Annotated in this window: 43 protein-coding genes (2 of these 43 only partly in view); 26 read left to right on the top strand and 17 right to left on the bottom strand. The window is 34.2% G+C overall.

Going from position 1 to position 57,671, the window contains the following annotated elements; all coding sequences use genetic code 11:
• A protein-coding gene (locus NQQ59_RS03165; RefSeq protein WP_144213539.1) for a succinylglutamate desuccinylase/aspartoacylase family protein crosses the window boundary here: on the top strand, nt 1-195 show its final stretch. The gene continues 810 nt to the left of window position 1, outside the view; 195 of the gene's 1,005 nt are visible here — the last part of the coding sequence; the start codon falls outside the window, past its left edge; the stop codon is at nt 193-195.
• A gap of 263 nt (nt 196-458) precedes the next feature.
• Nucleotides 459-1,862 carry a hypothetical protein gene (locus NQQ59_RS03160; protein ID WP_144213537.1) on the top strand — a complete coding sequence of 468 codons (1,404 nt, stop codon included), beginning with the start codon at nt 459-461 and terminating at the stop codon, nt 1,860-1,862.
• A gap of 80 nt (nt 1,863-1,942) precedes the next feature.
• Here NQQ59_RS03160 and pgl read toward each other — a convergent pair whose 3' ends face one another.
• From pgl to gndA, 3 genes are read right to left on the bottom strand one after another with little or no spacing between them, the layout of a single operon-like run.
• Nucleotides 1,943-2,659, bottom strand: a complete 717-nt coding sequence (gene pgl, locus NQQ59_RS03155; RefSeq protein WP_144213535.1) for a 6-phosphogluconolactonase — start codon at nt 2,657-2,659, stop codon at nt 1,943-1,945.
• Nucleotides 2,643-4,178: a glucose-6-phosphate dehydrogenase gene (gene zwf, locus NQQ59_RS03150; protein ID WP_144213533.1), complete on the bottom strand. Its 1,536-nt coding sequence runs from the start codon at nt 4,176-4,178 to the stop codon at nt 2,643-2,645. Before zwf ends, pgl begins: the two co-directional genes overlap by 17 nt.
• A gap of 30 nt (nt 4,179-4,208) precedes the next feature.
• Nucleotides 4,209-5,618: an NADP-dependent phosphogluconate dehydrogenase gene (gene gndA, locus NQQ59_RS03145; protein ID WP_144213531.1), complete on the bottom strand. Its 1,410-nt coding sequence runs from the start codon at nt 5,616-5,618 to the stop codon at nt 4,209-4,211.
• A gap of 398 nt (nt 5,619-6,016) precedes the next feature.
• On the opposite strand from gndA, the gene NQQ59_RS03140 reads away from it, so the two are divergent.
• From NQQ59_RS03140 to NQQ59_RS03120, 5 genes are read left to right on the top strand one after another with little or no spacing between them, the layout of a single operon-like run.
• Nucleotides 6,017-7,045 carry a sterol desaturase family protein gene (locus NQQ59_RS03140; RefSeq protein WP_144213529.1) on the top strand — a complete coding sequence of 343 codons (1,029 nt, stop codon included), beginning with the start codon at nt 6,017-6,019 and terminating at the stop codon, nt 7,043-7,045.
• 17 nt (nt 7,046-7,062) lie between these two features.
• The gene (locus NQQ59_RS03135) at nt 7,063-7,251 is read left to right on the top strand and encodes a hypothetical protein (RefSeq protein ID WP_186296557.1); all 189 of its coding nucleotides are present in this window, start codon (nt 7,063-7,065) and stop codon (nt 7,249-7,251) included.
• A gap of 59 nt (nt 7,252-7,310) precedes the next feature.
• Nucleotides 7,311-7,889, top strand: coding sequence for an RNA polymerase sigma-70 factor (locus NQQ59_RS03130; RefSeq protein WP_144219737.1), 579 nt, complete (start codon nt 7,311-7,313; stop codon nt 7,887-7,889).
• Complete coding sequence (locus NQQ59_RS03125) at nt 7,886-8,866, top strand: FecR family protein (RefSeq protein ID WP_144213525.1); 981 nt, start codon at nt 7,886-7,888, stop codon at nt 8,864-8,866. The genes NQQ59_RS03130 and NQQ59_RS03125 overlap by 4 nt, the downstream gene beginning before the upstream one ends.
• 11 nt (nt 8,867-8,877) lie before the next feature.
• Nucleotides 8,878-10,641 carry a peptidase associated/transthyretin-like domain-containing protein gene (locus NQQ59_RS03120; protein WP_144213522.1) on the top strand — a complete coding sequence of 588 codons (1,764 nt, stop codon included), beginning with the start codon at nt 8,878-8,880 and terminating at the stop codon, nt 10,639-10,641.
• Nucleotides 10,642-10,775: 134 nt separating this feature from the next.
• Here the strand turns inward: NQQ59_RS03120 and NQQ59_RS03115 are convergent, their stop codons facing one another.
• The gene (locus tag NQQ59_RS03115; protein WP_144213520.1) at nt 10,776-11,849 is read right to left on the bottom strand and encodes a calcium:proton antiporter; all 1,074 of its coding nucleotides are present in this window, start codon (nt 11,847-11,849) and stop codon (nt 10,776-10,778) included.
• 231 nt (nt 11,850-12,080) lie between these two features.
• Between NQQ59_RS03115 and hsdR the strand changes: the two genes are divergently transcribed.
• The 4 genes from hsdR to NQQ59_RS03095 are packed head-to-tail and all read left to right on the top strand — an operon-like array spanning nt 12,081 to nt 18,961.
• A complete protein-coding gene (gene hsdR, locus NQQ59_RS03110; protein WP_144213518.1) occupies nt 12,081-14,441 on the top strand; it encodes an EcoAI/FtnUII family type I restriction enzme subunit R in 2,361 nt (786 codons plus the stop codon).
• On the top strand, nt 14,438-15,916 hold the full coding sequence (locus NQQ59_RS03105; RefSeq protein ID WP_144213516.1) for a type I restriction-modification system subunit M: 1,479 nt from the start codon (nt 14,438-14,440) through the stop codon (nt 15,914-15,916). Before hsdR ends, NQQ59_RS03105 begins: the two co-directional genes overlap by 4 nt.
• A gap of 1 nt (nt 15,917) precedes the next feature.
• The gene (locus tag NQQ59_RS03100; RefSeq protein ID WP_144213514.1) at nt 15,918-17,678 is read left to right on the top strand and encodes a restriction endonuclease subunit S; all 1,761 of its coding nucleotides are present in this window, start codon (nt 15,918-15,920) and stop codon (nt 17,676-17,678) included.
• Nucleotides 17,679-17,689: 11 nt separating this feature from the next.
• Complete coding sequence (locus NQQ59_RS03095; protein ID WP_144213512.1) at nt 17,690-18,961, top strand: SIR2 family NAD-dependent protein deacylase; 1,272 nt, start codon at nt 17,690-17,692, stop codon at nt 18,959-18,961.
• A gap of 37 nt (nt 18,962-18,998) precedes the next feature.
• Here NQQ59_RS03095 and NQQ59_RS03090 read toward each other — a convergent pair whose 3' ends face one another.
• From NQQ59_RS03090 to NQQ59_RS03080, 3 genes are all read right to left on the bottom strand, one after another.
• Nucleotides 18,999-20,249: an McrC family protein gene (locus tag NQQ59_RS03090; protein WP_144213510.1), complete on the bottom strand. Its 1,251-nt coding sequence runs from the start codon at nt 20,247-20,249 to the stop codon at nt 18,999-19,001.
• Nucleotides 20,242-22,308 carry an AAA family ATPase gene (locus tag NQQ59_RS25315; RefSeq protein WP_144213508.1) on the bottom strand — a complete coding sequence of 689 codons (2,067 nt, stop codon included), beginning with the start codon at nt 22,306-22,308 and terminating at the stop codon, nt 20,242-20,244. Before NQQ59_RS25315 ends, NQQ59_RS03090 begins: the two co-directional genes overlap by 8 nt.
• 228 nt (nt 22,309-22,536) lie before the next feature.
• Nucleotides 22,537-22,770, bottom strand: coding sequence for a hypothetical protein (locus NQQ59_RS03080; RefSeq protein WP_144213506.1), 234 nt, complete (start codon nt 22,768-22,770; stop codon nt 22,537-22,539).
• Between the two features lie 542 nt (nt 22,771-23,312).
• Between NQQ59_RS03080 and NQQ59_RS03075 the strand changes: the two genes are divergently transcribed.
• The 7 genes from NQQ59_RS03075 to NQQ59_RS03045 all read left to right on the top strand — a co-directional run bounded on the left by NQQ59_RS03075 (nt 23,313) and on the right by NQQ59_RS03045 (nt 31,384).
• Nucleotides 23,313-25,826, top strand: coding sequence for a hypothetical protein (locus NQQ59_RS03075; protein WP_257698127.1), 2,514 nt, complete (start codon nt 23,313-23,315; stop codon nt 25,824-25,826).
• A 455-nt stretch (nt 25,827-26,281) separates the two neighbouring features.
• Nucleotides 26,282-26,698 (top strand): cupin domain-containing protein, encoded by a 417-nt coding sequence (locus NQQ59_RS03070; RefSeq protein WP_144213502.1) that lies wholly within the window; start codon nt 26,282-26,284, stop codon nt 26,696-26,698.
• 258 nt (nt 26,699-26,956) lie between these two features.
• Complete coding sequence (locus NQQ59_RS03065; protein WP_144213500.1) at nt 26,957-27,958, top strand: alpha/beta fold hydrolase; 1,002 nt, start codon at nt 26,957-26,959, stop codon at nt 27,956-27,958.
• Between the two features lie 121 nt (nt 27,959-28,079).
• Nucleotides 28,080-28,481, top strand: coding sequence for an organic hydroperoxide resistance protein (locus tag NQQ59_RS03060; protein ID WP_144213498.1), 402 nt, complete (start codon nt 28,080-28,082; stop codon nt 28,479-28,481).
• Nucleotides 28,482-28,571: 90 nt separating this feature from the next.
• Nucleotides 28,572-29,297: a DUF1223 domain-containing protein gene (locus NQQ59_RS03055; protein WP_186296555.1), complete on the top strand. Its 726-nt coding sequence runs from the start codon at nt 28,572-28,574 to the stop codon at nt 29,295-29,297.
• Nucleotides 29,298-29,619: 322 nt separating this feature from the next.
• Nucleotides 29,620-30,636 (top strand): sensor histidine kinase, encoded by a 1,017-nt coding sequence (locus tag NQQ59_RS03050; protein ID WP_144213496.1) that lies wholly within the window; start codon nt 29,620-29,622, stop codon nt 30,634-30,636.
• Nucleotides 30,617-31,384, top strand: a complete 768-nt coding sequence (locus NQQ59_RS03045) for a LytR/AlgR family response regulator transcription factor (RefSeq protein ID WP_144213494.1) — start codon at nt 30,617-30,619, stop codon at nt 31,382-31,384. Before NQQ59_RS03050 ends, NQQ59_RS03045 begins: the two co-directional genes overlap by 20 nt.
• A 373-nt stretch (nt 31,385-31,757) precedes the next feature.
• Here NQQ59_RS03045 and NQQ59_RS03040 read toward each other — a convergent pair whose 3' ends face one another.
• The 3 genes from NQQ59_RS03040 to NQQ59_RS03030 form a co-directional block, all read right to left on the bottom strand.
• Complete coding sequence (locus NQQ59_RS03040; RefSeq protein WP_144213493.1) at nt 31,758-32,156, bottom strand: DoxX family protein; 399 nt, start codon at nt 32,154-32,156, stop codon at nt 31,758-31,760.
• Between the two features lie 367 nt (nt 32,157-32,523).
• The gene (locus NQQ59_RS03035) at nt 32,524-33,591 is read right to left on the bottom strand and encodes an NAD(P)H-dependent flavin oxidoreductase (protein WP_144213491.1); all 1,068 of its coding nucleotides are present in this window, start codon (nt 33,589-33,591) and stop codon (nt 32,524-32,526) included.
• A gap of 6 nt (nt 33,592-33,597) precedes the next feature.
• Nucleotides 33,598-33,972, bottom strand: coding sequence for a nuclear transport factor 2 family protein (locus tag NQQ59_RS03030; RefSeq protein WP_144213489.1), 375 nt, complete (start codon nt 33,970-33,972; stop codon nt 33,598-33,600).
• A 235-nt stretch (nt 33,973-34,207) separates the two neighbouring features.
• On the opposite strand from NQQ59_RS03030, the gene NQQ59_RS03025 reads away from it, so the two are divergent.
• The 8 genes from NQQ59_RS03025 to NQQ59_RS02990 all read left to right on the top strand — a co-directional run bounded on the left by NQQ59_RS03025 (nt 34,208) and on the right by NQQ59_RS02990 (nt 45,844).
• On the top strand, nt 34,208-35,041 hold the full coding sequence (locus NQQ59_RS03025; protein WP_144213487.1) for a universal stress protein: 834 nt from the start codon (nt 34,208-34,210) through the stop codon (nt 35,039-35,041).
• Nucleotides 35,042-35,628: 587 nt separating this feature from the next.
• Nucleotides 35,629-36,675, top strand: a complete 1,047-nt coding sequence (locus NQQ59_RS03020; protein WP_144213485.1) for a beta-ketoacyl-ACP synthase III — start codon at nt 35,629-35,631, stop codon at nt 36,673-36,675.
• A 35-nt stretch (nt 36,676-36,710) separates the two neighbouring features.
• Nucleotides 36,711-37,805 carry a sensor histidine kinase gene (locus NQQ59_RS03015; RefSeq protein WP_144213483.1) on the top strand — a complete coding sequence of 365 codons (1,095 nt, stop codon included), beginning with the start codon at nt 36,711-36,713 and terminating at the stop codon, nt 37,803-37,805.
• Nucleotides 37,806-37,810: 5 nt separating this feature from the next.
• Nucleotides 37,811-38,566 carry a LytR/AlgR family response regulator transcription factor gene (locus NQQ59_RS03010; protein ID WP_144213481.1) on the top strand — a complete coding sequence of 252 codons (756 nt, stop codon included), beginning with the start codon at nt 37,811-37,813 and terminating at the stop codon, nt 38,564-38,566.
• A 677-nt stretch (nt 38,567-39,243) separates the two neighbouring features.
• A complete protein-coding gene (locus NQQ59_RS03005) occupies nt 39,244-40,377 on the top strand; it encodes an efflux RND transporter periplasmic adaptor subunit (RefSeq protein WP_144213480.1) in 1,134 nt (377 codons plus the stop codon).
• Nucleotides 40,378-40,410: 33 nt separating this feature from the next.
• Nucleotides 40,411-43,566 carry an efflux RND transporter permease subunit gene (locus NQQ59_RS03000; protein ID WP_144213477.1) on the top strand — a complete coding sequence of 1,052 codons (3,156 nt, stop codon included), beginning with the start codon at nt 40,411-40,413 and terminating at the stop codon, nt 43,564-43,566.
• 2 nt (nt 43,567-43,568) lie between these two features.
• Entirely contained in the window at nt 43,569-44,978 is a 1,410-nt protein-coding gene (locus NQQ59_RS02995; RefSeq protein WP_144213475.1) for an efflux transporter outer membrane subunit, read from the top strand.
• A gap of 83 nt (nt 44,979-45,061) precedes the next feature.
• Nucleotides 45,062-45,844, top strand: coding sequence for a hypothetical protein (locus NQQ59_RS02990; protein ID WP_144213473.1), 783 nt, complete (start codon nt 45,062-45,064; stop codon nt 45,842-45,844).
• A gap of 41 nt (nt 45,845-45,885) precedes the next feature.
• Here the strand turns inward: NQQ59_RS02990 and NQQ59_RS02985 are convergent, their stop codons facing one another.
• The 7 genes from NQQ59_RS02985 to NQQ59_RS02955 form a co-directional block, all read right to left on the bottom strand.
• Entirely contained in the window at nt 45,886-46,392 is a 507-nt protein-coding gene (locus tag NQQ59_RS02985; protein WP_144213472.1) for a hypothetical protein, read from the bottom strand.
• 94 nt (nt 46,393-46,486) lie between these two features.
• On the bottom strand, nt 46,487-47,347 hold the full coding sequence (locus NQQ59_RS02980; protein ID WP_144213470.1) for a helix-turn-helix domain-containing protein: 861 nt from the start codon (nt 47,345-47,347) through the stop codon (nt 46,487-46,489).
• 177 nt (nt 47,348-47,524) lie between these two features.
• On the bottom strand, nt 47,525-50,320 hold the full coding sequence (locus tag NQQ59_RS02975) for a M16 family metallopeptidase (protein ID WP_144213468.1): 2,796 nt from the start codon (nt 50,318-50,320) through the stop codon (nt 47,525-47,527).
• A gap of 459 nt (nt 50,321-50,779) precedes the next feature.
• Nucleotides 50,780-53,377: an alpha/beta hydrolase family protein gene (locus NQQ59_RS02970; protein ID WP_144213465.1), complete on the bottom strand. Its 2,598-nt coding sequence runs from the start codon at nt 53,375-53,377 to the stop codon at nt 50,780-50,782.
• Nucleotides 53,378-53,401: 24 nt separating this feature from the next.
• Nucleotides 53,402-55,378: a TlpA family protein disulfide reductase gene (locus tag NQQ59_RS02965; RefSeq protein WP_257698126.1), complete on the bottom strand. Its 1,977-nt coding sequence runs from the start codon at nt 55,376-55,378 to the stop codon at nt 53,402-53,404.
• 11 nt (nt 55,379-55,389) lie between these two features.
• Nucleotides 55,390-56,745 carry a RagB/SusD family nutrient uptake outer membrane protein gene (locus tag NQQ59_RS02960; RefSeq protein ID WP_144213461.1) on the bottom strand — a complete coding sequence of 452 codons (1,356 nt, stop codon included), beginning with the start codon at nt 56,743-56,745 and terminating at the stop codon, nt 55,390-55,392.
• An 18-nt stretch (nt 56,746-56,763) separates the two neighbouring features.
• Nucleotides 56,764-57,671, bottom strand: partial view of a SusC/RagA family TonB-linked outer membrane protein gene (locus NQQ59_RS02955; RefSeq protein WP_144213459.1) — the final stretch only. The gene runs 2,665 nt beyond the window's last position; only the last 908 of its 3,573 coding nucleotides appear in the window; the start codon falls outside the window, past its right edge; it ends in the stop codon at nt 56,764-56,766.

The raw sequence follows: 57,671 nt of genomic DNA, 5'->3' as shown, positions 1-57,671 counted from the left end.
GAATTTACAGGTATTTTCAACAGTAATTTAAAAAGTGGTGATTACATTAAAAAAGGCGACAAAATCGGATTTGTTTCTAATGAATTCGGCAAAGTTTTAACCGAAATCAAATCTCCTGCGACTGGAGTCATTTTGTATAAAATTGGAACGCCACCAGTGAATAAAGGGGAAACGGTTTTTTGTATTGGGTATTAATTCCGACAAACATTTCTGAATCATTTTTTTCTTTAAAACATAATCGTAATATTCCTTAGGAATATGATTGGTATAATCATCAAAAGAGGTTTTAATTTTTAAAATCTCTTTTTTCTTTTTTGTGTTTCGGTATATTTTCAAATGTTAGCCATAGAAGCTCGGGAGTTTGTTAAATATTGTTTTTTGTAGGAAAAAATAAATATATTTGAAGTATATTATAGGTATTTATTTTAACCGGGAACTAACCACTAAACCAAAAACAAATGAAGAAAATTTTACTATTACTACTTTCAATTACAATTTTTAGTTGTGCAACAGATGATCCAAAACCGGAAGAGGTAGTAAAAAAAACTTTTAAGGGAAATGTATTTCTTAATACTCAAATTGAGGTTGATGCCTTTGCAGGCCAAAAAATTACTGAAATTGATGGAGAATTAAATATTGGAAATATGAGAACGGTTTCTGATATAAAAGATCTGTCGGGATTAAAAAGAATTAAAACTGCTAAAGCCATATTAGTGATAAATAATCCATTGCTAAATAGTTTGGAAGGGTTATCTGGGGTGACAGCAATAAAAGGTACTGGTTTAGCAATTTTAAATAATCCAAAAATCCAAAGTTTAAAAGGTTTTGACAACTTGTATGAAATCAATGGAACGTTTGAAATTGCCGGAAATGATGCATTACAAAACTTATCAGGTGTAGACAAGCTTAGTATAGTAACCAATTCTATGTTTGCAAGTAATAACAAGTCTCTTCAATCTTTAAAAGGGCTAGGTGGTTTAAAAGAAGCTAGTGAAGGTATAGAGATTTCTGGAAATGAAAAACTGGTATCATTGGAAGGATTAGAAAGCTTGAGAAAAGTTGGAAATACTCTACGTATTGCAGGTAATAATAGTCTTGAAACTATAAAAGGATTAACTAATTTGCAATCTATTGGTAATATTTTGCAAATAACCGAAAATCAAAATCTTAAAGATATTACCGGACTTGATAAACTTGCTACTGTTGATGGAGATGTATGGATTGGAAAAAATGATCAGTTGAAGAATATTAATGGATTAAAAAGTTTAAAAACCATTGGCGGTTCTCTTTATCTAAGATTAAACCCTTCTTTGACTAATCTTGATGGTCTGTTAAATTTAACTTCAATTGAAAATGAATTAACTATAACCAATAATTCAGATGGAGCACTTACAAATATTAGTGGTTTGAAAAACGTAAAATCAAATAATTTGACTATCAGTATTATTGGTACCGAACTTGCAAATATGGCCGGTTTAAATGGTATAACAAGCGCAAAATCGATTACTCTTGGAAATAATCAAAAATTAAAAGATTTAAGTGGTTTAGAAAATCTTACATCCTTAACACTTTCATTCTCTATTTATAATTCTCCTCTAGAAAACTTGCAGGCATTAAGCAAGCTTACAAGTATCGATGGGAATTTGAGTATTTCGCGTACTACTAAACTTACAAACCTCGATACGCTTCAAAATTTAAACTCTGTTAAAGGAAGTATTAGTCTGTCTAATAACACTGCGCTTACCAGTTTTTGTGGTATAAAAGCTTTGTTGTTAAAAGGATTACATTATGATTTCAAAACAGAAGGCAATGCTTTTAATCCAACTCTTCAGGATGTTTTAGATAATAAGTGCAGTCAATAATATTTCAACTAGATGTATAATAAAAAAGGTTGTTCTCCATCTGAAGAGAATAACCTTTTTTATTTAAGACTCTGTATTTTTTAATTTGTTCCAGCAGCAACTTTATCCACCAAAAACAATAATTCTCCAGAAACTGGTTTAATCAATTGCATCGGATATAAAGTTGGATTATATGCTCCAGTTGTAACTTCTTTCAAAGCATGAACTTTTTTCTCTCCAAAAGCTACAACCACAATTTTTTCTGCTTTATTGATTAGTGGTGCAGTAAGTGTAATGCGATACATTTTTTGCGGAGCTAAATAATAAGCGTCAACCCATTTGGTTTGTTCATTTAAAACAGCCTCACCTGGGAAAAGAGAAGCCGTGTGTCCGTCGTCTCCCATACCTAACAAAATAAGGTCAAATTTTCCTTCTTCACCTAAAACTGTTCTAATTGATTGCTCGTAAGTAGCTGCATATTCTTCAGGAGTAACGCCATCTTTGTACATTTCAAAGATATTCTCTTGCGGAATAGGAACGTGGCTCAATAAGGTTGAATAAGACATTTTAGCATTACTCAAATCATCATTTAGCGGAACCCATCTTTCATCGCCCCAGAAAATAAAAATTTTACTCCAGTCGATTTTGTTTTTGTAAGCATCAGAAGCCAGTAATTTATAAATTCCTGTCGGAGAAGAACCTCCTGTAAGAACTGCTGTAAATTTGCCTTTTGCAGCAATTGCTTTTTCTGCAGAAGCTACAAAAAGGTCTGCCGCTGTAGTATTAATTTCTTCTGTGTTATTATATATCTGTATCATCTAAAACTTCTTCTTTTATAATATTTTGAGTGTTCGGAATCCAAGCATGTCCTTGGCGAGCCAATAATTCGTCGGCTTCTTCTGGTCCCCAGCTGCCTGCTTTGTAATTTGGGAAATTCTTTGGAGCAGTTATTTTCCAAACTTGCTGAATGGTTTCAATCGCGTCCCAAGCTTCTTCTACCTGATCCCAACGCATAAATAGAGTAGGATCTCCCAATAGTGCATCTGCAATCAATGTCTCATAAGCTTCTGGCGACATAGTTGAACAAGCAAAATAATCAAAAACCATTTCAGCAGGTCTTAAAGACATCGATAAACCTGGTTTTTTGGTCATAAATTGCAGTTTAATGTCCATTGAAGGCTGAATGTTGATAATCAGTCTATTTGGTGTCATGCCTTCTTTTCCGTAAGAAAATGAAGAATGCGGCACTGGTTTAAACTGAATGATGATCGAAGATTGTTTTTCTTCCATTCTTTTTCCAGAACGCAAATAGAACGGAATTCCCTGCCATCTCCAGTTGTCCAAGTAAATCTTCATTGCCACATAAGTTTCTGTATTTGAATCTGGTGCAATGCCTTTGTCTTGGCGATATCCAGGAACTGGAACTCCTTTTATTTCTCCAGCATCGTATTGCCCTCTCACAATATAATGGTCTACTTCATCTGGTTTGATGCGACGAATCGATTTTAAAACATCTGCTTTACGATTACGAATATCATCAGCATTTAAAGAAGCAGGTGCTTCCATAGCCGTCATACACAAAATCTGGAACAAATGGTTCTGAATCATATCTTTTAAAGCGCCAACACCTTCGTAGAATCCGCCTCGTTCTTCAACGCCAACTTCTTCTGCAACAGTAATCTGCACGAAATCAATAAAATTACGACTCCATAAAGGTTCAAACATTGAATTTCCAAAACGGAAAGCCAAAATATTCTGAACCGTTTCTTTTCCTAAATAATGATCAATTCTGTAAATCTGCTCTTCTTTGAAAGTCTGCGAAAGCATTTCATTCAATTCGATAGCAGAAGCTTTATCGTAACCAAAAGGTTTTTCGATAATAATACGATCTTGTTTCGGATTTGCAGCCAATCCAATTTTCTTGATATTGCTCGAAATTGTCGAAATAAAAGAAGGCGTAATCGAAAGATAGAAAAGACGATTAGCGCGTTCGCCAAAAGCCAGATCAAAATTGTTGATTTTTTCGTTTAATCCGATGTATGATTCTTCTTTGTCAATATCAAGGCTGTGGTACGTGATATGAGAAAGAAACTTTTCTGTTTCTGGATCATTGCTTGCTTTTTTTCTTGAAAAAAGATCTAAATTCTCAGCTACGTAACTGCGAAAATCTTCATTGGTTTTTTCAGCTCTTCCAAGAGCGATAATCTGAAACTTTTCAGACATACGTCCGTCAAGATACAGATTTTGAAAAGCGGGAAAGAGCTTTCTCTTTGCCAAATCTCCGGTTCCTCCAAAAATTACTATAATTGTTGGATTCTTTAGTTTATTTTTAGTCATTGTGTGGTTTAGTTGTGTTGCTTTAATTGTTTATTCAGCCCATTGTGTATGGAAAACGCCTTCTTTATCGATACGCTCGTAAGTATGCGCTCCAAAATAATCACGTTGTGCCTGAATTAAATTGGTTGGAAGATTTGCAGAACGGTAAGCATCAAAATAAGCCAACGAGTTCATTAATCCTGAAACCGGTAATCCTTTTTGAACTGCAAACTGAATAACCGCTCTCATTCCTGATTGGTTTTCTACTAATTTTGAAGCGATTCCGCTATCTAAAAGTAAGTTTGGTAAATCTGCTTTTGTAAGGTAGGCTTTTCTGAAATCTTCTAAAATTGTTGCACGAATAATACATCCGCCACGCCAGATTTTAGCAACCGTTTCTAGGTTTAATCCGTAGTTGTATTCTTTAGAAGCGGTGTGAAGTTGCGCTAAACCTTGAGCGTAAGTCACCACGATAGAAAAATACATAGCCGATTTTAAAGCTGCAATGGCTTCACTTTGAGAAACATTGGTTTCACCAGCGTTCCAAACTAATTTTTTAGCGGCTTCAATTCTTTCCGGTTTGGTTTTAGACATATCGCGCATGTTTACTGCTGCGTCGATTGTTGGAACTGGAACTTGTAAATCCATTGCGTTTTGCGAAGTCCATTTTCCTGTACCTTTAGATCTTGCCCAATCGGAGATTTTGTTGATTAATTGCGTTCCGTCTTCATCTTTTTGTTTTAAGATGTTTCCAGTAATTTCAATCAAATAAGATCTTAAATCATCCGTTTGATTCCATTCAGTAAAAGTTTTCTGAATCGTTTCATCATCCAAGTTATAACCTCTTTTCATTAAGTCATAAATCTCAGAAATCAACTGCATGATTCCGTACTCGATTCCGTTATGAACCATTTTTACATAGTTACCAGCAGAACCGTTTCCTAAATATTCTACACAAGGTTCGCCATCTACTTTTGCTGCAATTGCTTCAAAAATAGGACGAAGTCTTTCGTACGCTTTTTGATCTCCACCTGGCATCATAGCAGGACCGAAACGAGCACCTTTTTCACCACCAGAAATTCCCATTCCAAAGAAATGGATTCCTTTTTCAGATAATTCTAAAAATCTTCTGTCAGTATCTGTAAAATAAGTGTTTCCACCGTCGATGATGATGTCTCCTTTATCTAAATGAGGAAGTAAACTAGCAATGGCGCTGTCAACTGGTTTTCCCGCAGGAACCAATAACATAATCGCTCTTGGTTGTTGAATAAGCTCTACAAAATGTTTTACATCTGTTGTTGCTTCGATAGTGTGATTGGCATCAGCTTCCTGCTGGAGAGAATTGACTTTTTCTGTATCTAAATCTAAACCTGCAGCCGCGAAGTTATGGCTGGCGATATTTAAAAGTAAGTTACGGCCCATTACGCCGAGTCCTACAATTCCAAAATCAAATTTGTTCATAGTTTTCAATTAACTAAATTATTAGAAGAATGTCTGACTGCAAAAAAGTAAGAGAAAAAACAGTAAAGCTTTTTTATTCAGTGTTTTGCAGTAAAACACAGTTTATTTTAATCTTACATTTCAAAATGTAGACCGCTAAGTTAGAGAAAAATGCTGAAAAAGGAGGAGTAAAATCGTTCACTTTTGGTCTTTATTGTGATACTTTTTAGGTGTTAAAAACACACTTATTTTAAAATTTGAAATAAAACTTTATTTCGGTCTGATTGGTTTACTACGTTGAAAATGAGTTTTAGACATCGGCTTTAAAAAAAATAAAAAAAGAGGATAGGGGTAAAATAGGATTCGGTTGTATTACTTCTGTAACAAAAGCAGAATTAATTAAAAACGTATTCTCAATCATGGTTAAAATCATCAATTATCTCTTTGTCAAATTGACATTTTTTGGAGCAGAACCCATTGCGTTAGAAAAAATTCATGAAGTAGAAAAAAGTGCCCCAAACTTAATCGTTTATGCGCTTCCGGTTGTATTGTTTTTTACGATTCTTGAATTTGTTGTTTTTTATTTTTTAGAAAGAAAAGAATACGACAAAAAAGAAACGATAGGATCTGTACTGATAGGTTTAGGAAATCTAACCGTCAATTTATTTATGAAGACCGTACTACTTTATGCTGTAGTTTGGATTTATAATCTACTGCCTTATCGAATGGAATTCAGCTGCTGGAGCTTGATTCCGTGTTTTATTTTCTATGATTTTTGTTCGTACTGGACACACCGAATTTCTCATTTTTGTCGTTTTTTCTGGGCGGCGCATGTGGTGCATCATTCGGCAGAACATTATAATTTGACAGTCAGTTTTAGACAAAGTTGGTTTCAGTATGGTAAAATCATCTTTTTTATTCCGCTGATTTTGGCTGGTTTTCATCCTGCAGTATTTTTTATTGCCAATCAGTTGAGTGTTTTGTATCAGTTTTGGGTACATACAGAAGCCATTGGAAAACTGCATCCGTTTATTGAAAAATATTTTGGAACTCCCTCCAATCATCGTGTACATCACGGAAGTCAAGAAAAATATCTCGATAAAAACTTTGGTGCTGTCTTTATGATTTGGGATCATTTGTTTGGATCCTTTCAGTACGAAGACGAAAAACCACGTTACGGCATTACCAGTTTATTAAAAAGTAAGCTTAATCCGCTGTATTTAAATTTTCATGAATTTCAGGATATTATTTCAGATGTAAGAAAAGCAAAAGGATTTCGGAAAAAGATGCATTACATTTTTGCAAGTCCCGATGTTATTGCCAAACAGAAATTAAAAAAAGAAACCGTTCAACCTATAAAATCAACTGTATCATGCGAGCAAACGAAAAACGAAAGCAATTTCAACAACAGTTATTCGAATACTTTAACCGAAAAGATAACCGTATAGCCGTTCTCGAGAATGAAATGATCATTACAAAAGGAACCGATAAAGGATTATCATTTACCTATCTTTCGGATAACAGCTGTATTGTACATTGTTATGAATTTAGTTTAAATACCGATTTGGACCTTGATGCTACGATTGATCCTTTTATAAAACTTCTGGCAAATCATAATTTTATATACCAACAGTCTAATTTGTCTTTCAATTAACTAAAAAATATATTAAATATAAAAAGTATCTATCTTTGATTGAATGTCAAACCGTTTTTGTGAAGTGTAGTAATACAGATCATATCGATTTTATTAATCAAAATGAAGCCGCTTTTGAAAAGGTTTTTAAAACTTATTTCAAAGGCCTTCATGCATTTGCCTATACTTTTGTAAAAGATGATGTTATGGCTGAAGAGATTGTGCAGAATGTATTTTTTCGGATTTGGGAGAAAAAAGAACAATTACAAATTGATGATTCACTAAAGTCTTATTTGTACCGATCTGTTCATAATGAAAGTCTGAATCACATTAAACATTTAAAAGTAAAAACTTCTTTTCAACTGCAGTATTCAGGAAATATGGAATCCTCAAATCAAGATGCATCAAATCAAATGATTGCCACTGAACTCGAAACCAAAATTGAAAAAGCAATAAATGAATTGCCACAGCAATGCCGAATTATTTTTCAAATGAGTCGTTTTGAACAGTTAAAATATCAGCAAATCGCCGATCAATTGAATATTTCTATCAAAACAGTAGAAAATCAAATGGGAAAAGCGCTTAAAGTAATGCGCTCCAAACTAATAGAATATCTTCCATTTTTATTATTTATGATAAATTTATTTCGAAGATCATGAGCCAAAACAATATGAATATGAACGATGATTTACTAGTGAAATATCTAGTTGGCGAAACTGATGCAGACGAAACTGCAATCGTAAAAGACTGGTTAAATGCCAGTGAAAACAATTTAAAATATTACAACGATTTTAAGAAAATCTGGGAAGAGAGTCTTTTAATCGCAGCCGAAAAAACGACTGTAAATGAAGATGATGCTTGGAAACGATTTCAAAATAGAATTCATGAAAAAGATAATGTTATAAAGATTCCAAACCAATCCTATAGTCGTTGGTTGCAAATAGCAGCTTCGATTATTTTGTTTTGTACTTTAGGATGGTTGGGATATTCTTATTTTGAAAACAAATCTGCAGATGAATTGATTCAGGTTTATGCATCAAATAGTACTATAAATGATACTTTACCAGATGGTACAATAGTTACGTTAAACCAAAATTCTTCATTATCGTATAAAAAGTTTGCTGGCAATACAAGACCTGTAACTTTAAAAGGAGAAGCTTTTTTCAAGGTTGCTCCAGATAAAACCAAACCTTTTATTATTCAGATCAATGATGTTTTGGTAAAAGTAGTAGGAACGTCTTTTAATGTGAAAAACAAAAACGGACAAACGACAGTAAATGTTGAAACAGGAATAGTAAAAGTGAGCCGAAATAAAGATGAAGTAGAATTAAGACAAGGAGAAAAAGTAGTCATTGCCAACAAACAGACCGCTTTATTAAAAAGTGTTAGTAAAGGCCGTTTATACAATTATTACCGAAATAAAGAATTAGTCTGCGATCAGACACCTTTGCAGGAATTGGTCGATGCGCTCAACGAAATATACAATGCTAATATTATTATCAAAACAGCGTCTTTGCAGGAAAAACCATTAACGACAATATTTAAAGATCAATCTCTGGATCAGATTTTAGAAGTAATTCAGGAAACCTTTACCCTTAAAATCGAACGAAAAGACAATCAAATCATATTAGAGTAATTCTATTTTATATGCTCAGCAACAACAAGTTTATTTTTGCACCCATTTTATTGATTCTTATTTCGGGTGTTTTTTTTAAAGCAAATGCGCAATCTATATTAGAAAACGAAATCTCTGTTCACGCAGACAGAAAACCATTAGGCAATATTTTGGACTTAATGGAAGAAAAGGGAAATTTTAGATTTGCTTATTACAGCAAATTAGTAGTAAAAGACAGTGTGGTTAGCATTCATGCTGAAAAATCGACTATAAAAGGCGTTTTAGATCAATTGTTAGGTACAAAATACGAATACAAAGAATCTCCGGGATTTGTTATTGTTCGTTATGCTCCTTTAGAATTGGCTCTTGTATTAGAGAGAAACACCGTTATGAGTGACGGACAGCAAATTGTAAACGGCTATATTGTAGATACACAAACGAATAATCGCCTTGAAAATGTGAGTGTATTGGAGAAGAATGCGCTGCTGTCTACCTTAACCAATAGAGATGGTTTTTTTGAACTTCGATTAAAAAATGCACCTCAAGCCATAGAACTGACAGCGGTTAAGGAAAATTACAAAACGGTGACGATGGTATTTCTTTCTGAAATTAAAATTCAGATGGGAGATAAAAAAAATAAAACAGATTATGTTGATGGAGATTTTACTGCCATTGAAAGATCAGGAATTGGCCGTTTCTTTATTTCTTCTAAACAAAGAATACAAGCGCTCAATTTGGGAGGATTTATTTCTAAAGTTCCCTTACAGGCTTCACTTATTCCGAGTATCAGCACGCGAGGAATGATGAATACGCAGATTGTCAATAATTTTTCTTTAAATATTTTAGGAGGCTATAATGCCGGTGTCCGCGGATTAGAAATGGCGGGACTTTACAATATTAACCGTATGAATGTCGAAGCCCTTCAAATGGCGGGAATATTTAATACCGTTGGAGGATCTGTAAATGGAGTTCAGTTAGCCGGAATCTATAATAATGTTTTTGGCAATTTAAGAGGTTTGCAGCTAAGTGGTATTCACAATAGCGTAAAGGGTTCGCAAATTGGGTTACAAATGGGCGGTGTGTATAACAATGTATATAAAGATTCTAAAGGACTTCAAATTGCAGGAATTGGTAATACGGTAAAGGGGGCTCAGAACGGATTACAGTTTTCTGGTATTTATAATATCGGAAAAGACACCGTGCGAGGCGCACAAATTACGGGACTTTTTAATTATGCCAAAGAATTAGACGGAGTCCAGTTTGGATTAGTCAACATTACCGATTCGCCATCGGGTTATAGTTTTGGTTTGTTAAACTTTAAAAAAGGCGGTTACAAGAAAATAAGTATTACGAGCAACGAAATCTCAGATATCAATCTTTCTGTAAAAACAGGAGATCATAAAATGTATACGATTTTAATGGCGGGAAGAAGCGATCGAAGCGATGAAGAAAAGCTATTCTCTTTCGGAATTGGAGTAGGGAAGAACATTCCGTTAGGGAAACGTTTTACTTTTAATCCCGAATTCAGTACGCAATATCTCTATTTAGGAAATTGGGATGTATACAATTCCCTTTCTAAATTCGATTCTTCCTTTTCTTTTCGATTATGCAAAGGCGTAGCATTATCTGCCGGTCCTTCTTTTAATCTGTATTGGACTGAGAAAAAAGACAAAAATGGCAATGCAAACACTTCGACTTTTGTTCAAGATCGTACCAAACGTTATACTATAATTGACAATAACAGCAAAGACATTCTGGGATGGATTGGATGGAGTTTTGGATTGACGCTATTTTAAATGAATAATAAAAAAAGCCTGTAAAACAAAGTTTACAGGCTTTTTTGAAACTATGTGTTAAGAAACTAGTTTCTTTTTTAAAATTCTCTTTAAAGGAAAAAAAAAATCTATGTTTCTATGTGTTTAAAAAGAATTTAAGGATAAATCATCAAAAACATAAAAGCAAACAAATTCATCAAAAGCACCACACCATAGACAATATTCGATTTGCCTTTGCTTAACGAAAGCATTACAGTAAAAACAGACAGCGCCAATAAAACAATAGATTTAATATCAAGTCCCAAAACAATTGGCATATTCATAATAATACAAACCGCCGCCACACTCGGAATCGTTAATCCGATACTGGCTAGGGCAGAACCTAAAGCCAGATTTAAACTCGTCTGCAGTCGGTTTTTTCTTGCTGCGATAATGGCTGCAATGGCTTCGGGTAATAAAATGATAATCGCGATAATGACCCCGACAAGAGATTTAGGAAGATGGTAACCAATAATAATCGTTTCAATAGTCGGAGATAGCGTTTTAGCCAATAAAACAACAATTCCTAAACTAACCAACAGAAAAATAAGACTCGTATAAAACGTTTTATTATTGATTTCTATGGGATGAATTTTAGCATCTTCATCCGTTCCGTTAGTGAGAAAATATTGGCGATAGCCTTTGGTTTGCGCAAAGAGAAACGAACCGTAGATAACCAAACAAGCAATCGAAGCAAAAATAAGCTGCGGCGTTGAATAATACGAACCGTGAACACTTTCTGTAAAAGTGGGGAAAACCAAAGTAAATACAATTATAGAGACCAGTGAAACCAAACCAATAGTTACCGAAGAAGTAGAGAAATTCTGTTCGTAATGTTTGATGCTTCCAATAAGAAGACACAAGCCTATAATTCCGTTTAAGATCAACATTGTTGCCGCGTAGACCGTATCTCTGGCTAAAGAAGCCGCTTCTGAACCTTCAGAAAGCATTAAAGAAACAATAATCGAAACTTCAATTACAGTGATCGAAATAGCCAAAATAATCGTTCCGTAAGGTTCTCCAACGCGTTCTGCAATAATCTCAGAATGATGCACAGCCGACATCACGCTTAGAATAAGCAGTATACTCGCCACGATTTGAAAAATGGTGCTGTCTGCAATCAGTCCGCTAAAAAGAAGCGCCCACGATAGAATAGGAATAATGATGGTCCACTGTAATAATTGTTTCATTTTTTGTCGTTTTTAAAAATTAGAGCAATAGCCGATAGGGCCAACAGAACCGGCTTTAGCTTGTAATATACGGTTTTTATGGGGAAGATTTTTTTGGGAAGGGGATTTTTAAGGAGTTTTTAAGGTTTGGATTGTGGGTTTTCTAATTTAAGATAATAAACTAGAATCATTTTTAAGATAATTTTCTAAAAACTATTTTTTTACTTAGATTTACTCCATAATTTCCAAAAAATGGCAGATAAAAAAGACCTAAGCGAATGCGATATCTGTGATCTCTATATAACGCCTGCATTAAAAAATGCTGGATGGGATCCGTTTACACAAATAAGGAGGGAAGTAACGTTAACTCCAGGACCTGTAATTGTGCGTGGAGAGATGTCTGCTAGAAATAAGAAAAAGAAAAAATTTGCAGATTATGTTCTTTCATGGACTGAAGGTACTAGAGTTGCTGTAATTGAAGCAAAGGATAATAGTTTTTCTGTAAGTCATGGAATGCAACAAGCATTAGGATATGCTGAGATACTTGGGGTACCTAGTGCTTTTAGTTCTAATGGTAACGGTTTTAGTTCTCATAATAAAGTAACAGAAAATGGAGAAGAAATTGAAACAGAGTTTCCTCTTGAAAATTTTCCAACCCCAGAGGTGCTTTGGAAACGTTATAAAAAATATCATAAATTAGAAAATGTTCAAGAAGAGCTAATTCTGGAGCCTTATTACAGTGACGGTTCGGGTAAAGAACCAAGATATTATCAAGTTGAGGCTATTAATCGGACTATTGAAGCAGTTGCAAAAGGACAAACTAAAATTCTCTTGGTGATGGCAACTGGAACAGGTAAAACATATACTACGTTTCAAATTATATATAGATTGTGGAAAGCAAGAAGAGCAAAAAGAATTTTATTTCTTGTAGATAGAAATATTTTAGCAGATCAAACTCTTGTAAATGATTTTAAGCCTTTTGGGTCAGTAATGACCAAAATTAAGAATCGTAAAATTGATCCTTCTTATGAAATTCATTTGGGTTTATATCAGGCACTAACTGGTCCAGATGAATCTGATAAAATATTTAAAACTGTTTCACCAGACTTTTTTGATCTTATAGTGATTGATGAGTGTCACAGAGGCAGTTCATCTGATGATTCTTCATGGCGTGAGATTTTAGATTACTTTAATAATGCTATTCAAGTTGGATTAACAGCAACACCGAAAGAGACAGAATATGCTTCTAATCTAACTTATTTTGGCGATCCTGTTTATTCTTATAGTTTAAAACAAGGTATTCAAGATGGTTTTTTAGCGCCATATAAAGTTGTTAAAATTGATATTGATAAAGATATAGATGGATGGGTTCCTCCTGAAGGTATGACAGATGATTTAGGTGCTGTAATTGAAAAACGGACCTATAATCAATCTGATATGGATAGGATTCTTGTATTGAATCAGCGAACGAAATTGGTCGCAAGTAGAGTAATGAAATTGCTAAATGCTACTGACCCAATGTCAAAAACTATCATTTTTTGTGAAGATATTGATCATGCTGAACGAATGAGAAAAGCTATTGTTAATGCCGCTGGTAAATTAGCTATCGATAATCCTAAATATGTTATGCGTATAACTGGTGATAGTATTGAGGGAAAGGCAGAACTTGATAATTTTATTGATCCTGAAAGTAAGTTTCCTGTAATTGCTACAACCTCTGATTTAATGACTACAGGTGTTGATGCTAAAACATGCAAATTAATTGTATTAGATAAGACAATTAATTCCATGATAATTTTTAAACAAATTATAGGTAGAGGAACTAGAATTGATGAAGAATTTAATAAATTCTTTTTTACTATAATGGATTTTAAAAAAGCCACAGAACATTTTAATGATCCGGCATTTGATGGAGATCCGGTTGTTATTTATAGTCCAGGACCAGATGATGATCCTGTACCTCCTAATCCTGAAGATGATGAAGAAAACAATGGAAGTGATAAAGGAGATGACGAGGGAGGAGGTGGAGATGGCCCTAGAATAAAAATAGTAGTAAGCGGAATTTCTGCCAGTATAATAAACGAAAGAATAGAATATCTGGGAGATGATGGTCAGTTAGTGACAGAATCATATAAAGATTTTTCACAAAAACAAGTAAAATCAGAATATGCATCACTTGATGATTTTTTACAAAATTGGAATGATGCAAAGAAGAAACAAGTGATTATTGAATTATTAGAACAACATGGGGTTTTGTTTGAAAACTTAGCCAAACTAGTAGGAAAAGAATATAGTGATTTTGATCTTATTTGTCACGTTGCATTTGGCCAAGCTCCATTGACTAGAAAAGAAAGAGCAAATAATGTTAAGAAAAGGGATTATTTTACAAAATATGGCACACAAGCCAAAGCAGTTTTGCAAGGATTACTTGATATGTATACTGATAAAGGTGTCATTAGTATCGAAAACGCAAAGGTTTTAAAACTAAAACCTTTTAGTGATATTGGTACTCCAATAGAGATTATTAATGAAATTTTTGGAGGTAAAGATAAATATGAAAAGGCGATAGAAGAATTAGAAAACGAATTATTTAAAGAAGAAAAAATAGCATGAGTAATGTATCAGGTATCATAAAGTCCATTCAGGATATTATGAGGAAAGATGTGGGTGTTGATGGAGATGCACAAAGAATAAGTCAGTTAGTTTGGCTTTTCTTTTTAAAAATTGTTGATGATAGAGAAGATGAACTAGAATTGACGGAAGACGATTATAAATCTCCATTACCTGAGAAATTGCGATGGCGCAATTGGGCAAAGAACCCTGAAGGAGAAACTGGAGATATTTTGCTTGACTTTGTAAATATCCAATTGTTTCCAACTTTGAAAACTAAATTGAAGATTGATGGTGAAGATGGGCGTAGGGCTTTTGTAATAAAAAACGTATTTGAGGATGCTTACAATTACATGAAGTCTGGGACATTACTTCGTCAAGTAATTAATAAAATATGTGAGATTAATTTCAATGCTTCTAGTGACAGACACACTTTTGGTGGCATCTACGAGCAAATACTTAAAGATTTACAAAGTGCAGGAAATTCAGGCGAGTTTTATACCCCTCGTGCTGTAACTACTTTTATAGTTGATAGAATTGCTCCAAAACTTGAAGAATCAGTATTGGATCCAGCTTGTGGCACAGGTGGATTTCTTACTAATGTAATTGAATACAAAAGAGAGAATTTTGTAAAAGCACCAGAAGATGAGGAAGTATTAATTAAATCAATTCATGGAGTAGAAAAGAAATCTTTACCGCATATGCTTTGTACTACCAATATGATTTTACATGGAATTGATATTCCAATAAATATCAAACACGATAATACACTTGCCAGACCATTGCGTGATTATAAAAGTAGTGACAAGGTAGATGTTATTGTTACTAACCCACCTTTTGGAGGAATGGAAGAAGACGGTATAGAAAACAACTTTCCAGCTAATTTTAAAACTAGAGAGACGGCTAATCTTTTTATGACTCTTATTATTCATTTGCTTAAAAATGAAGGGAGGGCAGCTGTCGTATTGCCTGATGGATTTTTGTTTGGTGAAGGTATACAGACCAAAATTAAAGAAAAACTTATGACTGAGTGTAATCTTCATACCATTGTAAGATTACCAAACGGTGTTTTTAATCCTTACACAGGCATCAAAACCAATATTTTATTTTTCACAAAAGGAAGATCGACAGAACATATTTGGTTCTATGAGCATCCCTATCCTGAAGGTGTAGTAAATTATAATAAAACTAAACCTATGCGTTTTGAAGAATTTCAAACCGAGATAGATTGGTGGGGAAATGAAGAAGATGGTTTTAAAACTAGAGTTCAAAATCAACAAGCTTGGAAAATTTCTGCCAACGAGATTATAGAACGTAACTACAATCTAGATATTAAAAATCCTCATATTGATGAACAAATAACTCATGATCCAAATGAATTAATTTCTCTTTACAACAAGGAACAAGTGGAAATATCTAGCTTAAGGAACCAGCTTAAAGTTATTTTAGCTGAAGCTTTAAATAATAGTGATATCTAATATGACAGAGTTGATTGTAAAAAGTTTTGATATTTGGACAGATGCTCAAGGTGTAAAATCAAAGAATAGAGGCAAAAGCGTTGATAATATTAGTTTAGAAGGTATAACTAGTTTACGTGGATTGATTTTGGATTTAGCAATTAAAGGAAAACTTGTTGCTCAAAACTCCAGTGATGAATCTGCAAGTATTTTGCTTGATAAAATTGCTGTAGAAAAAACGCAGTTAATTAAAGCGGGTAAGATAAAAAAAATAAATTCTTTACCAAAAATTGATAAAAGCAAGGTTCCTTATAAAATTCCAGATAACTGGGCTTGGAGTAGATTAGGAAATGTCTGTACGAAATTAACAGATGGTTCGCATAATCCGCCTAGAGATATTGGTCAAGGCCTACCGATGTTAAGTAGTCAGAATATAATGAATGGGAAAATTGATTTTGAAAATCCGTCTAGGTATGTTTCAGCAATGGAATTTGAAATTGAAGATAAAAGAACCCAAATATCTCCTAAAGATGTTCTACTAACAATTGTTGGTACTATTGGAAGATCTGCTGTTGTCCCTGAAAATGCTCCGAAGTTTGTGTTGCAAAGAAGTGTTGCGGTACTTCAATCGAAATTAAACCCTCATTTTTTAGCAATGCAGTTAGTTTCTCCTCACTGCATTTTATACTTTAACACTCACGGAAAAGGTACAGCACAGAAGGGAATATATCTTGGTAAATTAGGATTAATGGAAATTGTTATTCCTCCTCTGGAAGAACAAAATCGTATTGTAGCAAAAGTAAATGAATTAATGGCCTTATGCGATAAGTTTGAAGAAGAACAATTTAAAAACTTAAAAACCCATCAGGTATTAGTTAAAACTTTACTAGATACACTAACCCAAGCATCGGATGTTAATGAATTTCAAGCTGTACTGGATCGTATGTTAAGATATTTTGACATTCTTTTTTGCACTGAAGACAGTATTGATCAACTAAAGCAAACTATTCTTCAATTAGCAGTCATGGGTAAATTGGTAAAGCAAAATACAGATGATGAATCAGCGACTGAATTGCTTAAAAAGATTCAAAAAGAAAAAGAAGAATTAGAAAATGAGGGCAAGCTTAAAAAGCAAAAACTATTACCAAAAATAGGAGAAGATAAGAAACCATTTAATATTCCTAGTAGCTGGATTTGGGTTCCATGGGGAAGTATTTTAGCATATGATAATTACCCTTTTAAAAGAGGCCCATTTGGAAGTTCTTTAAAAAAAGATATGTTTATTGATTCAGGTTATAAAGTTTATGAGCAATATTGTCCGATTAATGATGACTGCTCTTTTGAAAGATATTATATATCTGATGAACTATATGAAAAGCTTGAAGGTTTTGCAGTAAAGGAAAATGATTATTTAATAAGTTGTTCAGGAGCAACTTTAGGTAGAATTACTCAAGTTCCAAGTAATTTTAAAGAAGGTATAATAAATCAGGCACTATTACGTGTTAGAATAAATCATAAATATGTAGATAAAAATTTCTTTAAATTATTATTTCGATCACCTTACTTTCAAAAAATGATTTTTGATAATTCTACAGGATCAGCGATTCCAAATGTAAAAGGAGTTAATGAATTGAAAATAATGCCAGTTCCTTTTTTATCTTTAGATGAGCAACAAAAAATTGTAAGAGAAGTAGAAAAAATTTACAGTATTTGTGATGCTCTTAAAGAAAATATTATAAAAAGTCAAAACATAAAAAGATTACTTTCTAATGTTATTGTTTAAAAAGCTGTTTTATGAGTGTATTAGATGTTGTATATAAAGAAAACATTGATAAATCTAATAAAAAGATATGGTGTGATAATGACAATCATCACTTATTTGAAAACTTTACCGATTTTAATGATTGGTTAGATGGTGATGACGGACAAGATATTCGAGAACAGTTTGGTATTGGTAATTTATCTCAACCAAGTAAAGCGATTTATGCTAGTGATCCAAAGGCTTATCATCAAATTTTTAAAGAATTTCATGAGCAAAGAATAAATCAGGTTTTAAGTAAAGATTATATTGAAGAGAAATTCGGAGATACTCATTGGTTTGAAAGAAATCAAAAAAGGTTTGAAGAATTTGAAAAATGTTTAGCTGAACGTACTGTTGTTCCTTTTGTCGGGGCTGGACTTTCTGTTGAAGGAGGTTTCCCATCATGGAGGGCTCATCTACAACAACAAGGAAGAACAGCAGGTATCGATGCCGAAGATATAACTAATTTATTAGACAATGGGCAATATGAAGAAGTCATAATAGAAATTGAAAGACTAAGAAATAGAGAAACCTTTATTCAGGAAATCAAGGATGCTTTTTCTAAAAATGGAAATATTACAGATACAACTTTAAGATTAAGTGAATTGTTTACGGACACTATAATTACGACTAATTATGATCATTTAATTGAGCAGGCTTTTGATACAGGTACTAAGGATAATATTCAATTAATAGATATTCCAAATATGTTAGATGTACCAGATCAAAATAAAACAACTATAATAAAATTACATGGAGATATTAATACACCGTCAAGATGTATTTTAGGAAAAAATCAATATGATGATGCTTATGGAAATGGTGATTTAGATTTGACGAAACCTATACCTAAATTACTATCATTTCATTATACAACAAGTAGCTTATTATTTCTTGGTTGTAGTTTGAATCAAGATAGAACTATGCAGGTTTTTCAGGCAGTTAAAGATAAAATTGGTGATGTTGACAGATTGCCTCATTTTTCTTTAGAATCAATGCCTGAAAATGAAGATGAATTAGCGCAACGAAATTCTTATTTACTTAGTTTCGGTATAATACCAATTTGGTTCCCGAGGGGAAGATATGATTATATTGAACAAATTCTTAGACTTGCGAAAAATGAATTACGTTATAAAGGATACGAACCAGGATTAAAAAAAGAAATTGGAAAGTTAGACGAAAATGAAAAAAAACCTACTGAAAATAATCTACCTAAAAATAAATGGATTAATCAAATAAAAAGTGCTTTTCAAAGAATGTTATAATTGAATTTTTATGTTTAAGGCCTCAACAATTATGTCTTTATTTGAACCAACGTATTATTTGATTCCCAATTTCATCATTTAATTCTAATCCATTATCTTTAAATATAGAAAGTTTACCTAACCCACATTCATGTTGTTCAATTTTATTATTGTCTACAGTATGTCTGTGGCAATTTTCAAATTTTATAAAACCGTTAAAATCTGTCTTAATTGATGGGTATAGCAACATTGCTTTCGTGGAATTCCAGTAATCATTATATACATACATTTGACGTAAGTCATGAGTTGATGGTTTGTTGTAAGATATATTTTTCCATTTAGTATCAATTATATATTTTTGAGTTCCATTCTCAATTACAATATCAGGCTTTATTGAAATTCCATTCCAAAAGCCTATTGATTGTTGGCTATAAACAGGCAATTGACTGTCTGATTGTTTTAATCTCACTAAAATATATTCTTCCCACAATAAATTCATGTCAAAGAGTAATGCTAACATGTTTTCTGATCCACTAGAAATATTGGGCGCAAAATTTAAGATTATGAACTTACAAATTGCTAGAGCAGTTTTATAAGGAATATTTTTTCTGTTTTCAGAAATTTTAGAAAATGTAGCCTCTGTAACAGATATGTTTTTTACTTCAGGAAAATCTAATAGTAATGTTTTAGTTCTATGATGTAGATAAGTGCCTTTAGAACAATTTTTTACAATCTCTAACGCCTTAGCTATAATTTGATGAATAAGATGGTCTTTGTCATAAATTTGATGGGTAGTGTAAAAACGCTCTTTATGAACTAAGTTTTTACTAATGTGTCCCGCGAACTCAAGTTTACCTTTTAGTGCTTTGATATTGTTAGTTTCTTTGTAATATTGTTTTATAAGCCCTTTATTAAGTAATTCTTGGATCTCATTTAAAAACCATTCAAAATATAAGTCTAATAAATATCTATTCTGTCTGGTAACATTTGCTTCACCAACCTTTTGTATTTTAATTTTTTTTGTAACACGAAGCATTTCTATCAAAACTTTTTGCCAGATTGCTTCATTGCCATTATGATTATCAATTTTTGGTAAAATTTCAATTGTTAAGCCTGCAACTTGAATTACTCCAACATATTGTTTAAATTTTATGCCATCATGTTGGGTTTCAAAATATTTATTATTATGCAATATGTTTAGTTTGGAAAGAGCTTCATAATGTTTTCTTTTGAAAAGATTTCCATTGTAAACATCGTCAATTTTTAATTGACGATGTTCAAATACTTGTATTGTTTTATTATTAGTCAAGGTTTAGTAAACTTTCGATTGCAGGTAATAACTCAATTTCTTCTTTTAGTTCAAATTTTTGTGCTATGATTGGTGCATCTAATGATTTTGAGAATTTTGCAAAAAACTTGTGTTTTTTTTCTAATTGAGGACATTCAACAAATCCATCTCCCAATACCAGAGCTATTTTTTCATAATCATTATAAAAGTATTCTTGTAAGAGAGGAATAATTTTATTTTTAAACGTGTAAATTAATTGTTCTTCATTTTTGACATTTATAAAGTACGCATGCCCAATTAAGTGGTCTCTGCCAAGTAAAATTTCAATTCTCGAATTGATTGTTTCTAAAATTGTTTGCATATTTATTCCTGAGAAGTCAAAAATATCAAAATAGGAATAATCTTCAGTTTCGTAATCAGATTTCATTGCTTCCCATATTTTTACCTTTTCTGCTTTTAACTCATCTGAAACTTTTGTAAAATCAAATAACTCATTCTCTTCCTTTAAAAACATTGGATCGTCCCAACCTACGTTTCTGTATTTCCATAAAAGTTGACAATACAGTGCTGACGGACTTATTAATTCTGGTAAAGGCATCATTTCTGTAAATGAAAAGCGTCGTCTTAATGCTGAATCCAAAGATTCTACACTTCGGTCCGCGGTATTCATTGTTCCAATAATATGTAAATTAGGTGGTACACCGAATTTTTCCTTACTATACGGCAAAGTAACTTCTAATGCTTCTTCATTACCTAATCTTTTATCTTCTTCTATTAGTGTAATTAGCTCACCAAATATTTGTGAAACATTGCCACGATTTATTTCATCAATGATGAGAACAAATTGTTTTTCTTTTTTAGGTTCAATTTTAGTGCCTTCTATAGATTTATATTGTTTTAATTTTTCAAGTATAGGAGGATAATATATGCCTACGCCGGTAGGTCTTATTTCTCGAATCTCATAATAGTAATCTCTTAATGTTGATTTGCTTAATGTGTGACCAGTTCCACCGCTAGCTTTTTTAAATTCGATTGAGGTATTTGTAAAGCCAAGTATAGTAAATCCTTTTCCCTCTGTTTTCATAGGGAAAATCATATCAGTATTACTGTCCCAATCTTCAATTAATTGATTATATGCGTCTTCAAACGTTAACAAATCAGAACTTTTTTGAGCATCTAACCAATTGTCATTTGCTGTTGAACTAACATTTTTAAAAACGCCATCTACAATATCATAAATTACATCTTGTTTATCGTTCAAGCTTGGTTTAATTCCTTCTATAAAATCTTCATAACTTGTGCTTTGATGAAAAGTAACAAAAGTGATTTGTTTTTCTGATACTAATCGCTCATACTCTTTTTTAATAAGTTTTCGCTCTTGATTAAAATCAAAATATGGATTTATTATAGAAATAGCTTTATGAATGGTATTGTATGTTTTTCCCGTTCCTGGTGGACCATAAAGAATTTGATTTAAAATTCTTGATTTTCTTTGAGATTCGTTTTCTGTATTATCTTTTGCATCGGGAGAGTTTAAACGTATTTTTATAGCATTAATACGATTTAAGTCTTTTTGAAACTCATTTTCGGTAATTATATATTTATCTTTTATATCTAGCTCGTCTAATAAATTTAGTGCATGATTTCTAAAATCATTGATATAATTTTCAAGATTACCCCAAATGTCATTTTTGTTCGAATATCCTTTTGTTCCATGATTTTTATCATTTAAACTAAGATTAGCATAATTAGCTAGTTTTCTGTGAAAATCTTTTTCTTTAGAATCATCTACTCCAGATTTAAAAGAAATTTCTAAATAATTATTGTAAGTGCCATTTCCTTCAATTCCAATAACAAAACCTATAGTTTTAATTTTACGAGCATTATCACCTCTTTTAAAAAGAGGGACATAGATATAATGAGAGCCTTGAAACCATTGTCCATTTTGCAATCTCTTGTCTTTTGATTGTACGCTGTCTCTTTTCCTAAGAGAAAATGTGAAATCAGGATTTTTTTCTTTGAACTTTAAAAGATAGGTTAAAATTTCTTCGCTTAGCTCTATTATTCTTTTTTTACTCACGATTGATTATTTTTAAGTAGGTTTTCAGATTTTATTATTGACAAAGATTGTCTTTTAAAAATAAAGTGTGTTACGGAAAGCCGTAATACTTATATTTTTTTTTAACAAGTGTAAGAATAATTAATGCCGAAACAATAAGTATTTACACGGAATTTTTCAAAGTTTAAAAAAACAAAACCCTCAATCTTTTTCAAGACCAAGGGTTTTAATTTTTTCAAAAAAGAAACCTTATTCTACATCCAAATACGGATCTAAAATTTCGGCTAGTTCATTGAGCCAATAGAAGCTGTCTCCAAGTTTGGCAGCGTTGGTCTGAATGTTTTCCTGATCGTTTAGAACGCCCAATGCTAGGGTTAGATTTACCTGTCTTATGGCTCTCGCCATATCGAGTGGGTCAATTCTGTCGTTGAAGAAATTCATTAGACCGATTTCGGCTTCTTTTGAAAGGGTTTTGGTACTCATAACTTTACTTTAAGGAAATATAAAACCCATGCAGGTTAGGTGTCCTACGCTGTAAAGTTGAGCGTTGCGGTTGTTTCCAATACCGCCACCATACCACATGGGCAAACTTTTTTTCTGAGATCATAACTTTACTTTAAGGACTGCAAATATATTAAAAAACAGCTTGGTTTTATAATCTAAAAAGTAATATAATTCTTAAATATTGATTTCCCGAAAACTTCCTTTTGAAACTGAGTGTCTAGCCCCGATAGTAGCGACATCCTTTTGTGGCGGGGTTCGCCACAAAAGATATAGCGGATAGCGGGAAATAGCTCCTAATAAAAATCCTCACTTCAAACTATAATTTATAAAGACAGATTTTAAATTTTAGCTCAACTAAAAAAACAAAGATTTCCACACTATTTGGTTTCAAATTACAATCTGAAACCAAGTAACGTGCTGATTTTTAGTTTTTTTTATTCGGTGAATCTAATTTTATGGAAACAATTTTATAAGACGACCAGAAGAATAAATTTTTAATGAATAACCTAACTTTTAAATTTATGAAAAATGCTTTTCTACTACTTGCAGTTTGTCTGAGTTCCATTTTGTTCTCCTGCAAAAAAGATAAAAATACAGATCAATTAAATACGGAAACTGAAAAGTCGGACACTGCCAAATCGGAATTAATTGCCGATAATGGCTGGCCACGCGAAGCAGAGAAAAACGGTACAAAACTGGTTTATTATCAGCCTCAGGTAGACGACTGGAAAGATTTTAAAGATCTTACGGCACGTGTGGCTTTTTCGCTGACGCCAAAAGACGGGAAACAGGTTTTGGGTGTGGCTTCTTTAAAAGCAGAAACATTGGTAGACAAAGACAACCGAAGCGCTTTTATAAAAAATCTTCAGGTTACGGATATAAGATTTCCTGCTCTGGACGAAAAGAAGGTTCCCGAAATGAAAAAGCTGTTTAAAGAAACGTTGCCTCAAAGCGGAGACCCGATTTCGGTAGATCGCATTCTGGCCGATTTAAGTCATACCAAAAGTCCGCCAAAAGGAATTGCGGCTAAAAACGATCCGCCTGCGATTTTTTACAGCACCAATCCAGCAATTTTGCTGATTGTGCAGGGAGAACCCGTTTTGGTCCCTATAGAAAAATCGGATATACAATTTGTGGTCAATACGAATTGGGATGTGTTTTTTGATAAAACAGCAAAAGACTATTATCTCTTGGTTGATAACATTTGGCTGACTTCTAAAGACATTGCAGGCAAATGGACGAAAACGACCAAATTGCCTGCTGGTTTAAATAATCTGTCTTCGGGAGAGAATTATGATGAGGTCAAAAAAATGATTCCCCCGCCATCTTCTGGAAATGCGCCGGAGGTTTTCTACAGCAATAAACCTGCGGAATTGATTGCAGTAAATGGAAGTCCGAAATTCATTAAAATCGACGGAACCAAATTAATGTATATCGACAATACCGAAAATGATGTTTTTGCGAATGAAGCCGATGGACAGTATTATGTGTTATTATCTGGAAGGTGGTTTAAATCGAAAGCATTAACAGGGCCTTGGTTGTATGCAGGAAATAATTTGCCTGCTGATTTTGCAAAGATTCCGAAAGATTCTCCGCGTGCCAATGTTTTGTCATCTGTACCTGGAACACAGGAAGCCAATGATGCCGTAATGTTATCGCAAGTTCCAACAACGGCAATTTTGAAAAAATCAGATGCTGAGGCAAAAGTAAAAGTAACGTATGATGGCGGAACGGCTCAATTTAAACCAATCGAAGGCACAAAAATGCAATATGCAAGCAATACGCAGGAGAAGATCATAAAAGTAGGCGATTTGTATTATTTATGCTTTCAGGCGGTTTGGTTCATGTCGACAAGTCCAAACGGACCTTGGAAAACAGCCGATTCTGTTCCGAAAGAAATTTATACGATTCCGCCAAGTTCGCCTGTCTATAATTTGACATATGTAACGCAAACCACAACCGATACAACCGTGGAAAGCAGTTCGACTGCGGGTTATTTGGGAGCCTTTATTATTGGTGCTACGTTTGGCGCTATCTTGACGTATGGCACAGGATGGTATTATCCGCCTTATGTGTATTATGGAGGTTTGTATCCAATATATCGTCCATGGCCTTATGCGTATGGAGGAGGAGCAGTATACAATCCGTGGACGGGTGGTTATGCCGCAGGAAGACGCGTTTACGGACCTTATGGTGCTGCGGGAACTTCGGCTTGGTACAATCCAGCAACAGGAAGATACGGACGTTCTGCAAGTGTTCAAGGTTGGTATGGTGGTCGTACGGCTGCAAGTACATATAATCCGTGGACAGGAAATTATGCTAGAACCAATCAAGGACATAATGCGTATGCGCAATGGGGACATTCGGCTGCGACAAATGGAAATCAGTGGGCACAAACGGGACATATTACAACTAGACGCGGAACAGCGATTGGTTATGAAACTTCTGGTGGAAATAAAGGTGTAATAACACATCGCAGAGGCGGAGGAACTACAATTCATACCAACAATAATGTATATGCAGGCCACGACGGACATGTCTATAAAAAAGATGCAAACGGAAATTGGAGTCATTATAATAATGGAAATGGTGGCTGGACGCAAGCAGGAACTTTAGGCTCGTCCAAAAAAACAGGTGAAGGAATTCAAAACAGAAATAATAAGGGACTAGGAGCAAATGGAGCAGGAGAGCGAATCCAACGAAATAATCCGAACAAAGGACTTGGCGCAAACGGAGCTGGAGAAAGAATGCAACCAAAAACCAACCAAAATTTAGGAGGCGAAACTCGAATTGGAGAAGGAATTCAACGTGATAATCTTCCTAAAGCAGATCAAACGCTTGGACAACCCAACAAACCTTTAGGAGAAGCGGGTCGTCCAGATATTACAAACGATTTGGATCGTTCTGCTTTTTCAAGAGATCGCGGAGAAACACAAACCCGTAATTTCCAAAACTTCCAAAGAGAGAACGGCGGTGGTCGTTTAGGCGGTGGTGGCGGATTTAGAGGCGGCGGAGGTTTTAGAGGTAGGAGATAAAAGGATGTAGAGAAAAGAAGTTAGTTATAATTCAATAAATCAGGAATGGTAGAAATACTGTTTCTGATTTTTTTTTATGCCGTTTGTTTTTTTGCCACAAAGGCACTAAGGCACAAAGTTTTATTTTTTAACTGCAAATCACGAAAGGTGTTTTTAATCTCCCAATCTGGTAGCAAAGCTTTGTAGATAAAGCTGATGCAAATTGCTCGCAAAGTCGCGAAGTCGCAAAGTTTTTAAATTCTTTGCGACTTCGCGACTTTGCGAGATTAAAAAAGTATTGTATAGTTCATTGCGTGCATTGCGGTAAAACTCACCAGTATTCTACAACTCAAAGCCTGTCCATTTCACCCTGAAGTTTGTCCGTTTCAACTATTTCCTCATTTCGTACGAGCGATTACCGATATACTTTTGACTCAGAAATTAACTGAAAAAACAAATAATTTAAATCAAAAGTTATGGAAACGAAAAAACAAAAAACATGGGTTGTAATCGCAATCATTATTTTAGGTATCATTGCCTTTTTAGTTCCGAATCAGATTGCGGCACAAACAGGAGTAAAACGCACCGATTTACAAAAACACGATCTAAGTACGCCAGGAAAAGAAATGGTTCAAGCGAGAATCGATTTTGCAGCACATTCAGCCTTTGGAAATCATTATCATCCAGGAGAAGAAGTGATTTATGTTATTGAAGGTACTTTAGAATATCAAGTTGAAGGCGAAAAACCTGTAACGCTAAAAGCAGGAGAAGTACTTTTTATTCCAGCAGGCGTCGTGCATTCAGCAAAAAATAATACAAATGCTAATGCAGCAGAACTCGCAACTTATATCGTAGAAAAAGGAAAACCAATCTTAACGTTGAAGAAGGAGTAGTTTCAAGTTTAATGTTTTGCCACGAAGGCGCAAAGGCGCGAAGATTTGTTTTATTGCAAAGTCCACAAAGATTTTATACTAAAAAATATTCTTAAAAAAAACTTAGTGTCTTAGCGCCTTCGTGGCAGAAAAAAAAACTTGTCCACTTCAACCCCAACTTTATCCACTTCACCTTTTTTTACCTTTTAAAACAAGCGTTGTCAAAATACCTTTGACGAAGAAATTAACTGATAATCAAATAATAAAAAGCAAATAATTATGAAAACGATCTTAAAAATTACAAGTAAAATAGTTTTAATCGCAATTCTTTTTATGAATGCAAACTTAACTCAAGCGCAAACTTCAACACAAAAAGCAATAGAAGTAAGCAGTTCATTAGGAACTTTAAAACAAGTCAACGCAGGTTTATTAAACGTAGGTTATACAGAAGCAGGACCTGCAAACGGAACACCAGTAATTTTACTTCACGGATGGCCTTATGACATTCACAGTTATAACGAAGTGGTTCCGCTTTTAGCAGCAAAAGGATATCATGTTTTTACACCATATTTAAGAGGATTTGGAACAACAACTTTTCTTTCAAAAGATACCTTTAGAAACGGTCAGCAAGCCGCATTAGCAAGTGATATTATCGCTTTTATGGATGCACTTAAAATAGACAAAGCCGTAATTGGCGGTTTCGACTGGGGAGCAAGAACAGCAGTTGTAGTATCAGCACTTTGGCCAGAACGCGTAAAAGGATTGGTTTCAGTAAGCGGTTATTTAGTAGTGAATTTAGAAGCAAATTTAAAACCGCTTCCTCCAACAGCTGAATTAGGATGGTGGTACCAATATTATTTTGCAACGGAAAGAGGAAAACAAGGTTACACACAAAATACTTACGATTTCAACAAACTAATTTGGGAAATAGCTTCTCCGTTATGGAATTTCGACAAAGCAACTTACGATCAAACGGCTCAATCTTTTGACAATCCAGATCACGTTGCCATTGTGATTCACAACTACAGATGGAGACAATCTCTAGAAGCTGGAGAATCTAAATACGATGCTTTAGAAAAACGTCTTTCAGTAAAACCAGAAATTAAAGTTCCAACGATTACAATAGGAAGTGATTTTGATGGCGCTTTCGCGGATGGAAAAGCATACGCAAACAAATTCACAGGAAAATATGAACACAGAATTTTAAAAGGAATCGGACACAACGTGCCTCAAGAGGATCCAAAAGCATTTGCACAAGCGATAATTGATGCTTCTAAATAATGGTGAATTGTAAATGATTAATTATTAATTCCTTTCACAACTTACATTTTACATCTCTCAAAAAAAAACATAAAGCATATAAAATTTACAATTAATAACTCACAATTAACAATTAGAAAAGATGGTTTTATACACAGGAAAAACACACACAACAGGCGGTAGAGAAGGAGCTTCTCAAAGTTCAGACGAACAATTGAATATCAAATTAAGTGCACCGGGATCTTTACGTCCGGGAACTAATCCAGAGCAGTTGTTTGCTGCGGGATGGTCGGCTTGTTTTATTGGAGCTTTAGGACTTGCAGCGGCTAAACTGGGAGTCAAACTTCCCGCCGATACTGCTGTAGATGCTGAGGTTGATTTATGTGTAACGGAAGGAGAATATTCGCTTCAAGCAAGATTAAACATTAGTCTTCCAGGATTAGATACTGAAACTGCAGAAGCCTTAGCAGCACAAGCGCATCAGACTTGTCCATATTCTAAAGCGACAAGAGGAAATATCTATGTTGAACTTAATATCCTTTAACAATTAGAAGTTATGAATTATGAGTTATAAGTTTTGATAAATTCAATATGCACTCATAATTCATAACTCATAATTTACAATTAAAAAATCATGAAAATAGTAGTAGCTTTTACAATGCTGTTTTTTCTTAGCGCAAGCAGCATTTTCAGTCAAAATTCAGATAAAAAAGGATTTGCACTTTTAGAATTGTATACTTCAGAAGGCTGTTCGAGCTGTCCGCCAGCAGATGAATTGTTGGGGAAGATTCAAAATGAATATCAAGATAAGAATGTTTATGTACTGGCTTATCATGTGGATTATTGGGACAAACAAGGCTGGAAAGATATTTTCAGCAATGCCAGTTTTACACAAAGACAATACGATTATGCGCAATTTTTAGGGAAAGAACCAATTTACACGCCGCAAGTAATCATTAACGGAAAAGCAGATTATATTGGTTCTCAAGAAACCAGCTTACGAAACGGAATTAAATCGGCACTTTCTAAACCTGCTGCAGTCGATTTGTCTTTAGATGCCAAACAGCAAAATGATAAATTGACACTGAATTACAGTATTAACGGTGCTTTTAAAAATAGTCATTTGTTAGTGGCAGTAGTTCAGAAATCGGCTAAAAGCAATGTGAAAAGAGGAGAGAATGCACATCGCATTTTATCGCATTATCAAATTGTTCAGCGTTTGCAGACAATTGATCTGAAAACGGCGAAAGGAATCTCGACAATTACTTTGCCTAAGAATTTTAATTCACAAGACTTTGAAGTTGTTGGTTTTGTACAAGATATGAAATCAGGTGCAATTCTTGGGGTGAAACGTGCTTAAGTTTTTGTTTCACGCAGATTTAAAAAGATTTGAGCTGATTAAAAAGATTTTTATTTAAATCCTCAAAGAGTTATACTCCATTCTGTTTGTCATTTCGAGGAACGAGAAATCAAACTCGTAACTCTACAAAGATTGGAAATTCGTTTTGTGAGCTTATAGTGTGATTTCTCGTTCCCCGAAATGACAAAATAAACCTAGAACGTTTCTGCATTTAAATAAAAAAATCTGCACGATCTGCCTAAATCTTTTTAAATCTGCGTGAAAAATCCTTTCAAAATAAACCTATCTTTGGCAGAGTAAGATCAAAAACAAACCTTAAATTATGGAAAAAGTTAAACGTTTTCAGGTTTCTGAGAAAGTCATTTGGGGAAGTTCGATCGCATTGGCGGTTATGGCTTCGATACCTAAATTATTTGATGCCGATTCTACACCTGGTGATCTTATCATAAATTCTTCGATAACACTTTTGTTTTCCCTTTTTATATGGTATTATAATATCTACAGCTTACCAAAATTTTCATCGCACCGAGCTAATAAAAGCCTTTTTAACTGGAAACTTTTATTGAGTGTTGTAATGGGGATTTTGCTGATGGTTATTCTGGTAATCGCACATCAAGAACTTTTTCAAGTATCAAAAATGGACGCGCCAATTATGTTCGAGCTTCGTGGAGTTTTAATCAACCTAATTGTCTATATGTTTTTACATTTGCTTTTTCAAAATTATCAAACCCAGCAAATAGGAGTAGAGTTAGAACGTACAAAAGCAGTAAATCTAGGTGCTCAATACGAATTGTTGAAACAGCAGGTCAATCCGCATTTTCTTTTTAATAGCTTGAATACGCTGAAATCAATGGTCGATATTCAAGATCCGCAGAGTTCTGATTTTATATTGAAATTATCTGATTTCTATCGCTTTACATTAGAAAGCCGAAAAATGGATTTGATTCCGCTAAGCGAAGAATTACAGATTTTGGATTCGTATGTGTATTTACTGAAAGCACGTTTTGAAGACGGATTTGTTTTAGAAAATAAAGTAGATCCAAAACAATACGATTGTGCAATTCCGCCTTTTAGTTTGCAATTATTAATCGAAAACTGCATCAAACATAATGTCGTTTCTTTAGATAAACCTTTGAAAATTAAGCTCTATACTGAAAATGAGTTTTTAGTAGTTGAAAATAAAATTCAGCTCAAAAGAGGAGCGGTATCTACAGGCGTTGGTTTGGATAATATCAACCAGCGTTTTATGCACCTGATTCACAAAGAAATCGAAATTGATAAAGACGAAAACACTTTTAAAGTAAAAATACCACTGAATTATGACTATCATAATAATTGAAGATGAAGTAAAAACGGCCAAAGCACTTGGCCAGCTTATTCTGAGCATCAGACCCGATGTCCAGATTTTGTCTTATATACAAAGCATTGACGGAGCGGTTGATTATCTTATGGAAAACGATCAGCCTGATCTTATTTTTATGGATATTCAGCTCGCAGACGGTCAATGTTTTGAGATTTTTAAGAATGTTGAGGTTTTGTCGCCTGTGATTTTCTGTACTGCTTTTGATGATTATGCTATTGAAGCTTTCAAGTCAAACGGAATTGATTATGTTCTAAAACCATTTTCAAGAGACAGCATTTCTCAAGCTTTAAAGAAAGCAGGAGAGTTGAAAAACTTCTTTCAAAGAAATAAAAAAGCAATGCCCGATTTCGAACTTTTATTAACGAGAAATGGTGAAAACAAAGGGAAAAGCAGTTTTTTGGTTTTCAAAAACAATAAATACCAAACGGTTTTAACGGAGAATATTGCATTTTTTTTCATCAAAAACGAAACGCCAACGATTATGACTTTGGATAAAAATGAATATCCGTTAACGCAATCTTTAGACGAAATTCATAAGCTTTTATCGCCAATTCAGTTCTTTAGAGTCAACCGACAATATTTGGTCAATTTTTCGGCAATAAGAGAAGCAGAGCATTATTTTTCACGTAAAATAATCGTGAAATTAAGTGTTCCAACAGAAGAGAAATTATTAGTTGGAAAAGAAAAAGCAACAGCATTTTTAAGTTGGTTAGAAAACCGATAAAACCAATTAATTTATCGTTTTTTGAGATAAATTAATTGGCTCAGTTTTACAATCCAGGAAACATAAAACAGCTTATAAAAAACAAAGCTGAAAGTATAAAACAGAGAATTAGAATAATCTTTTTCATTGGAAAGAATTAATTTGAAGTTGAAAATTTGAGGGAGTTTTTTTTCGTCTCTTTAGTAAGCTTCGGAGAAGCGAAATATCTATAGCAAAAGAATAAATGTTTACAATATAAAGCTCCAGCGGAGCGACATATTTTCTACAAGCTAACATATTTCGCTTCGCTGGAGCTTTTATTCACTCGTATTTAACCGAATTCTATAAATATTTCGCTCCGTTGGAGCTTTTTTGTAAAGTAATTTCGACTTCTTTAAAAGTTTGCAGAAGATGGAGCGTAAGTTGCTGTATACAATTTTCTATACATTGCATAAGTAACACTTACCATTACAAAAGCGATTATAGCATCTGTTGCAGCGCCAAAACCTAAGACAGCGATTTTTGAAAAGAAAGCAAAGATGATGTCGAAAAATATTCCTGCGAAAACCCATTCTTTCAATCTTAATAATTTGTTTGGAATTAAAAGTGTAATAACGCCGGCTACTTTAAAAACGCCAAGGATATAGATGAAATGCGCTGGATAACCCAATTGTTGTGTGATTCCCCAAACCAATGGATTATTTGTTAATTCGAAGAAACCGCTTGCGCCAAACCATAAAGAAGTTAATACTGCGCCTGTCCAATAGATAATTTTTGTTGTTTTTGAGTTCATGATTTTGATATTTAAAGTTATTTAACGGTACAAATGTGCGTTGAAAGCCTTAAAATCGAAATCGAAAATAGGTTGAAGCGGACAAACTTCGGTGTGAACTGGACAGTCTGTAAGTTGTTAATTTTGAATTGTGAAATGCGTGCGGATTTAACCGCAAAGGGCGCTAAGATTTTTCGCAAAGCACGCTAATTTTTTTAATCTCGCCAAGTCGCCAAGACGCAAAGAATTTAAAAACTTTGCGTCTTGGCGACTTGGCGAGCAATTTGGATCAGCTTTATCTACAAAACTTTGCTCGCAATAACTATCTGGATTGCGTTTTTATGAAGTCTTACAGATAAAATTCTTAGCGTGCTTTGCGGTTAAAAAACTAAAGAATAGAAGATGTTTCAGCAATTAAAGCCTGCATCAACTCGCTAGCTTTACGGTGTTTTAAATTGCTTGTGTTTTGACCCGACCAGAAATTTACCAAATCAGCTCTTTCTTGAGCCAAAGCTGCGGTTTTCAAAGAAGCCATCAATCTGGTTTGAAGTGGAAACGGAAGCACTTCTTCCTCAAAAGGAACATTGTTGGATATTGTATTGCAAACCATTCGGCCCATTCTTCCCGTAAGCGATTTTGAAACTGTAGTCGGAATGTTCGGATTTGCAAACAATGTTTCTTTATGTAAAGGTACAGCAGCAGATTCGTCAGTAACCATAAAAGCAGTTCCTAATTGTACAGCATCGGCGCCTAAAGTCATGGCGGCGGCGATTCCTTTTGCATCTATAATTCCGCCAGCTGCAATAATTGGCGTTTTGGTTTTTGCTTTTAATTGCTGAATGAGGCTGAATAACCCCGTAAAAGAATCTTGTGCTGGTTTTAAAAAAGAAGGCCTGTGACCGCCAGCTTCAAAACCTGCGGCGACAATTGCGTCTACTTCGGCATCTTCTAGCGCAAGTGCTTCTTCCAAAGTTGTGGCAGCTCCAATAGTTTTTATGCCGAGTTTTTTACATTCGTTTAGAATTTCTTTTGATGGAATTCCGAAAATGAAACTAAAAACAGCAGGCTTTAATTCGAATACAACTTCAACTTGCTTTTCAAATTTAGAAGGAATATCAGAAGATAAATCAGGAAGCGGAATCCCTAATTCATCGAAATAAGGTTTAAAATTCTGTTTTATCTTTTCCAGTTTTTCTGGAGGATAGTTTAGAAGACTTTCATCCACATCATTAACCCATAAATTGATATTGTAAGGCTTAGAAGTGACCAATTTAATTTCTTTTCCAGATTGTCGAATTTCTTCTGGTGTCAGTGTATAAGCGCCGTAACTGCCCAATCCACCTCCGTTGCTTACAGCAGCCAAAAGTGAAGAAGTAGAAAAACCGCCTCCCATCGGACCTTGTAAAATTGGATACTCAATGCCTAGTAATTGTGTTATTTTGGTTGAATTCCACATTATATTTTAATTTATTTTTGATGCTAATTTGTTGCTAATAACCCATTTTTCATCAACAACGATAAGGCTTAAAAAGTCATAATAATCATATTCGAATATCGGAACTTGTACTTTTGCGACAGCGGTATTATTGATGATTTCTAAAGATAAGATTTTCATTTTGAATTCTTCGCCCAATTCGTTTGGACTTTTACGATTTTTCACGCCTTCCAGATATTGATTTAGGGTTTTAAAATGCGTTTCTCCGCTGAGATCAAAGCCAATAATAGCCTGTGGATGAAAAACACTTTGTAATAAGGGAACGTCACCGTTATAAATTCCGTTAAAATAATCTGTAATTACAGCCGTAATTGAACTTTCTTTGGTATCAGAACTTTTCATAGTTTAAATTTTAAATGAACTGATTGGTTTTATTGAACTGTAAAAATACTGCTATTTAAAGAGGTTCCCATCAATTATTTTCATCGTTTTTAAAGTAAGAAACAAAAAAAGAAAGTTTGTGTTTTCAGCAATGAAATTTTACGGTTGAGTCGTTAAAAATGATTCTTCAGTTATATAAAAAAGGTTTGAAACATTTATTTGAGCAATTTTGCTACAAAGCTTAATTACTATTTTTATGATTTCACCTCTAACTATAATTGCTGCGACAAATTTTTCTGCTATTGCAAATAACGCAGTTTCTTATGCAGCCGGACTTGCAAAAGCTACCGGAGCAAAATTGATTTTATTTAATTCATTTTCTTTGAGTGTGCACAGTGCAAACTCACATATCACCGCAGATGCGATGCAAAAACAAATTGAAAAAGCAATTTCGAGACTAGAAAATTTAGCCAAAGAAACAGCCGATTCATTTGAAATAGAAACATCAGCCATTTGTACGTATTCTTTTTTGGAAGATGAACTTCCAAGAATTATTACACAGACCAATGCAGATGTTGTGGTAATGGGAATGGCAGAACGTTCTTTTGAGCAGGAATTATTGGGAAATTCGACCACAACAGCAATCAAAAACCTTCATATACCAGTTTTAGCAGTTCCTCAAAATGCACGTTTCATTAATATTAAAAAGGTATTGTATGCCTGTGACAGCTTAAGCTTTTCAGCAATTAAAAAATTCAGTTGGATTAAAAATGCTTTGGGAGATTTTGGTGCAGAAATCGAGTTTTTTAGTGTGGATGAAAAATTGGATGATTTGAAAGAAGAACAACATAGAATTTTAATGAATTCGAATATCGAAAAAGAATTTGAGGATGTTAAATATTTATATAAAAGTGTAAGATCGAATGCCGTAATTAACGAAATCAAGAAAGAAATCAATAATTATGAGGCCGATCTTTTGATTATGGTGCCTCAAAAATACGGTTTTTGGGATTCTTTGGTGCACAGAAGTAAAACGAGGATTTTAGCAGCAGGGCTAGATATTCCATTATTGTCGTTTCCAAATTATTAGAAATTAATTTGTTTTAGAAACAATGATATAAAAATTACAAGGTTTTTTTGAAGAAATTTTATCAAAATAAATTTTAACAGATTTTTTTTTGATTTTAGGGATTCTATAATTTTTGGCGTTTGTTGTCGGATATCAAAATTATATTTTAACATTTCAGGTAGTTTTGTTAATTATTCTTAATTACCTGCTTGTTTAAGATTTTTTTAAATTAATTTTGTAGCACTCTAAAAACTTAATGCAGATAGATTTTTTTATCAGTATGGCAATAGCTGTAATTGGGAATTATCTACAAACTGAAAAGACATTTTATGATTTTAAAAATAAGATAAATTAAAGATTCTATACCAAGTAACACCGAGAAAGACTTAGTGTAGGTTTTTAATTTATTTTAGTTGGATTTTGTATAATGTTTTTAGTTTGTTCAGGTTTTTTAAACATATTTCTCAGAGAAAAGTTTTGTCAGAAGATATAATTCGCTTTTTACGGTTCAAATTTTAGGTATTTATAATGAACGGTTCAAAAGAAGAAAAGAAGTAGTAAGCATTGGGTACGAAGGGTACAAAAGCTTAAAAAAAAAACAAAAACAAATGAGCGCAGTAATTACAGCTATAGGTGGTTTCGTACCATCATCAATCCTGACCAATAAAAAGATTTCAGAGACAGTTGATACATCGGAGGAATGGATCATCAAAAGAACTGGAATTAGAGAACGTAGAATCGCAGACGACGATACAGCAACATCTGATCTTGCCGCTGCTGCGATTGAAAATTTATTCGAAAATTACAATGTTGATCGTAACGAAATAGAAGCTTTGCTTGTAGCAACAGCAACTCCCGATCATATTTTAGCACCAACAGCAAGTATTGTTTGCGATAAAAGTGGTTTAACAAATGCTTTCGGAATTGACATGAACGCCGCTTGCAGTGGATTTTTGTATGCACTGGAAATGGGGGCAAACATGATCGAAAGTGGCCGTTACAGCAAACTTATTATTGTTGGAGCAGACAAAATGAGTTCAATCGTAGATTATGAAGACCGTAATACTTGTATTCTTTTCGGAGATGGAGCAGGAGCGGTTTTATTAGAGAAATCAGAATCTAAAGTTGGTTTAATGAAAACGATTCTGAAAACAGACGGGAGTGGTGTTTCTTCTTTGGCTGTACCGGCTGGAGGTTCTAGAAATCCAACTTCTATGCAGAGTCTTTTGCACAGAACACATTATTTAAAACAAGACGGAGCTTTTGTATTTAAAAGAGCCGTGGCAGCAATGAGCCAAGTTTCGCAAGATGCTTTGGTGAAAAACGAATTAGAAGCAGGCCAAATTGATTGGGTTGTGCCTCATCAAGCTAATTTGAGAATTATCAACGCTGTAAGCGAAAGCTTGAATATTGATTTTGAAAAAGTTAAAGTAAATATTGACCGTTACGGGAATACAACATCTGCAACAGTTCCGTTGTGTTTGTGGGATTTCAAAGACGATTTTAAAGAAGGACAGAATGTATTGATCACTACTTTTGGAGCAGGATTTTCTTGGGGTGCTACGTGCTTGAAATGGGGCGTAATGCGTGAAAGAAAATCTGTAGAAAAAACAATTACAAATAATGAAGAAAAAAATGTTTTAGTGGCGCATTAAGATGTTGCAGCATTTTTTCAAACTACAAGAAATAAATGAGGTTACGCAGCCAAAATAAAAAGTCGGGCAAGAATTTTTTCTATAAATATTACAGAGTTATTGTAATTCCGGCAGTTTTCTTGGTCTATCTGTCATCTTATTATTTTTTAAATCCCTATAGAAATTTTGAAGAGGAAGGTCTGCTCGATGTGGATCAGACCTTCGATATTTTCATTATTCTTCTATATTGTGCCATACTTACAGAACTAACTTTGTTTGTTGGTAGAAAATTAAATTATTACATACGCTGGGAACAAAATCCAGCCTTTAGGGCAATAGCACAATTTATCTGCTTAATTGCCGGAAACATTCTTCTTAATTACTTTTTTTCTTGTCTTTGGGATTATTTATATCCTTGTACAGCTTTAGAAGAAAATGATTTGGTTACCATTTGGCAGTCTAAAATTATGGCTGCAATTATTTCGCTTTTTATTAGTGCCATTCATACCGGAATTTTTTTGTTAAACAGATGGCGTTTGAATGCCATCGAAACTGCCGAATTAAAAGTAAAAGCTTCTGAACTTCAGGAAGCTGTTACACGTTCGAAATTAGAATCTTTAAAAATGCAGTTAGATCCGCATTTTGTCTTTAATAATTTCAGCACTTTAACGGAGTTGATTTATGATGATCAGAAAGAAGCAGCTTCGTTTTTGGAAAATATAACGAGAGTATATCGTTATATGATCTCCAATTCGAATAAAGATACCATTACAGTAAAAGAAGAAATAGAATTCTTGAATGCGTATTTTTATTTATTAAAAAAAAGACTGGGTGATAAAATCGATTTGAAAATTGAAATTGATTCGGATTCTTTGGCGCTTCATTTACCACCATTGACTTTGCAATTGTTGGTAGAAAATGCGGTAAAACACAATATGGCAACTTTGACCAATCCGCTTACTATTACTGTCTTTTCCGATTCAGGGGATATTATTGTTCGAAATAATCTGCAAAGAACTGCAGGTAAAAGTTTGGTTTCAACCGGAATAGGAAATAAAAATATTGAATTCCGTTATAAGATTTTATGCGAAAGAATGCCGATTTTTAGTGAATCCAACGGCTATTATGAAGTGCGTCTGCCATTAATTTAAGAGTTATGAAAATTTTAATTGTAGAAGATGAAAGTATTAACGCCAGCAGATTAAAAAGACTGTTGGAAGAGTTAGAACCCGATTGCGAAATTTTAGACATTATTGATACTGTTGTAGATACGGTTGCGTGGTTGAAATCGAATCCATGTCCGGATTTAATAACAATGGACATTCGTTTAGCTGACGGATTGAGTTTTGCTATTTTTGATGAAATCGAAATCACGTGTCCGGTTATTTTTACTACAGCTTATGACGAATATGCGATTCGTGCCTTTAAGGTAAACAGCATCGATTACTTGATGAAACCCATCGAAAAGAACGAATTGGAATTTGCCTTAACAAAATTCAAATCTTTAAATAAAAACGAAACCAGCGTTACCAATATCGCCGGGATTCTAAAAGAACTGATTGAAAAACCTGTATTTAGAATGCGCTTTTTAGTTACCTATCGCGACGGTTATAAAAGTGTAGATGTTTCAGATATCGACTTTATATATTCTGAATTTAAAACAAGTAATTTGTTTCTTAAATCAGGGGCAATTATTTCTATTCCCCAAACTATGGAAGAACTGGAACAGGAATTAGATCCTAATATCTTTTTTCGTGCCAACCGCCAGTTTTTCATTCGTGCAGAAAGCATCAAATCTATTGCGAACTACTTCAACGCAAAGTTAAAAATCCAATTAAAATTAGACCCCGAACGCGAGGTGATCATCAGTAGAGAAAAAACACCTTTCTTTAAACAATGGATGGATCGCTAAGAAAGTTGCTAAGGTTCTGAGATGCTGAGGTTCTAAGGTTTTTGTTTTGCCGCAAAGGCACTAGGGCACAAAGTTTTTTTGCCACGAATTGCTTCGCCAGTTCGCTATCGCTCGAGTCACAAATTTTATTTTGCCGCGAAGACGTAAAGACTCTAAGTTTTTTGTTACGAATTGCACTAATTTTGACTAACTTCCAATAATTCTTTTCTGTATTTGCGACGTTTTACTCTCATTTTTGTCATTTCGACGAAGGAGAAATCTCCACAAGTAGCTCCACAATCTATAGCCAATCTTTGTAGAATTTCTCGTGGAGATTTCTCCTTCGTCGAAATGACAAACGTTGTGTTTTAGCATCTAGGCGATAAAAATTCGAGAAATTATTTCTCTAGTATTTTTGCACAAGAATTTTAATTAGCGAAAATTCGTGACTCGAGCGATAGCGAATAGGCGAAGCAATTAGTGGCAAAAAACTTAGCGTCTCAGCGTCTTTGCGAGATTCCTTCTAAACACTTGCACAAAAAAATCTTCGCGTCTTAGTGCCTTAGTGGCAAAATCAAAACCCATCCGTTTCAGTGTCGAAAAATTACGTTTGGGTAACTTTCTTCCAAAAAAAAGAGCTGTTCTGCTGTTATTTTGCGCTCAAATTTGAGGTAATTCATTCTAAAATGAAAAATAAAATGACAAAACAGTTTTTTCAAAATAACAAAGCAATTGGCAGGATTGCAGTTTTATTGATAATCATTTCCCTTTCTTCGTGTGGAAAAAGTGCAGATGCGCAAATGGCTCCTCCAAAGCCAGAAGTAGACTTTTTACAAACCAGTTCAGAAACGGGAGCAGTAGAAAAAAAATATCCAGCAACAGTCGAAGGTGCTGTAAATGTTGACATAAAAGCCCAAGTATCAGGTTATTTGGAAGCGATTTATGTTAAAGAGGGAGATTATGTAAACAAAGGACAATCTCTTTTTAAAATTAAAGGCGATGTTTATGCCGAACAAGTAAACAACAGTCGTGCAGCGTATAAAAGCGCTTTGGCAAATCAGGCAAATGCTAAATTGGAAGTAGAGAAAATCAAACCTTTGGTAGAAGGAAAAGTATTTTCAGACATGCAGTTAAAAACAGCACAAGCCAATTACGAAGCAGCAACGGCACAAGTAGCACAGGCTAAAGCCGCTTTAGGATCATCTCAGATTAATGCCGATTTCTCTTTGATTAAAGCTCCTGTAAGCGGCTATATTAGCCGAATTCCGAATCGTATCGGAAACTTAGTAACACCAACCGATGCAGTTCCGTTAACTACACTTTCAGAAATCAACAATGTATTTGTGTATTTCTCTCTTACGGAGGCAGATTATCTTTCTTTTTCAAAAGATGCAGGAGCCAATCAATCCGTAAGTTTAATTATGGCCGATGACAGTGAATACGATCAAAAAGGAAAACTGGAAGTTGCCAGTGGAAACATTGATCGTGCAACAGGTACAATTGCTTTAAAAGCCATTTTCCCAAATCCGAAAAAACAATTGCGTGCAGGAGGTTCTGCTAGAATTGTCTTAAACAAAAGTTTATCATCTGTAATTACAGTTCCGATGGCGAGTGTAAAAGATATTCAGGACAAATTTTTCGTCTTTGTTTTAAAAGAAGGAAATAAAGTAGCAATGGTTCCAATTGAAATTGCAGGAAGCGCAGGAGTAGATTACTTCGTAAAATCGGGTTTAAAATCGGGTGATAAAGTAGCTTTAAATTCTATCGATGTTCTTTATGATAGCATGGAAGTGGTTCCGAAAACCGCTTCAAAGGCTGTAAGCAGCAAATAATTTTTGATTTAAAAATATAAAATAACATTTTCCATGTTAAAGAAAATAATAGACAGGCCGGTATTGGCCACAGTTATCTCTATTGTATTGGTAATATTGGGGATTATAGGTCTTACCAGATTATCTGTAACGAGATTCCCTGATATTTCGCCGCCAACCGTAATGGTAAGCGGTTCATATCCAGGAGGAAATAGTGAAACCGTTATTCGTTCTGTGGTAACGCCGCTGGAAGAACAAATTAACGGAGTTGAAAATATGCAGTACATCAAGTCTACTGCGAGTAACGACGGATCTTTTTCGATTAGCGTTATTTTTAAACAAGGTATTGATCCAGATCAAGCTGCGGTAAACGTACAGAACAGAGTACAGCAGGCAACTCCAAAATTACCGCAAGAAGTTGTCCGTATGGGACTTACAACTTCGAAGCAGCAAAATAGTATGATTGTTATTTTCAACTTGTATACAGATGATAATAGCAAATACGACGAATTGTTTCTGCAGAATTATGCCAATATCAATTTAGTACCACAAATGAAACGTGTTCCAGGTGTTGGACAAGTTCAGATTTTCGGTCAGAAAGATTACTCGATGAGAATCTGGCTGGATCCTCGTAAAATGGCAAATGCAGGTTTAGTTCCTTCAGATGTAACGCAGGCTATTGCAGAACAAAGTTTAGAATCGGCTCCAGGTAAATTGGGAGAAGAATCTAAAGCAGCTTTAGAATATGTAATTCGTTACAAAGGAAAAAAGAACAAACCAGAACAATATGAAAACATTGTCGTTAAAAATAATGGAAGTAATGTTTTAAGATTAAAAGATGTGGCGCGAGTAGAATTTGGTTCTATTTCGTACAGCGGAGACAACAAATCGAACAGTAAAAATGCTGTGACAATGGCAATTTTACAAACTTCTGGGTCAAATGCCAACGACATTGAAATTGGAATCAATAAAGAAGTAGAACGACTTTCAAAATCTTTCCCTCCAGGTATTAAATACGTAAACGTAATGAGTACCAAAGACAGATTAGACGAAGCAACAGGACAGGTAAAATCAACATTATTTGAAGCTTTTATTCTGGTATTTATCGTAGTATTTATTTTCCTTCAAGACATTCGCTCGACGATTATTCCAGCTATTGCGGTTCCAGTTGCGATTGTGGGAACATTTTTCTTCTTGTTGGTTTTTGGATTTACGATTAACATCTTAACGCTTTTTGCCTTAGTACTTGCGATTGGAATTGTGGTCGATGATGCGATTGTGGTTGTCGAAGCCGTTCACAGTAAAATGGAAGAAGATGCAGGAATTTCAGCAAAAGAAGCTACTCACGGAGCAATGGCAGAGATTACGGGAGCTGTAATTTCGATTACTTTGGTAATGTCAGCCGTATTTATTCCGATTGGATTCATGACAGGATCTTCGGGGATTTTCTACAAGCAATTTGCTTATACATTGGCGATTGCGATTATCATTTCAGCTGTAAATGCCTTGACATTAACTCCTGCTTTATGTGCGCTTTTGCTAAAAAATCACGGAGATAAACATGGTGATCACGAACACAAAACAAGTTTTAAAGACCGTTTTTTCATCGGATTCAATACGAGTTTCAACAATTTTACGGGAAGATATATTAAAGGCGTTCGTTTCCTTATCGGGAAAAAATGGATTGCTGCAGGATTAGTTACTGGAGTTACAGCACTTGCAGTTTACATGATGATGTCTACACCAAAAAGTTTCGTTCCGTTAGAAGATGACGGATTCATGGTGTACAGTTTATCTATGCCTCCAGGAACAGCTCTTGATCGTACGACTGCGGTAGTGGAGAGAATGGAGAAAATACTAGAATCAGAAAAAGCTATTGATGTTAATACGAGTATTACGGGATTCAACATTTTGAGCAACAGTGCCAGCACCGCTTATGGTTTAGGATTTATCAAACTAAAACCTAAAAAAGAAAGAGGTGAAGTTAAAGATATTGATGAAATTTTGAATAGCGTTACTGGAAAGTTATCGACAATCAAAGAAGGTTCGATTATGGTGTTTAGAATGCCTCCAGTAGAAGGATTTGGGGTAACAAGTGGTGCCGAAATAGTGTTGCAGGACAGAATGGCAAGAAGTCCAGAAGTTTTAAAAGCAATGTCTGATAAAGTGATTGCCCAAATTATGCAGCAGCCTGGTGTTCAATATGCTTACACGACTTTTAGAGCTGATTATCCGCAGTTGGAATTGGAAGTTGATGAAGACAAAGCTCGTCAGATGGGAGTGAATGTAAAAGACCTTTTAGGAAACATTCAAACTTATTTTGCAGGAGATCAATCTTCAGATTTTACCCGATTTGGTAAATTTTATAGAGTGAATGTAAAAGCAGACGGAATTTTCAGAATGGATCAAGATGCATTTAATGAAATTTTCGTAAGAAATGCTGACATGCAGATGGTTCCTGTAAAATCAATTGTGAAATTCCATAAAGTATACGGACCAGAATCGGTAAACCGTTACAACCTTTATAATTCGGTAAACATTACCGCAATGGCTTTACCAGGTTATAGTAATGGTCAGATTATGGGGAATTTGGAGAAAGTACTAGATAAACTTCCAGCTGATTACAGTTACGAATGGACAGGTTTAAGTTTGGAAGAGAAAGCAGGAGGAAACCAAACCGTTGCTATTTTCGGATTATGTCTATTGTTTGTGTTCTTTTTATTGGCAGCACAATACGAAAGTTACTTATTACCGCTTGCTGTTTTACTTTCAATTCCAACAGGTATTTTAGGCGCATTTGCTGGAGTTAAAGCAGTTGGTTTAGACAATAATATTTACGTTCAGGTCGGATTAATCATGCTGGTTGGACTTCTGGCGAAAAACGCCATTTTGATTGTGGAATTTGCATTACAAAGACGTCTCGCAGGATTAAGTATTGTCGAAGCGGCAATCGAAGGAGCAAGATCAAGGTTAAGACCTATTATCATGACTTCGCTGGCCTTTATTGTAGGTATGATTCCGTTAATGTTTGCTTCTGGAGGAACTGCTGTTGGTAATAGATCTATTAGTGTCAGCGCTTCAATCGGGATGTTAAGTGGTGTGATTTTGGGAATTTTTGTAATTCCGTTGCTTTTCATTGTATTCCAATATTTACAAGAAAAAGTATCCAGTAAAAAGATTCCAGCACAAGTTCAAACGATAAAAGAATAAGAATGAAAACACTATATAAAATCGGAGTTGTTTTACTTACCGGAACGATTATGACTTCGTGTGTGGTAGGAAAAAAATATTCCCGTACAGATTTAAATGCTCCAGAAAAATTCCGAGAGGAAATGGCTGTTACTGGAGACACGGTTTTACTGCCGTGGAAAAGTTATTACAAAGATCCTTTGTTGGTTAATTTAATTGAAAAAGCCCTCGTTAAAAACAATGAGGTGCTTATTGCAATGAAAAGTATGGAACAGCTTGACCTTAGTTACAAACAAGCCAAGCTGTCCTTACTTCCAACACTTGATTTTGATGCAGGTGCAAGCCGTGCCTATCCTTCAAAAAATTCCTTAAACGGATCGCTAAGCCAGCAGTTTATTGGTAAAGATTATATGGATGATTACAGTGCCAATTTGCGTCTTTCTTGGGAAGTTGATATTTGGGGAAAAGCAGCCATGCAGAAAAGAGATGCTAAAGCAGCCTATTTTGCTCAAAAAGAAAATCTTTCGGCATTAAAAACTCGAATTATAGTTCAGGTGGCTCAAGCGTATTATAATCTTTTAGGTTTGGATGAACAACTTAAAATTGCAGAGAAAAACATCGAATTGAGTACAAGTACTTTGGATATGATGAAATTGCAATACAATTCGGGTTCGATTAGTTCTTTGGCAGTAAATCAGACAGAAGCTCAGAAAAAAACGGCTGAATTATTAATGCCTTTAGCGAAAGCAAATATTGCAGTTCAGGAAAATGCCTTGCAGATTTTATGCGGAGAATATCCAGATAAAATAGAACGTGCTGGAAATATTGATGCAGCAGAGATAAACGTTATTTTTCCAACAGGAATTCCAATGTCACTTTTAAGCCGAAGACCAGATGTAAAAGCAAGCGAATATGCTGTTATGTCGGCGAATGCTAAAACAGGATTGGCAAAAGCTACCATGTATCCCGCTTTAAGTTTAAGCCCATCGATTGGAGTGAATTCATTTGAATTTGAGAAATGGTTTGATTTTCCAGGATCAATTACTAAAACTATTGCAGCCAATTTAGCGCAGCCTATTTTTAGAAAAAAAGCATTGCGAACGGCTTATGAAGTCGCAGTTTTAGAACAGGAAAAAGCAGTCGTTCAGTTTAGACAATCTTTTATTACGGCAGTTGGCGAGGTAAACGATGCCATGTCAAGATTAAAATATGCTGATGAAAGAATTGTTTTAGCCGAAGAAAAAGCAGCTTCTTTAGACAAGGCTACTGCTGATGCTTCACTGCTTTACAAAAGTGGTATGGCGAATTATTTAGAGGTAATTACAGCTCAAAATAGTTCGCTGCAAAATGATCTGGATGTTGTGACTATAAAATTAGAAAAATTAAACGCGGCTATTAATCTTTACCGTGCCTTAGGAGGCGGAGTAGAGTAGGCCAAATACATTTTAAAATTCACCATCTCTGCCAATAGCATTGATGGTGAATTTCTATTTTAATTGATTTTTGAATTACTGAGATGGACAAAATTACTTTTACCCGTTCAGAACTTTATACTTTGGTTTGGAAATTTCCACTCGTACAAATTGCAAAACATTATGAGATTTCTACGATGGGAATCAAAAATGCCTGTTCCAAACTGGAAATTCCGCTTCCAAAAAACAAACATTGGACAGGACCGGAATACAAGCGTATTAACATTCCAAAATTGGCTTTCAATTACAAAGGAAATAATGAAATCAGTATTTTTAAAAAGAGGTATGAGATGCATTTTAGAATTGCTTCCAAACCGACACCTTTACAAGAATTGGCTGTAAAAATTAAAAATGATGAAAATGCCCCTTTGCAAGTTCCTAAAAAGCTGAAAAATCCTTTTCCCATTGTAACAGCAACAGAAAAACTTTGGATCAGCAAAGTTTTAAACGATGGAATTTACGAAGCTAAATCTAATGTTTTAGACTTAAATGTTTCTATTGACAGCATCAATCGTGCTCTGTTATTTATGAATGCTTTTATAAAATTAATAGAATACCGAGGTCATAAATTTGGAAAAAGCGAACACGGTTTAGATACCGTTTTTTTTAGCAACGGAATCGAAATTAAAGTAGATTTAAGAGAAGCTTTAAAACGAATTACAGCCAACGGTTTAAGAGAAACTACAGAATATGTTTTTACAGGCGATTTTATCTTTAGAATAGCAAAGGAATCCGATAAAAAAGAATGGCGAGATGGACGTATCATGTTGGAAGATAATTTGGCACTAATTGTAGCCAAATTAGAACTAATGGCACTGGAAGAATAAAATAGAAACTGCTGGCTGTATTTTGCCAGCAGTTTTTTTATTTAATTGATTTCCTTTTTTAAAAGCAACTGTTTTACAGGAAGATTTTCTGTCATCGCTTCTGAAAAGTTAAATGCAGTGTATCCCATTCCGATAAGAGTTTCTTTCAAAATCAAATCAGATTCAAAAAGTTTAACCCAGACCAAATCGTGTTTTCTTTGTTGGGCAATGACTTCTGCTCGATCAAAAAGTATTTGAATTTCTTCAACATCAGAATAAACGATGTGATCAATGCAAATTGGTTTTTCGGCTTCGATTTTTTCATTTAAAATTCGGGAAGAATTCAATTGCAGAAAAGACGATGGAGTTTCATTTTCATGAACCATTAAAACTTCAATATTAAAATCGTTTTGAACTTTAAAAAGTGCTGGAATAGAAAGGGTTTCAGCAACATATTTTTCGCCAATTGCTTCAGATGAAAAGAGATTCGAATAGAATTTTTTTGCCTGATTTTCCATCCAAGTGGCGGTATCTTGTATAATAACTACAAATTGTGCTTTTTTTGACATGTTTTTTAGGTATTCAATTATCAATACAAAACTGCAGTTATTTGTTTTAGAAGTAAAGGGACAAAAGTCTGAAATGTTGGTCAGAAAGTCGGTTTTATTTTAAATGATTTCGATATTCTAAAGGAGAAGACTGTGTGTAGTTTTTAAAGAATTTACCAAAAACAGACGGATTCGAAAAATGCAACACGTCGCTAATCTGACTGATCGTTAATGATTTATTTTGAAGTAAAACTTTGGCTTCTAAAATCACCATTTCATCAATCCATTCGCGGGTTGTTTTACCACTGTTGTTTTTTATAACTTCCGAAAGGTATTTTCTGGTCACATTTAAACTTTCAGCATAATAAGATGGCGAACGATGTTTGATAAAATCTTTCACCAAAAGTTCTTTAAATTTTTCAAACAAAGGATTTTGAATTTCTTTATTTGGAAGATTTTTTTTCATCGAATCCAATTCGAATATCAAAATGTACAAATAACTTCTAAGAATAGAATCCTGATGAAAATGATTTGTTTGAAGATTTTCTTGAATTAAATTAAAAAGCTGTTCGAATTTTAGTTTTGTTTTTTTCTCTAAAGGAAATACATGCAACTCACTTTTTTCAAAAAAATCATATTGTGAAAGGAAGAAGACATTGGTTTGCGTTTCGAGAAAAAACTTGGGTTTAAAAAAGATAATATCCATTAAAATTTCTTCGCTGTTTTTGCTGAAACTTCGAATGACATTTGGACCCAGCGCCAAAATTGCAGGAGCTTCTACGACAATTTTATCCAATCGGGTCTGCATGATAATGCTTCCTTTTTTCAGAAATTCAATCGCATAACTTTCAGCCCGATACGGAATATCTATATACGGATGATCTTCAATCTGTACATAAAAATAATCTTTCTTGTCGTTTTGATTGGTAAACAAGCTTTTATGATGTTCGAGCGTGTAGGTATTAATTTTGCTCATTTCTTGCGAAGCTTTTAGGAAATTTAGTTCCTTCAAATATAAGCAAAGACGCCGATTAATTTTTAAAATAATAAAGGCTGTCTTTTGGACAGCCTTTAAAAACTAATTAAAATAAAAAATAAAAAAATCGATAAGAACATTATAAACCCTATTCAGGATAAGGTTTACAAGAGATTCTTACTTTGCTTTCATCAGCACTTGCACGCTGTTAGATTTCTTTAAAGCATTCACAGTGAATTCTTTTAAATCTTTTGCAGTTATGGCACTTAGAGTTGTTTTAAGAAGTTCAGTGTTTAGTGGCTCTTCGTTATCACGAACATAAGAGCTTAAAACGCCTAACCAATAACTATTTTGTTTAATCTGTTCTTGGTTGTTTTTAAGAATAGATTGTTTGATGTCTTCCAGCATATTTACAGGAATGTTTTCAGTTTGTACTCTCGCAAGTTCAGCGTGTACAATTTTCACTAAAGCATCTGCTTTATCAGGATTACAATCGAAGTTAATTTCTAAAGAAAATAATGGACTCGGAATTTGTGAAATATCGGTTCCAACTTGAACACCGTAACTGCCGCCTTCTTCTTCACGAATGGTTTCCAAATAACGTTTTGTCAGCCACTCTGATAGCATATAACTTAAGATTTTGTTCTTTTTGTTATAAGCAACCTCTTTGTTTTCTAAATGAAGATAAACCGTTGTTTTTGGCGTATCCATTGTTCTGAAAATCGTTTTTTCTACTTTTCCGTCTTTCATAGAAATTTTATGATCGACATATTTTTCTGTTTTTTGATTAGAAGGAAGATTTCCTAAATAGGTATTAATTAAAGCAATATCTTTTTCTGAAATGTTTCCGACGAATAAAAACGTAAAATCACCTGCATTTGAGAAACGTTCTGTGTAGAAATTTTTAGCTTTATTTAAATCAAATGAATTGATAAAATCCTGCGTTAAAAGCCAGTTGCGTTTGCTGTAATTGGTGTTTAGATTTGAAATAGTATCATTTAAAGCCTTTTCGTTGCTGTTTGGAGCATTATTTAATTTGTTTTGATATTGCTCTTTTATTTTGTCGAAAGTGCTATTGTCAAATCTCGGATGTTGGAAATACAAATACGTAAGCTGTAATAAAGTCGTCAAAGATTCTTTGTTACTGCTTCCGTTAAAACCTTCGTATAAACCACCAATATACGGACTCACATTCGCCGTTTTTCCTGTCAGTTTCTTTTTTAAATCGGTAAATTTATAATCACCCAAACCAGAATACGCCGCCACTGCCGATGCAATCTGAGCCGATGGAAGGTCTTTCCAATCTGCCAAAGAATTTCCTCCAGCGCTGTAAGCTGAAAATAAAATTTGATCCTTACTCAAAGTAGTTGGGTAAACAATCACTTTTGCGCCGTTTGCCAAAGTATATTTTTTCGCATTCGCGAATAGTTTGATGTCTTCTGTTTTTGCAATTGGTTTTTCTTTCAAATCTTCTTTTACTAGAGAAGCGGTTAATTCTTCTTCTTTGTAAGGTTCTAATTTGGAGTTTGAAATGGTTTTAATAGCATTCCAATACTCATTTGCTTCAGGAAATTTTGTTGCAGCATCTTCTGGAGCAGAAACTGATAAAACTAAATTATCTTTTGGATTTAAAGCTTTAAAAGCTGTATTTACCTGTGCTAAATTAACATTGTTTAAGAAAGCGTTAATCCATTCGTGTTCGCCTTCAACCGTAAAAACAGGATTAGATTCTAAGAAATAAAGTTGTAATTGCTCTGCCCAATAAGCATTTCCAATTTTATCTTTATTCGCCAAACGATTGTCGTAATTGGTACGCATTTTAGTTTTCAAACGGTCTAATTCCTGTTGCGTGAATCCGTTTTGCATCGCTCTTTCAAATTCTCTGTAAGCTTCTGTAAAAGCTTCAATGAATTTTCCTTTTTTCGGAGTAATGTGTAATGAAAATTTGCTGTCTAATCTTGAAAGATTATCATTTGAAATTCCGAAAGCCAAACCTGCCGTTTCGTTATTGATGATGTATTCGTTAAAACGTGTATTCATCATTTGTATCGCCAGATTTTCCTGCATGCTTTTGGTCATTTCAGCCTGATCCTGAACTAAAGGTTTCGATTTAGTATACGAAAGTGAAATTCCAGAACGCTGTAATTCTTTGTCAGTTGCCAGAACATAACGGTTTTCTTTATGAAACGGAATTTTTTCGTATTCTCTTTTGTTGATTTTTTTAGGTTTTGGTATCGAACCGAAAATCTCTTTAACCCTTTTTTCGATTAAAGTGACGTCGATGTCCCCTACGATTACGACAGCCTGATTTTGCGGTTGATACCATTTTTTATAATAATCTCTAAGGACTTGATATTTGAAATTATTGATGACATTCAAATCTCCAATTACATTTCGTTTGGCATATTTTGAACCATCAAATACGACTTTATCAATTTTTTCACCCGCTCTATAATCGGCATTTCTTCTTGTGCGCCATTCTTCACGAATTACACCTCTTTCAGCATCAATTTCGTTATCCGCCAAAAGTAAAGAACCCGACCAATCGTGCAATACATACATGCAAGAATCCAATAAAGTTTTGTTTTGTGAAGGAACATTGCTGATGTTGTAAACCGTTTCGTCGTAAGCGGTATAAGCATTGATATCTTTTCCGAAAGAAACACCTTGTTTTTCCAACATATTGATGATTCCTTTTCCTTTAAAATGCTCTGTTCCGTTAAAGGCCATGTGCTCTAAGAAATGCGCTAATCCGTCTTGATCGTCATTTTCTAAAATAGCTCCCACGTTTTGCACAAAATAGAAATCGGCTCTGTCGTTTGGCCATTCGTTGTGCATGATAAAATACTGCATTCCGTTTGGAAGCGTTCCGTGTGCCACTTCTTTTGGCAACGGAAATGTAGTTTTAAACTGCGCTGAAACTTGAGATAAACCCAGAATCAAGAAATGCGCTAGAATTAATTTTGTTTTCATTTTGATAATTATTGTTCTTTTTTTTGATTGAAATTGAGATAAGAAGTCCCTGCTGTTGCTTTGAAGGTCTCAAAAGAAACCTTCAAATAACAGTTTGTTTATCTATGTTGTGTGTTTGTTTTTTGCCACTAATTGCACCAATTTTCTCGAATTTTAATTTGTGTGAATTAGTGAAATTGGTGGCTTATTTTTTCTCTCGCAGATTATGCAGATTTATTTAAATCTTTTTAATCTTTTAATCTTTGGCTATATTTTCAACACATAGAATCATTGCTTTTCTTTGTCTAAAAAAGGCATTTCATTTATCTGAATTCACATAGTTCTATATGCTCAAGTCTAAATTTGTTTTTTGCCACTAATTGCACCAATTTTCTCGAATTATAAATTAGTGGAATTCGTGTAATTCGTGGCTGTACTTTTTTAGGTTTAAAATTCTATGTTTCTATGTGTTGGAGAAATCTACATCCAGTCAGGGCGTGAAGCACCTTTTAAATAGAAATCAAAATACTGCAGCATTTTTTGTGTCCAGTCTTTTTGATTAACTGCCCTGTCTAGTGTGTGATTCTCCGTTTTGTAATTTACCAGCCAAGCTTCTTTTCCTAATCTTCTCAAAGCAAAGAATAATCCCATGCCTTGGTCGAAAGGAACAGCTCCGTCTTTGTCATTATGGAAAATTAGAGCAGGAGTAGTCACTTTGTTAGCGCTGAAAATAGGAGAGTTGTCTACGTATTCTTTTGGAAATTCATACATAGAACCTTTCATACGGTATTGATCTGCTTCGTATTTGAACATATTCGAAATACCGTTCACGCGATAATTTAAATAGTTTGAAGTAAAATTACTCACTCCAGAACCTACAATTGCACAAGTATAAATTGGCGTTTTAGTGATAATGTATGAAGTTTCATAACCACCAAAACTATGTCCTTGAATTCCGATTTTGCCTTTTTCTGAGATTTTTTGGTCAATTAAATACTGCGTTCCGCTTACAACGGCATTGTATGCGCTGTTTCCAGGACTGTTGTAAGTATAATTTACATCTGGCATAAATACCAAATAACCTCTGCTTAAGAAAGTCGGAATATTGATGTTTGAAGTACTCAATTCTGGCATTGGATAATGATTCATTTCATGCGTATGTTTTTCGTAGAAATGAACAATTACAGGATACGTTTTAGAAGCATCGTAGTTTTGAGGAACATATAAACTTCCTTCGCCATCTGTACCATCAAAGTTTTTCCAGCGAAGCAATTTTGTTTTCATCCAATTGTACTCAGCCTGCTGTGGATTAACATCTGTCAATCTTTTTTGCGTTTTAAAGTTTTCATTTGCCCACCATAAATCTGGGAAAGTAGAAGCGCTTTCTTTCGTAAAAAGATAGTTGGATTGATTTCCTGCAAAAGCTTGAATTTTAATATCATAATTTGGATTGCTAGCTAAAACAGTGATTTTGTTATTCTTTAAAACATAAACACCTTCTGCTTTTGTATTGAGATCAAAACCTCTTAAAGTAAGTGTTTTACCCGTAAGATTTCCTCCAAATTCTGAACCGTATAAACGCAGCACAACATTGTTTTTTCTACCAAATTCCTGAGTTAGGGAATATGGTTTTGTGTTTCCGTTTAAATCAATAACCCAAATATCAAATTTGTCGTAGAGAGCAACGCTGTTTCCGTTGTTTAACCATCCAGCAATTCCGTATGGCACAGGAGTGCGTCCCATGTCTTTTTCTTGATCCTTAAGAGAATATGGAATTCCAGTTGGAATATTTTTAAATTCAGTTGAAGATCCGTCTGTTTTGTACGATTGCCACGCTTCTTGTTTTTCATCAAAATACAAAGCAAAAGTTCCAGCTGGATTCCAGAATGGAGTAGACCAAATTCCTTGTTTTACCAATTGATCTTTTCCTGTTGCAGCATCAATAATGTATAAATCGTTTCTTTCTGTAAAAGTCCAATCTACTTCAATAGTATATTTATCGTTTACATATTTAAATAATTTAGAATAATCGACAGCATCAGGATGACTGATATTTGAGTAATGATTATCGCTGATTTTGATGCATTTTTTTTCCTTTAAATCATAAACATACAAAGGATCTTTGGCAGAAGCTTTTTCTCCGCGAACCTTTGCCAGTCTGCGTTCCATCGCACCTTCGTTCCATTTCCAGATATCGATATCTGATTTTTTGATGCGATTATCAGGATATTGGTTCGAAGCCGATCTAATATCTAAATAAACAAAACGTGTATTTTCTGTAAACGGATAAGCATTTCTTGAAAATTTATAATTTTGGTCTTCCCATTTAATGGAATTAAAATCTAAAACCTCTTTTTGTGAATTGGTTTTTAAATTGAAATAATGAAGTACATCAACCTCTTTTGACGGATCAGTTTTTGTGGTAAACGTACCTTCTAATTCATTAGTATTAATTGAAAAATCACCAAAAGCAGCAACTGAACCGCTGTAAATTTCTTTATACGGCCCTTTTAAATCTCCATATTTCAATACAATTGAATTGTCGTTTACTTGTGTGAAGATGATTTTCTGCCCGCGAAGCATTTTAGACGATTTGATATTGTTGATGACAATACTATCGTTTTTAGCCAAATCAAAAAAGACTAATTTGTTGGAGTTATTTCCATCTTTTCCCATTTGAAAATGGCTGAAATACAAATAATTCGTTCCTTCCAAAGTTTGTGTATAATCTGTAGTTTTCCAGACTTTTTTGTTTCCGGTTGCTAAATTATGCAAGTATGTAACATTGTTTTCCTGATACATTAAAATATCGCCAGTTCCCACAAAATTTGCATCTCCAATTTTTTCCAAAGTCAGTTTTTTACCTGATTTGGTATTGATGATAAACGTTTCCGGTTTTGATTCTTTTTCGGCATCTTGAAAAGCGGTTTTGTACAAAGCCCAGTTTCCGTTATAAGAAATTTTGTTGGTACCAATGCGCTGCCATGATTGGTAAGCAATGCTGTCAACCGCTTTTTTCTGTGCAGATAAACTATGTACACTCAAAGCGAGTGCACATAGTAAAACTATTTTTTTCATATTTTTTTGATTTTCGAAAAGCAATTATTCGTTTTTTAAAGCATTGATAACGTTTGTCAATTCATCCACCAATTGTCCTGGATTTCCAGAATATCCTTCAGATGTAAAACGAATTTTTCCGTCTTTGATCACCACTTTTCTTGGGATTCCACTAGATTTGAAAATCTGAGCATAGTTGGTAAAAGAAGCGTTGTTTGTACCGCCTCCTTTTTTTACTAAATCAAAATAAGTAGTGATTTTCAACCCTTTTTCTTTTAAATAAGCCAAGGCCTCTTTTTTGTATCCTTCTTTAGTTTCCTGAGTACTGATAAAATAAATTTCTACTTGTTTATCTTCTTTGAAGTTATTTACCAATTGTTGCATTGCTGGAAACGCTTTTTTACAAGGTCCGCACCAAGTTGCCCAAAAATCGATTACGATGATTTTACCGCTGTTTAAGGCTAAATCTTTTGTTTTTCCGTCTGCAGATTGAACCTTAATCGCTGGCGCAGAGATATCAATCAAAGCGATTTTTTCTTCAGACTTGTTTTCTTTTTTCAATTGCTCTAAATAAGCTGGAAAATCGGCTTCTTTTTTACCTTCTTTTAAATATGCTTCTTTCAATTTAGCTGTCAATCCTTCAGACAAAGTATTTGCTTTTGCTGCATTCTTTAGAACCTCAATAATGGGTTTGTTTAATGCTTCTAAAGCTCTTACATGAATGTCGTTGATACTTGCTTTTTCGTAACGTTTTTCAAACGGAAGTAATTCAAAAGTCTCTAAAACTTCTTTGTACTTTTTCAAAATATCGTACATACGAATCTGAATTACCAATTCATTATTCAACTGATTGATTGCATTTTCAGTTGCTTGATTTGGAGACCAATAAATGCCCTGCATATAAGACATATCGTTTACTTTTGCCTGCATTTGTTTGATGATCGGCACAGCCATAGTTTCGATAACTGCTGGATCTACCACTTTTAAGTATAATGCTTTAGAAATATTCTGATGATAAGCATCGTTTAGATTAGCAAAATTCATATTTGGAATCATAGCCAAAATAGTTTTGTAATCTTTGTTTTCGAAATAGTAAGTAAACTGCGATTTTGCAATGTTATCATAGAAATACTGTTGCGATGGCGGTACTTCAGAACTGTATGGAAAATCAGCTAAAAACTGCGTCATTGCTTTATTTCTTTCTGTCGCATCTGCAATCGGCATGATTTTTTGATACGCTTTTAATCTTACAAACGCTCCTTTTGGGAACTGTTTTACAATTACATTTTCAACAGAATCTGCTTTTGTTTTGTTCTTTAAATCATACAAATAAATGTGATGCACTTTTAGATAAACCTCTTCAGGCATTCCTTTGGTGTTTTTTGTAAAATCTCCCAAAAAACGAGTACCTAATTCCTGAAATTTTTCAGGCTTTTGAACTTTAAGAACTTGGAAATAAGTATCAAAAAACTCTGGAAATCTGTTTCCATTATCAGCAACTTCCTTTTTTAACCAATATTCTGTAGCATCGCCATCAATAGAAAAATCTTTAAAGTAGCCTCCAAACTGACCGTTAAAGTCTTTGTTTCTAAAAGTAGCCCAAGCTAAATCGGCTCCTGGCATTTTTACTTTTGGTTCTTTAAAAGCCACCAGCATATAACCTTTATCTTGGTTGGTATCTGTAACCAATCCGTTTTCAGTATTGCCGTAGAATTTGAAAGCCATGAAAGCACAGTTTTTTGGAACTGTAAAATCGGCGCTGTAAACAGCGCCATTTTTTTTCACTTTAAGGTCTTCGATTTCCCATCTGTAATCATTGAAAACATAAGCATAACCGCTGATATTTTTAACGTTTTCTAATGGTCCACCTTTTGGATCGTATGTCATGCTAAAAGTCGCTCCCGGAATCGGAATGTCTACCATTCCTTGTAATCTGGATTTCACTTCTTGACTCGTAACCTGTAAGGTAAAAGCGCAGAACGCCAGTACCAATAATTTGATATTCTTAATTTTTGTAAACATTGTAAGTTTTTTTATTTCCCTAATTCAGGGTTTAAGTCGATATAATTTTGATTGATTGGGAATACATATCCGTCGCTGTTTGGGGCTAGAGTATAAGTCGTTCCTTTGAAAGTTCGTGTGTATGTTTTCTGAAAAGCAGGGTCAAGATTTAATCTTCGTTGATCAAACCAACGGAAACCTCTTCCGATGAATTCTTTTTGTCTTTCGGTCAAAACAAGATTTAAAGCTTCAGTATTGGTTGACGCACTAACTTGATACGCTGTATTGGCTTTGTAACGTTTTGCTCTTAAAATATTTAAGTAATCAACTGCTTTTTGAGTTTGTCCTGCTCTGGCATAACATTCTGCAGCGATTAAGTACATTTCTGGAACAGAAACTCCAATGTTAATTCCGTTTGTGTAGCTATATGTGTAGATTCCAAAACCTCTTCCAGTGTAACTTGGAAAGAAATTATTTCCAGCAATTGTATAATAGTTGTAACGTAAATCGTCTGCACTAAAGCTGTTTAGTAGTTCTGTAGACAATGGTGCTCCATTATAACTAAGTAATAAAGTTTTAGAGAATATTACTTCAGGATTCTGAATCAAAACAGGATAACTGTAAGCTGTAGCAAATGATTTAAAATCGATTAATCCGTTTTGCATTTCCAATGCTTTCTCTGCATTTTCAAGACTCAATTGATATTGTCCCATATAAAGATACGTTCTAGCCAGTAATGCATAAGCTGCTCTTTTTGATGGAATTACATTAAATGGAGGCGTATCCTGAATATCATTTGCCAAAGCACTTTTTAAATCAGAAATAATTTGATCGTAAACTTGTCCAACCGTATTTCTGTCTAATGACGAAAATAATTCAGGTTTCAATAATAGCGGAACCGCTTTTTCTGAATTTGCAGAAGCAGGATCAAATTGTGGCCCGTAAGTATTTACCAATTGTAAATAAGCAAAAGCTCTGTGTACAAAGGCTTCAGCATAGATTTCTTTTTTCTCTGCATCCGTTCCTTTTTCGCTTTTCATAACGCCGTCTAGAATTACGTTACTATAGTAAACGGCTTTGTACAATCCTGTCCAATCGGCATCTCCTTGAGATGGATCGTAAATTCTATCCTGCCAAGTGTAACTGTTTGCCCAAATGGTATTTACACCGTTTTGGTACGTCGTAGGAAATTCTACATCGGCATTGGCTAATAAATAAATACCTCCAGAGCCGCTAATGTCATTATAGGCATTAGCAAGACCTCTGTAATCTGAAGTATATTTTAAAATTCTGTTGTTTCCAACTTGCTCCACTTCAACATAATCTCTACAAGAGTTTAGTAGTAGAAGTGCAGGTAACATATATAGTGTGAATTTAAGAAATTTCATAAAATCTGTTTTTTAAAATTAAAAACTGCAATTAAACTGTAAAGTGTAAGCACGCTGTGGAGGAAGTGTGTTGTAGTTGTTACTTGACAAATACTGAGGGTCAATTCCTAAATCGTTTTTAACCCATAACAACCCTAAATTCCTTGCAGCGAAATTGAAGCTCAATGATTTGATAAAAGTTTTTTCTAACCATTGGTTCGGTACGTTGTAGCCTAATGAAATTTGCTGTAATCTAATGTTATCCGCAGGAAGCACATTGATATCTGCCATTTGGAAACGGTTCAAACTATTAAAGCTAATATTGGCTAAACCAGGAACATTTGTAGTCGCTTCGTCTCCGGCTTGTCTCCAACGATCTGCAATAAGTTCGTCTTTGGCAACTGCACCGTATTGTACTCCTGTGTATGAAGGATAATTTTGTAAAACAGGATTTCTAAAAACATGTCCTAAATAATACGTTACTTGAACTCCTAATCTGAAATTTTTATACGAGAAGTCATTCATCAAACCTCCAAAGTAAGGAGCAAATGTCGTTCCCATGTATTTAAGATCTTCTTTGTCAATTGTTGCAATTCCTTGAGTTGAATTCACAATTGTACCGTCTTTTTTGCGTACAGTAGATTGTCCGTTAGCATCTAATCCTGCCCAGTCGTAACCATAGATATATCCAATTTTTTTACCTTCAGTTGTTACACCAGACAAATATTGGCTAGTTGTAGTCGCTTTAAAACGAGAGTCTGTAACTTCATTTGTATTGTATGAAAAGTTAAAACTGCTGTTCCATTTAAAGGCTGAGTTTATAATCACTCCAGAAAGGTTCAAATCTACACCATGTCCTTCAAGTGTTCCAGTGTTATAATTTAAAAAACTCCATCCAGTTGTTGGGTTAAATGGTAAATTGGTTAAAATATCTTTCGATTTTTTAT

The organism is Flavobacterium panacis (assembly GCF_024649945.1).
GTDB classification, from domain to species: domain Bacteria; phylum Bacteroidota; class Bacteroidia; order Flavobacteriales; family Flavobacteriaceae; genus Flavobacterium; species Flavobacterium panacis.
This window is presented reverse-complemented; position numbering and strand designations above follow the sequence as displayed.

Excerpts from the sequence above, each read along its gene's own strand:
- NQQ59_RS02980 (WP_144213470.1), bottom strand. The coding sequence starts at position 47,347 with ATGAGCAAAATTAATACCTACACGCTCGAACATCATAAAAGCTTGTTT.
- NQQ59_RS03065 (WP_144213500.1), top strand. The coding sequence starts at position 26,957 with ATGAAAACGATCTTAAAAATTACAAGTAAAATAGTTTTAATCGCAATT.
- NQQ59_RS02995 (WP_144213475.1), top strand. The coding sequence starts at position 43,569 with ATGAAAACACTATATAAAATCGGAGTTGTTTTACTTACCGGAACGATT.
- NQQ59_RS03125 (WP_144213525.1), top strand. The coding sequence starts at position 7,886 with ATGAGCCAAAACAATATGAATATGAACGATGATTTACTAGTGAAATAT.
- NQQ59_RS03045 (WP_144213494.1), top strand. The coding sequence starts at position 30,617 with ATGACTATCATAATAATTGAAGATGAAGTAAAAACGGCCAAAGCACTT.
- NQQ59_RS03080 (WP_144213506.1), bottom strand. The coding sequence starts at position 22,770 with ATGAGTACCAAAACCCTTTCAAAAGAAGCCGAAATCGGTCTAATGAAT.
- NQQ59_RS03160 (WP_144213537.1), top strand. The coding sequence starts at position 459 with ATGAAGAAAATTTTACTATTACTACTTTCAATTACAATTTTTAGTTGT.
- NQQ59_RS03075 (WP_257698127.1), top strand. The coding sequence starts at position 23,313 with ATGAAAAATGCTTTTCTACTACTTGCAGTTTGTCTGAGTTCCATTTTG.
- NQQ59_RS03025 (WP_144213487.1), top strand. The coding sequence starts at position 34,208 with ATGATTTCACCTCTAACTATAATTGCTGCGACAAATTTTTCTGCTATT.
- NQQ59_RS03140 (WP_144213529.1), top strand. The coding sequence starts at position 6,017 with ATGGTTAAAATCATCAATTATCTCTTTGTCAAATTGACATTTTTTGGA.
- NQQ59_RS03060 (WP_144213498.1), top strand. The coding sequence starts at position 28,080 with ATGGTTTTATACACAGGAAAAACACACACAACAGGCGGTAGAGAAGGA.
- NQQ59_RS03105 (WP_144213516.1), top strand. The coding sequence starts at position 14,438 with ATGAGTAATGTATCAGGTATCATAAAGTCCATTCAGGATATTATGAGG.
- NQQ59_RS02985 (WP_144213472.1), bottom strand. The coding sequence starts at position 46,392 with ATGTCAAAAAAAGCACAATTTGTAGTTATTATACAAGATACCGCCACT.
- NQQ59_RS03005 (WP_144213480.1), top strand. The coding sequence starts at position 39,244 with ATGACAAAACAGTTTTTTCAAAATAACAAAGCAATTGGCAGGATTGCA.
- NQQ59_RS02960 (WP_144213461.1), bottom strand. The coding sequence starts at position 56,745 with ATGAAATTTCTTAAATTCACACTATATATGTTACCTGCACTTCTACTA.
- NQQ59_RS02970 (WP_144213465.1), bottom strand. The coding sequence starts at position 53,377 with ATGAAAAAAATAGTTTTACTATGTGCACTCGCTTTGAGTGTACATAGT.
- NQQ59_RS02975 (WP_144213468.1), bottom strand. The coding sequence starts at position 50,320 with ATGAAAACAAAATTAATTCTAGCGCATTTCTTGATTCTGGGTTTATCT.
- NQQ59_RS03035 (WP_144213491.1), bottom strand. The coding sequence starts at position 33,591 with ATGTGGAATTCAACCAAAATAACACAATTACTAGGCATTGAGTATCCA.
- NQQ59_RS03055 (WP_186296555.1), top strand. The coding sequence starts at position 28,572 with ATGAAAATAGTAGTAGCTTTTACAATGCTGTTTTTTCTTAGCGCAAGC.
- NQQ59_RS03135 (WP_186296557.1), top strand. The coding sequence starts at position 7,063 with ATGATCATTACAAAAGGAACCGATAAAGGATTATCATTTACCTATCTT.
- NQQ59_RS03015 (WP_144213483.1), top strand. The coding sequence starts at position 36,711 with ATGAGGTTACGCAGCCAAAATAAAAAGTCGGGCAAGAATTTTTTCTAT.
- NQQ59_RS03100 (WP_144213514.1), top strand. The coding sequence starts at position 15,918 with ATGACAGAGTTGATTGTAAAAAGTTTTGATATTTGGACAGATGCTCAA.
- NQQ59_RS03030 (WP_144213489.1), bottom strand. The coding sequence starts at position 33,972 with ATGAAAAGTTCTGATACCAAAGAAAGTTCAATTACGGCTGTAATTACA.
- NQQ59_RS03050 (WP_144213496.1), top strand. The coding sequence starts at position 29,620 with ATGGAAAAAGTTAAACGTTTTCAGGTTTCTGAGAAAGTCATTTGGGGA.
- zwf (WP_144213533.1), bottom strand. The coding sequence starts at position 4,178 with ATGACTAAAAATAAACTAAAGAATCCAACAATTATAGTAATTTTTGGA.
- NQQ59_RS02990 (WP_144213473.1), top strand. The coding sequence starts at position 45,062 with ATGGACAAAATTACTTTTACCCGTTCAGAACTTTATACTTTGGTTTGG.
- NQQ59_RS03095 (WP_144213512.1), top strand. The coding sequence starts at position 17,690 with ATGAGTGTATTAGATGTTGTATATAAAGAAAACATTGATAAATCTAAT.
- gndA (WP_144213531.1), bottom strand. The coding sequence starts at position 5,618 with ATGAACAAATTTGATTTTGGAATTGTAGGACTCGGCGTAATGGGCCGT.
- NQQ59_RS02965 (WP_257698126.1), bottom strand. The coding sequence starts at position 55,378 with ATGTTTACAAAAATTAAGAATATCAAATTATTGGTACTGGCGTTCTGC.
- pgl (WP_144213535.1), bottom strand. The coding sequence starts at position 2,659 with ATGATACAGATATATAATAACACAGAAGAAATTAATACTACAGCGGCA.
- hsdR (WP_144213518.1), top strand. The coding sequence starts at position 12,081 with ATGGCAGATAAAAAAGACCTAAGCGAATGCGATATCTGTGATCTCTAT.
- NQQ59_RS03115 (WP_144213520.1), bottom strand. The coding sequence starts at position 11,849 with ATGAAACAATTATTACAGTGGACCATCATTATTCCTATTCTATCGTGG.
- NQQ59_RS03120 (WP_144213522.1), top strand. The coding sequence starts at position 8,878 with ATGCTCAGCAACAACAAGTTTATTTTTGCACCCATTTTATTGATTCTT.
- NQQ59_RS03010 (WP_144213481.1), top strand. The coding sequence starts at position 37,811 with ATGAAAATTTTAATTGTAGAAGATGAAAGTATTAACGCCAGCAGATTA.
- NQQ59_RS03040 (WP_144213493.1), bottom strand. The coding sequence starts at position 32,156 with ATGAACTCAAAAACAACAAAAATTATCTATTGGACAGGCGCAGTATTA.
- NQQ59_RS03020 (WP_144213485.1), top strand. The coding sequence starts at position 35,629 with ATGAGCGCAGTAATTACAGCTATAGGTGGTTTCGTACCATCATCAATC.
- NQQ59_RS03000 (WP_144213477.1), top strand. The coding sequence starts at position 40,411 with ATGTTAAAGAAAATAATAGACAGGCCGGTATTGGCCACAGTTATCTCT.
- NQQ59_RS03070 (WP_144213502.1), top strand. The coding sequence starts at position 26,282 with ATGGAAACGAAAAAACAAAAAACATGGGTTGTAATCGCAATCATTATT.